This is a genomic window from Acinetobacter portensis, from assembly GCF_009372215.1.
Taxonomy (GTDB): domain Bacteria; phylum Pseudomonadota; class Gammaproteobacteria; order Pseudomonadales; family Moraxellaceae; genus Acinetobacter; species Acinetobacter portensis.
Genome location: NZ_LWRV01000033.1, coordinates 1 through 45,487 on the forward strand (window position 1 = coordinate 1; position 45,487 = coordinate 45,487).

The following is a 45,487-nucleotide window of genomic DNA, read 5'->3' on the forward strand; positions in this document are numbered from 1 at the left end:
CGACAAACCCGGTACGGTTCACTACAAATTTGGGATAATGGTTATTATAAATATACATTAACTCAAAGCTTAGTTAAGGCTGCAGATATTGGCTCTAAAGAAATCTTTGAGTATAAAATTACTAATTTATTTAATGGTACGCAGGAAACAGCGAAGCTCGAAATCAGAATAGATAGTTATAATACTATTGTTAAATCTGACTCAGATACAGATATTGTACTTGAAGGTTCGGATAGTGATGAAGTTTTAGTTGGTAATGCATTTAACAATATCATTACAAGTAAGGGTGGATCAGATCTTCTTCTTTATAAACTCTTAGATGATGCAAGTCATTTGGGTGGAAATGGGCAAGATATTTGGACGGACTTTAAGGTGGGACAAGTTTATACCGATTCTTTGAAATTAGAATCGTTAACAAATCCAACAATTTTCAAAACTGATGGAGCTGATGCGATTGATATTTCAGCACTACTTGATGATAGCGCAACTAAGCTAAATATTGCTCAGTATATTGATGTCAAATATGATGCATCTACAAAATCTGCAATGATTTCTATCGACCGAGATGGGAAAGCTGGAGTGGAGTTTGAAAGTACAAAATTGCTCACTTTAACAAATCAAGACAAAGTGATTACATTGGAAGAGTTATTGAACAACAACCAAATCATTTTCTAATCTAATTGTAGAAAACTGAAAACAAAAATCCCTAACTTCGGTTGGGGATTTTTTTATGCAGAAAACTATAAAATTTAATGTTAAAACTTTATGAAAAATAGTGCTTAGGTTAAGATGAGCCATCATTAATAAAAGCACTTATGAAAACCTATGCAACCATTTGTTCTATACAATTCAGAGCAACGTAAAAAAGTTGAATTTGTTCCACGTAAAGAAGGACATATCGACATGTATGTGTGCGGTATGACAGTTTACGACTACTGTCATATTGGTCATGCTCGCGTAATGGTTGCATTTGACTACATTATTCGTTTCTTACGCAGTCAGGGTTGGAATGTAAAATATGTTCGAAATATTACAGATATCGACGACAAGATTATTAAACGTGCCAATGAAAATGGCGAAAGTATTACCGCTTTAACAGATCGTTTTATTCAAGCAATGAATGACGATGCTGAAAATTTAGGATGCTTACATCCAGATGAAGCACCACGTGCAACAGACTATATCGATCAAATGCAAAATATGATTGGTACGCTTGTTAATAAAGGCACAGCATATCCATCGGCAAATGGTGATGTGTATTTTGAAGTTGAAAAATTTGCAAAATATGGTCGTCTTTCAGGTCGTAAACTCGAAGATATGCAAGCAGGTGCATCTGATCGTGTAGATGTTGAAGTAGAGAAAAAACATCCATTTGACTTCGTACTTTGGAAACATGCCAAAGAAAATGAACCATCATGGGCTTCACCATGGGGTAATGGTCGTCCAGGTTGGCATATTGAATGTTCAGCAATGTCGACATGCTGCCTAGGAAATCATTTCGATATTCATGGTGGGGGTTCAGACTTAACATTCCCACATCACGAAAACGAAATTGCACAATCAGAAGCTGCAACAGATGAACAATATGTAAACTACTGGATGCATGTTGGTTTCATTAATGTTGATGGTGAAAAAATGTCTAAGTCTTTAGGCAACTTCTTTACTATTCGTGATGTAATGGATAAATTCCATCCTGAAGTTATTCGTTATTTCATCGTATCATCGCACTATCGTAGCCCTGTAAATTTTTCAGATACTGCGTTAAAAGAAGCGAAAAATACACTGTCACGTTTCTATCATTCTTTCAAAGCATACCAGCAAACTTATGGTACGGACGTTGTTGCAGCGTATGATGAAGCACTGGTTGAACGTTTTAATGCTGCAATGCGCGATGACTTTAATACCTCAGAAGCGATTGCAGTTTTATTTGAAATTAACAAAGAATTGAACCGTGCAGTTAAAGATGAGAATTCAGAGCAAGCAGCTGTTTACTATGCAACTTTACGTCATTTAACTAATATTTTAGGTTTAGTTCAGCACAATGTAGATGATTTTTTAAAGTCAGATATTGGTCAAGAAGCCTTGGGTTTATCTGCTGAACAAATTGAAGATTTGATTCAACAGCGTGTCGACGCAAAGAAAGCGAAAGAATTTGCGCGTGCAGATGAAATTCGCCAATCTTTACTCGATCAAGGTGTAGTTTTAGAAGATACGCGTCAAGGGACAATTTGGCGTCGTGCTGATTAATTGATCAAATGAAATTGTAGAGAGTTGACATCATCATAAAACTCTCTATAATTCACCTCATTGCGGGAATAGCTCAGTTGGTAGAGCATAACCTTGCCAAGGTTGGGGTCGGGAGTTCGAGTCTCCTTTCCCGCTCCAGAATACGAAAAAGCGCCTATCGAAAGATAGGCGCTTTTTTTTATGCCTAAATATATTACGCTGCTGTCTAAAAATAATTACAGTCAAATACTTTATTTACTCAATGCTAATGGATGTATTCCGAATGCCTAACAGTGGTTTAAAAAAGAGATTTCTTACACATTTTGAACCATTGTGATTGAATAGATATGATAAAATTGCGAAAATTAAGCAGAAATGCATATGAATGGCTCTTATAGGGCAAGGTCTTAAAGTTGAATTCAGAAAACATGCCAAATCAAATTGATTTTCAAAGCGTTGCTTTAGAAACATTAAAAATAGAAAAACATGCATTACAAGTTCTTACGACACAAATTGATGATCGTTTTACGCAAGCTTGTGAAATTATTTTGCAATGCAAAGGTCGTTTAGTTGTGACGGGTATGGGAAAATCAGGTCACATTGGTCGCAAAATGGCAGCAACTTTTGCTTCAACAGGAACACCTTCATTTTTTATGCATCCCGGTGAAGCAGGGCATGGCGATTTGGGCATGATTGTTCGTGGCGATGTTTTAATTGCAATTTCCAATTCAGGAAAAAGTGATGAAATTATGATGTTAGTGCCTTTGGTTAAGCATCTAGGTGTGCCATTGATTACTATTAGTAGTGACAATAAAGGGCCAATGCCAAAAAATGCAGATGTTGCACTGACACTAGGGAATATTCAAGAAGCATGTCCATTGGGTTTAGCACCAACTTCAAGCACAACGGCAACACTTGCTTTAGGTGATGCTTTGGCTGTTGCATTGTTGGAAGCTCGTGGTTTTACTGCCGATGATTTTGCACGTTCACATCCTGCAGGTGCTTTAGGCAAACGCTTATTACTCGATGTAAAACATCTTATGCATACGGGTGATGAGCTACCAAAAGTATCTCCAGACACACCAATGAATCAAGTGCTTTATGAGATTTCAAGTAAGCGATTAGGTCTAACCACCATCGTTGATGAAAATGACGTTTTGCTTGGTATTTTTACGGATGGTGATTTACGTCGTTTGATCGATAAGCAGCAAGGCTTTGATATTCATTTATCTATATCTGAAGTCATGACGAAGCATCCTCAGACTATTGGGCAAAACTCTCGTGCCGTGATTGCATTAGAGAAAATGAATGAAAAGAAAGTAAATCAATTTGTTGTGGTTGATACTGAAAATAAAGTGATTGGCGTAATTGGTATGCATGACTTAATTCAAGCTGGGGTAAAATAGATAATGGCATCATATGTTTTGTTAGAACAAGCACGTCATGTTGAGGCTTTGGTTCTAGATGTTGATGGTATTTTGAGTGATGGTTTTGTTACGCTTACAAACTCAGGCGATGAAATTAAATCTTTCGATATTCGTGATGGATTAGGCATGAAGCTTGTACAACAAGCAGGTGTTAAAGTCATTATTATTACTGGTCGTAAAAGTAATATCGTAGAACAACGTATGTCTGCATTAGGTGTAGATTTAGTATTTCAAGGTCGTGAAGATAAAGGCGTTGCATTAAAAGAAGCATGTGCACAATTTAATCTTAAACCTGAAGATTGCTTATATATGGGGGATGATTGGCCCGATTTATCTGCATTTGCAATTGCAGGTATGAAGGTTACTGTTCCAAATGGTCATGTTGAAGTGCGTCGTCGTGCAGATTTAGTGACACAAGCGATGGGTGGGCGTGGTGCTGTACGTGAAATTTGCGATATGATTTTAATGTCGAAAGGCGTATACACACAGTTACTCGAAAAATATGCATCTGCGCCACAATAATGTTATATACATTCAAAAGCTTGAGTTGAAATCACACTTATGGATACAAAAAAATTATATGTCGTCGCTTTAATGATTGCAGCTATAAGTAGTGGTTATTATTATTTGGGCGGGAAAGGTAAAAAGCTAGAAGTCGATTCTTCTAGAAGCATGACTTATTCTGCCGAACAAATTAATTTGACTCAAACAGATGAAAAAGGCTTGATATCTTTAAAGGCGCGAGCAGATCGTTTAGAACAAGATATGCAAAAAAATAGTGCTAGGTTAATGAATCTGAATGCAGATACTTTTCAAGATTCTAAACCCGATGGGAGCTTTTTTGCTAAAGTTGTGAATTCTTATGACAATAACTCAAAGGTTGTCATGTCTAATCAGGTTTTAGCCACACGTTTTCTAGATAGTGGTGAAAAAATGACATTTAAGACATCAGAACTGACGGGTTATCCTAAAACTAGAGATTTGCAAACAGATAAGCAAATTACCGTTGAGTCCCCACAAGCTAAATTTTTAAGTCAGGGGATGAAGGCAAATTTTAACAACGGACAATACGAATTTTTTAATATTCGAGGAACATATGAACGATAATTCTAAGCTTAATACATTGAAATTTTTAGCTAAAAAATCTTTACTCGTGGCAAGCTTGGCAATTGTATCCTCGAGCGCGGTATATGCAATTCCATCGGATCGTCAACAACCATTATCATTGGTTGCAGACAGAGCAACGTTTAATGAAAAGTCTGGCGTAACAACATATAGCGGTAATGTCATTATTGAACAAGGCACAATGAAGGTTCAAGCTGCATCACTTGTTGCAAACTTAAATGCAAATAAACAAATTAGCGTAATTACAGCAACAGGTGGACCTGCAAAATTTCAGCAAAAGCTTGATTCTGCCAAAGGGTTAGCAAAAGGTCAGGCACAAAAAATTGTGTATAACGCAGAAACAGGAATTATCACGCTTTCAGGTAATGCATTACTTGAACAAAATGGCTCAAGTATTCGTGGTGCAACATTAAAATACAGCATGAATAAAGGTGATATTGAAGCAATTGGTACTCCAAATAGTACAGGCTCTTCAAATGGTCGTGTACAAATCGTGATTCCGCCAACAAGCTCTAAATCTTATCCTGGAGCACGTGATTAATGGATGAACTAGATAAAACACAAACTTTATGTATTAAGCATTTAGCTAAAAATTATAGTAAGCGTTGGGTTGTAAAAGATGTTTCTTTCACTATGAAAAGTGGTGAAATTGTCGGTTTACTTGGTCCAAATGGTGCAGGGAAAACAACAAGTTTCTATATGGTTGTCGGTCTTGTGCGTATGGATAAAGGCGAAATTCATTTAGATGATTTAGATTTATCTGATTTAGCCATGCATGAACGCGCACAAAAAGGTATTGGTTACTTACCTCAGGAAGCTTCAATTTTTAGAAAACTGACGATTTCTGAAAACATCATGGCAATTTTAGAAACGCGTAAAGATTTGAATAAAGATCAGCGTAAAAAACGCCTTTTAGAACTTTTGGCAGATTTTAAAATTACGCATATTAAAGATTCATTGGGTATGAGCGTTTCTGGTGGTGAGCGTCGTCGTGCTGAAATCGCACGTGCTTTAGCTGCAGATCCAAAATTCATGTTACTTGATGAACCTTTTGCAGGTGTCGATCCAATTTCAGTTGGTGATATTAAAGATATTATTAGTACCTTAAAAAACCGCGGTATTGGTGTGCTTATTACAGATCATAATGTACGAGAAACACTCGCAATTTGTGAAAGAGCTTACATTGTAAGTGAAGGTTCTGTGATTGCAGAAGGCTCTCCGCAAGATGTTTTAGCCAATGAAACAGTACGTCAAGTTTACCTTGGTGATGACTTTAAAGTCTAAGTATTAGAATTTCATGCAGATTTTTATGTAAACATCTGCATGAATTATAAATTGAAAAATACGGTAATAAAACTTAACAAAAATACACATTAACAAACAAATAGCGATAAAATAAAATAAAATTATTTTGTTAAATTGATCATGTTTATCAGACAAAAAACGGTAAATATAAAGCTATTTATTTCGAGTGCCATGAAGCCACTCAGCTTGTTATCGCTTGCTATATTTCTCCCAAATCATGCATATACTCAAAGCCCCAATAAGCATTCTACAATGGTAGTAAAAGATGCTTTATCGGGGATTTTATCTCCCAAATCGAACCCAAATTTTAATCAGGCAAATTTTAGCGAACTAAGTGATTTTAGTGTTTATAGACAACAATCCGAAGCATTGCCGATTATTTCTCAAGGTTCATATAGTCAAATTTCGCCTCGTGTGATTGTTTCCCAAATACAAAAGCCACAAAGCTTTAATCATTCGATTTTAATAGCATTGCAACGTAGTCCAACAGTGACACAATCAATTGCAAACCTATCTTCTCAGAACGCTACAATTGACGTGGCTCGTGCAAGTTATTATCCACAAATTTCGGGTGGTTTTTCTTCTGCCGATTTAACTGATCAAAAAGGTTATGGACAAGTTCTGAGTTTGAATGCAACGCAAATGCTTTACGATTTTGGTAAAGTTAAAAGTAGCGTTAGTATTGAACAAGCAAAATTAATAGCATCTCAAGCCAATGTATTAGTCGATATTGACAAAATTGCTTATGATACTGCTATTGCGATTGTGAATATTAAACGTTATCAAAGTATTACCGCAATTGCTAAGCAGCAAATTGAAGGGATGTCTCATATTGCTGAGATTACTAATTTACGCGCAAAAGCGGGTATTAGTACGCAGGCAGACCCTGTGCAAGCGTTATCAAATGTCGAGTCGGCTCAAGCAAATTTAATTGTGCAAGAAACGCAATTAAGCCAATATCAACAAAAACTTCGAACGCTTGTTGGTGTGGATGCAAGAACCCTCGATTTTCAAATTCCTGAAACAATTGTTGCAGATTCACATTTATATGAAGAACCTAAATTCAATAGGGTTCCTAAAATGATGGTTGCGCAAACAGAAGTAGCAATTGCAAGATTACAAAAAGAACAAACCAAATTAAGTAATTACCCAACTTTAAGTGTGAAAGGTTCTCTTAGCCAAGCTGTAAATGGTAAGCATCCAAGCAATAATGAAGATGATGGAACAGATAGTTCAATCATGCTTGAAGCGACAAGCACTTTTTATCAGGGGGGCGCTGTTTCCTCTAGAAATAAAGCGGCTAGTTTTGCCGAAGAAGCTGCAAAAGCAAAAGTCAGTTCTGTTTATTTAGATGTTTTAGATGAGTTGAGAGTGATTCGTGAAGAAATTGATAATAAGCAAAAATTATTTGGCATTTTAACTGCACGTAAAGCAACAACCATTCGTACACGCGAGTTGTATCAAGAGCAATATAAGTTGGGTACGCGCTCTGCGGTAGATTTATTGAATGCCGAACAAGCGATTCATAGTGCAGCGCAAGAAATTGAAAATGCACGTTATGACATTTATGCAGCACTTATTAAATACCTTTCGATTACGGGGCAATCTTTTGATGCTTATCAATTGAAAAATACATCAATCCAAGGGTTTATGGTGAAGCCATGAGTACAAAAATTAATTATCAACCTTGGCTTCAGGCAGTTTTGTCGATTGCAAAGCATTACCGCATAGAACCTTCTGAAGAGCGCATTCGTTTGCAACTCGATTGGAATCCGAATCAAACGGTAGATGATGTTCTTGCCGTGATGACGCGCCAAATTGGTTTAAGTATTCGTAAATCTACATTGAATAAAGATTTATTGAATCCTTGGCGTTTACCGATCATTGTTGAAATGAATGATGGTCAAGTGGGGGTGGTCGATAAAATAGATGCTGAAGGGCATGTAAATATTCAATTTAGTGGTGATGGTGGCTTATCTCAAACATCAACCATTGATGTTTTAGAACAACATATTCGTCATGTTTATATTTTACGTCCTGAAAAATCTGTACCCGATGCACGTATTGATGAGTATATAAAACCGTATGAGCAAAGCTGGTTTTGGTCAATTGTTCTTCGAGATTGGAAACGTTATACCGATGTGATGTTGGCATCATTATTGGCAAATATTTTAGCTTTAGCTACCATTCTATTCTCCATGAATGTGTATGACCGTGTTATTCCTGCACAGTCAGTATCTACACTTTGGGTGCTTGCTAGTGGTGTTTTACTCGCTTCAATTTTCGAGTTTGTGCTGCGTATGGCACGTATTTATTTATCCGATACTATTGGTAAACGTGCAGATTTACGAATTTCAGATCGTGTTTTTGGTCATGCTTTACGTATTAAAAATAAAGAAAGATCGAAATCGACAGGGACTTTTATTTCACAAATTCGTGAATTAGAAGGCGTACGAGATTTGGTCACATCAACCACTATTTCAGCCATCGCAGATTTACCATTCTTTTTATTATTCCTCGCAATTTTCTGGATTATTGGTGGCAATTTATTCTGGGTGATGTTGATAATTGTGCCACTGATGATTCTTCCTGGTTTCTTAGCGCAAAAACCTTTAGCGAAACTTGCCAATGAGGGGATTCGTGAAAGCTCCATTCGTAATGCGATGTTGGTAGAAGCCGTTCAGGGTATTGAAGATATCAAACTTTTACGTGCCGAAACTCGATTCCAAAATCAATGGAATCACATGAATGAAGCATCTGCCGAAGTTTCTATGCGCCAACGTAAAATAGTGGGCTTTATGAATACTTGGACGCAAAAAATTCAAGGTTTGGCATTTGCAATCGTTGTTTTAGTCGGGGCTTTTGCTGTGATGGAGGGTGAAATGACCACAGGTGCATTGGTGGCGTGTTCAATTTTATCTTCACGGATGCTTGCACCTATTTCACAATTGGCAGGAGTTTTAGGGCGCTGGCAACAAGCCAAAGCGGCTAAAAAAGGCTTAGATGAGTTGATGAAAAAGCCTGTCGATCAGCCTGATCACGCACACCTTATTCATAAACCTGCAATTCATGGTGACTATGAATTCTCCGAAGTCATTTTCCAATATGGCGAAGATGATCCAAAACCAAGCCTAATTATTCCCAAATTGCAGATTAAATCAGGCGAAAAAATTGCCATTCTTGGTCGAAATGGTGCGGGTAAATCGACGTTATTGCAGTTGCTTTCGGGTATGCAAACACCTGTTCAAGGGAAAATTAAACTCGATGGTGTAGATATGTCACTCATTGATCCTTCAGATGTGCGTCGTGATATGTCACTTTTAAATCAAAGTTCAAGTTTGTTTTTTGGAACTGTGCGTGAAAATATTACGCTTGGTGCACCTTTAGCAAGTGATGATGAAATTTTACATGCCTTAAAAATGACAGGTGCAATCAACTTTGTTCAAGACAAAAAAGAAGGTTTGGATCATATGATTTTAGAGGGCGGAATTGGCTTCTCTGGTGGTCAACGTCAAGCCTTACTTTTATCGCGCTTATTAATTCGTAAGCCAAATATTTTACTCTTAGATGAGCCTACCGCAGCCATTGATGATGTCACTGAAAAGCAATTTATTGATCAGTTGAAACAGCAACTTGATCATAAAACATTGGTTATTGCGACACACCGTAGAGCAGTTCTAGAGTTGGTAGATCGTATTATTGTGATGAATGACGGCAAGATTGTGATGGATGGTCCTCGTGATCAAATTTTAAATCAGTCGCAAGAGAAACCTCGTGTGCAACAGCATCAAATTCAAGCTGGAGTTCAATCATGAGTGAAGCAAAGTTAAATCAAAAGCGTAACATGACTGTTACTGAGCTTGAGCCACCATTACCTAAAGCTAGCATGCTGATTTGGATTGTATGTATAGGGCTTTTGGTTTTATTGGCTTGGGCGTGGTTTTTTAAGCTTGAAGAAGTTTCAACAGGTACGGGTAAAGTTGTTCCTACATCGAAAGAGCAAATTGTTCAGTCTTTGGATGGCGGTATTTTGACAAAAATTCACGTGAAAGAAGGTCAAGTTGTAGAACAAGGACAAGTGCTTGCACAATTAGACCCAACACGTTTTGAATCTAATGTTGGTGAAACAGCATCATTATTGATGTCGTCTAAAGCAACAGCTGCTCGTTTACGTGCAGAAGTAAGTGGTACGGCATTATCTTTTCCGTCAGAGGTGCTGAAAGAACCTAAATTGGTTGCTGAAGAAACGGCTCTTTATAATTCAAGACGTGCTAATTTAGAAGAATCATTATCAGGCTTAAAGCAAGCGTTAAATTTAGTGAAGCAGGAATTGAGCATGACCGAACCACTTGTTGCAAAAGGTGCTGCAAGTGACGTTGAGGTACTTCGATTAAAGCGTCAAGCCAATGATTTACTAAATCAAATGAATGATATTAAAAATCAATATTATGTGAAATCTCGTGAAGAGTTAGCAAAAGCTAATACCGATATTGAAACACAACAGCAAGTGGTAAAAGGGAAGTCTGATACCTTAAACCGTACGCTTTTTAAATCGCCTGTGCGTGGTATTGTGAAAGAAATTGATGTGATGACCATAGGTGGGGTTATTCCACAAAATGGTAAAATCATGACCATTGTGCCATTAGATGATCAGCTTCTGATTGAAGCACGTATTTCACCTCGAGATATTGCGTTTATTCATCCTGAGCAAGAAGCACTTGTTAAAATTACCGCATATGATTATGCCATTTATGGTGGCTTAGCAGGTAAAGTAACAGTTATTTCACCAGATACAACTCGAGATGAAGTGAAGCAAGACCAATTTTATTATCGTGTTTATATTCGTACCAATACAGATAAGCTGACCAATAAAGAAGGTAAGCAATTTAGTATTACCCCAGGTATGGTGGCGACAGTTGATATTAAAACAGGTTCAAAAACTGTACTTGAATATCTGGTTAAACCATTTAACAAAGCACGTGAAGCATTACGTGAACGTTAAAACTAAATAATTCACTTATAAAAACCTCTTTCCGAAGAGGTTTTTTATTGCCAAATTTAGCCCTAAAACACGTTATAATGACTTAATTGCTTAAGTTTTTTCATTTATGCCATTTACCATTGCCCAAGCTGTAGAATTTGAAGAAGATATAAAGAAAAGTCGCTTTCAAGCCATTGCTGTACCTGTAGAAAATGAACAAGCGGTGAAAGACTTTTTAGAAGCCAATAAAGATCACACCACAACACACCAATGTTGGGCTTGGAAAATAGGGCATGATGTACGGTTTAATGACGATGGTGAACCATCTGGCACAGCAGGGCGTCCAATATTAGCCACAATTGAAGGCAATGAGCTGACCAATGTACTTGTGTTAGTCAACCGATGGTATGGTGGTGTTAAGCTTGGTACAGGTGGTCTTGTACGCGCCTATGGTGGAAGCGCAGGGCAATGCTTGTTACTTGCTGAAAAAATTGAACTGATTAAAAAAGAAAAAATTTACTTTGAATGTTTATTTAATGAATGGTCAATTTTACAATATGAATTAAAACAAAGCGAAATTGAATATCAGGAAAGTTATACCGCAGATGGTGTTCAGGTGAATGCACTCGCACAAATTCATCAAATTGAACCGCTCGCTCATAAAATTCAAGATTTAACCCGAGGACGTGCGCAACTCAAAATTGTTGAGGAGCCATCGAATGACTGATATCGATCCATTATTAAAATATCGTGAACAGCATAAACATCGTTTGAATTATATGCCTTGGTTATATTGGTCGTTAAAGCCAAAAAATCGTGCGTGGGCAGATGAGTGGCAAAAAGAATATCAAGCATATTTGATGTCGATGGAAACAGTTGAAATAGGTGAAAATTGTTTTATTTCACCCTTGGCACATATTTTTGCTGAATCAGGTCGTAAAATTATTATTGGTGATAATACTTTTATTGCAGCCGATTGCACTTTGCATGGGCCACTTGAAATTGGCAATGAAGTTGCTATTAATCATCACTGTATTTTAGATGGTGGACGAGTCGGTATTAAATTGCATGATCAAGTTCGTATTGCAGCCTATTGTCACTTATATGCTTTTGATCATGGTATGGAACTTGATATGCCAATCTATCAACAACCTGTGCGCTCTCAAGGGATCGAAATAGGCAAAGATGTTTGGTTGGGTGCGCATGTTGGTGTGAAAGATGGCGTGAAAATTGCCGACCATGCAGTGGTTGGTATGAACAGTATGGTTACGAAAGATGTCGCTGAAAATGAAATTGTGGCAGGGAATCCTGCAAAGTTAATACGTTATCGAAAATAATAAATGAAGCTTAAACTTACATAATTTGATGAAAACTATAATAAAGATGTGCTAATTTAAAAATAACAACAATGAATTAAAAAATGTGAAACATAAGGAGGGTTTTATGAAACGTGTAGTGGCTTGTATTGATTCATCCCCTTGTATTAATGCACTTGCTGAAGCTGCAGCTTGGATTGCCAAGAAAACCAATCGAGAACTTGTGTTATTACAAGTTTTGGACTATTACCCTGCAAGTTATCATTTAGGGGAAATTAGTGGTGTGATTGGTTTTGAAAGTAATGCCATGCTTTTAAAAGAGCTTGCGGAGCTTGAACAAAAACAAAGTGAATTAGCACTCGATTATAGTAATAATTTACTCAATCATATTTCTGAATTAATTCAAGAAAAACACGATATTGTACCTACTCGAATTCAAGAAAAAGGTGATTTTTTAGAACAAAGTTTTAATGTTCTTCAAGAAGATGATATTGCATTAATTGGGCGTTTAGGCGAGCGATCTGCTGAACGAAAAAAAGCAATGGGAAGCAATGTTGAAAACTTTATTCGTGGTGCAAATTGCACCGTAATGACTGTGGGTGAAACATTTAAGCCACCTACACGTTTTATCTTTGCTTATGAATATTCTCCAACGTGCGTGAAGATGATGCATCGAATTGCAAAAACTGATTTACTACGATTATTGCAATGTCATTTGTTATATGTGGGGGATCATCCTGAAGTGCTTAAAGAGCCTGAAAACTTTTTGAAGCAAGCAGGTTTAGATGTCGTTACAGAATATAGATATGGTGATGTTTCAGAAAATATTTTGGAATATCAAAAAGAACATGGTATTCAACTTATTCTGTTGGGTGCATTTAGCCATAGTAAAATCAAACAATTCTTTTTGGGGAGTATTACAACCGCTATTTTTAGGAACTCAATCGTACCTTTATTGGTGGTTAAATAAGGATATTTCTATTGTTTAGAGTAATTTGTCTAAACTGATTTATTTCTGTCCATAGTTATCCTCATTTACTGTGGATAACTATATGGACAGTGTGTGTAAGTCTATAAAGTTAAATAATAAAAAAACAAAGTTTGTTTTTTGTTCGCTGTTAAAAAATTATTTAACAATCGCAATTGCAAAGCCATCATGTCCTTTACTACCAACCGTTTGTAGGGCAGTGCAAGAAAGAATTTTAGGATGATTTTGCATCGCTTTAAACATGTCACGAATGCCTTCAATACTTGGTTTATGATTGTCAGGATTTAAAATTTCACCTGCACGAATCACGTTATCTAAAAAGATAATGGTGCCTGAATGCGATAAATTTAAGCTCAATTCTAAATACTCAGGATAGCTTTGTTTATCGGCATCAATAAAAATAAAATCGAAAGGTACTGTATCTTCAGGTAAAGCACGAAGAATATCAGCTGCACGACCACATTTTAATTCGACAGTAGGTTTAAGCTTAGCATTGTCGATATTTTCTTGACCTAATGCTGCGTGTGTATCACGACCTTCCATTGTTAAAATATAACCATCTTCAGAAAGTGCACGAGCCAACCACATGGTGCTGTAAGCAGCAAAAGTACCAAGTTCAAGTACGCGTTTGCAATTGTTCATTTGAATGAGCATTTGCAATAACATGCCTTGGTTTGGCGCAACAGCAAGATGATCTGGGAAGCCTTTATCGTCAGTATTTTTTAAAGTCTGAGTCAAAATTGGATCTTCAGGAGTTAAATGTGACTCGATATAACTATCAATTTCTGTCCACATTTGTTGCATAGTACATTTACCTTTGTTGCGTTGCGTGCATTTTATACCTTTATGCTCAGACTGCAATTTTTAAAGCAAAAAATCCATCTAAGATATCAATAAGACATAAAAAAGAGGTCAATTGACCTCTTTTTTAAGATTTTAATTTAGTAATGACACATCGATGATTTACGAGATAAATCGGGTCCCCAAGTACGGAAGCCTTGAGAGTCAATATGAATTTGACCAGTAGAATACAAGCCTAAGCCCATGTTTAGGCTACTACCGTATTGTGACCAAAATTGGCAAAGCTTGAATTTGCTATATTCAATATATGCATAATCTTCTGGTTGAGGAATTGCAGGACCAATACGGAAATCGATGGCAGAGTTAAATAAATGACGTGATGAACTTGCACCACCAGCGCATTGATTTAAAGCCAAGTCACGATAAACAGAGGTTACCGTAAAGTCTGTTAAAACTTTAGATGCAATTAAGTATTTAAAAATGCGTAATGTAGGAACTTGATTTGCCCATAATTCACGGCTAGGAACCATGTATTCAGAACGACCACATTTTTGCCAATCACGTGCGGTGCGTAGTAATTCATAGCTAGGAATAATATTACCTACGCCATTTTTTTCTAAGAATATTTCATAATCTCGGATTTGTTTTAAATTATCACTTACGGCAGTCCATGAGTTATATGCATAAGGAATAACTTTAGGCGGAACCTTTCGATCAAAAGTCACATTTTCTTGAGGGATGAAAATTCTTTTACCCTGTGTAGATGTAGAACCTTGATTGGGATTAGAAGAACATCCAATCATGAAAAGTGGGATAAAACTAAACGAAAGCACGGCTTTCAAAAAATGCTTCATTATTTAAATCAGAAGTTTATTAAAATCAGAAATATAATAATCTAAAAAATGAGAATTATTCAGAAAATATTGAAATGAAATGTGTCTTTTGTGGGTAAAAAAAGATCAGCAAGTGCTGATCTTTTTTTTAATCTTATTTTTCAAGATATTGTAATTTATCTTCTTTGCCATTCCATTCTTCACGGTCGGCAGGTTGGTCGCCAATTTGCGTGATATTTGGCCATGTTTGCGACAGTTCTGCATTTAGCTCGATAAAGACTTCTTGACCTGCAGGTAACTCGTCTTCCGAGAAAATTGCATTTGCAGGGCACTCCGGTTCACATAGCGCACAGTCAATACATTCATCTGGATTGATGACAAGGAAGTTTGGACCTTCGTAGAAACAATCAACAGGACAAACTTCAACGCAGTCTTGATATTTACATTTAATACAATTTTCTGTGACAACAAATGTCATGGCGACGGCTACCTAAAAATTTGGTCTAATAACTAATGATGTATTTTAGGCAAAAACACATCAAACAAACAATTCCTTTTATTGATATTTATTATTTAAATCTATGAAAAGGGCAAAATGATATGATTTTTATTGATAAATGATAATTAATATCACTTAGCTAGATGTTTGGAAATAGCCAAGTGATTTTTAAATTAACTATTTTTCAGTTGTTGTGAACCAATCCAATGTTTAGAAAATTGATAAGCGGCTCGTCCTGAACGTTGCCCACGTGATTGACACCATCTTAGAGCTTCAATACGCGCTTCATCATCCATGGTCATATTGGCTTTATGTAAGTAATTTTCAACAATTTCTAAATATAAGTTTTGATCCATAGGGTAAAACGAAAGCCATAAGCCAAATCGGTCTGACAATGAAATTTTTTCTTCAATGGCTTCCTGAGGATGTAGCTCTGTGTATTGAGGGACATCAACTTTTTGAAGTGGGATGTTTTCATGCATAAATTCAGGTAATAAATGTCTGCGGTTACTGGTTGCGTAAATAATAAAATTACCTGAACCCGATTGTAATGAACCATCTAAAACACTTTTTAAACTACGGTAGTTTTCATCTTCCGCATTAAAAGCCAAATCATCACAATACACGATAAACTTTTCAGGACGATCTTTAATAATGTCTTGAATTAAGGGTAAATCGGATAAATCATCACGTTCAATTTCAATGAGTCTTAAACCTTGTGATTCATATTCTGTAAGTAATGCGCGAACAATAGATGATTTTCCTGTACCTCGTGAGCCTGTTAGTAGCACATCATTGGCAGGTAAGCCTTTTAAAAACTGTAAGGTGTTTTGAATGACTTTTTCTTTTTGACGCTCAATACCTTTTAAGTCTGCTAAATACATAGTTTTTGCTTGAACAATGGGCTTTAATTGTTTGTTTTGCCATTTATATGCAGATGTTGAAAAATCTGAACTGTGTTGAAGCTCGGGCAAAGCTTGTTGTACTTGTTGCAGTACGGTGGTCATTAATTTTAAAAGGTTTTCGGGTAAATCAATTAGTGCCATGATTTTTCAGCTTATATTTCAATATAGAAGAGGCTAGATATTGCTTAAAGAATGTATACCAAACTTCAATAACTTGCCAAGTAAAACACGTTTTAATCATTGAACTCTTTATAGAAGTTCTGCATAGTGAGAATTAGGGTTGATGTATAAAAACATGGAAGAGGGTTGTAATGTTATTTAAAGATTTTGGAAATGGCATGAATACACATAAAAACAAACGGATTAAAGAATTAAAAAAACAAATTGAACAGGCTGAATCTTATGAAGAATGGCAGCATTTAGCGCTAAAAATAGATGAAGAAACGGGTGCACAAGCATGGAAATATGATAATTCATCGCCTTATTTTGATGCAGAAATAATTGCGCATCGTTTAATTTTACTCCGACGTTATAGAGCGCAAAATCGTATTTCAGATTTAATGCATATTTTGCGTGAAGGTTTAACTTACGATATTGCCAATATTGCACATCCAATGTTGTTTACAGCAACCATGGTTGGAACAAAAAAAATCATTGAAGATTATGTTGCAGAGGTAAGTAATAGTTTGGCATTTGTGGCATCAGAACAATGTCAAACGATAAACAATGAAGAAAAAATCGCATTTTTCCAGGCCTGTCAAAAAGCTTATGGTCAGCCTGCATTAATGTTTTCAGGCGGTGCAACGCTAGGTTTGTTTCATACAGGTGTTTGTAAGGCATTACTAGAGCAAGATTTAATGCCAAAAGTGATGTCGGGTTCAAGTGCAGGGGCAATTATGACTGCAATGCTTGGCGTTTCTAAGCCTTCAGATATGCAACAAATTTTAAGTGGTGAAAGTTTCTTTAATGAAGCATTTAAATTTAGAGATTGGCGTGAAATTCTTAAAGGGAATGGCGGTATTGCTGATGTTAAATTCCTTAAACAATTTTTAAAGAACAATTTAGGTGATTTAACTTTTGCTGAAGCTTTCGAGCGATCTGGCTTACATATTAATGTTGCTGTTGCACCGTATGATGCTTCTCAAGATGCACGAATTATGAATACCTATACAGCTCCAGATTTGTTGGTTTGGAGCGCTGTATTGGCTTCGTGTGCTGTACCTGTATTATTTCCACCTGTACGCCTTACAAGTAAACGCCAAGATGGTAAATACACACCCTATATGGCAACAACTACATGGGTAGATGGCAGTGTACGTAGTGATTTTCCACAAGAGAAAATGGCACGGTTATATAATTTAAATTACACCATTGCATGTCAGGTAAATCCGCACGTTGTGCCTTTTATGCAAAGTGATGAAGAACGTTTTCGTAAGGATATGCTCAGTTGGCCTGAACGTATTGTGCGTCGTCAAGGAAAAGTAATTTCAAGAGGCATGATGGATTTTGCACGTGAACGCGTGGGAAGTGTACCGACGGTAAGACGTTTGCTTGATCATGGTTATGGGGTAATAGATCAGCGTTATTATGGTGATGTAAATATCGTGGGGCATTTTAACTTGCGTCATTACAGTTATATGCTACAAAACCCGAAAGAACACTTATTTAAGATGTTGCAACGTGAAGGTGAGCGAGCAACATGGCCAAAAATTTCATCTATCGAAGTTCATGCACGTGTAGGTAAAACCATTCAGCATTGCTTAGAGCTTCTCACATATCAACAAGACAAAGTGCAATATGCAGGTTCAGAATATATTCAAATTTAATTTGGAAGATATACTTTCTAAAAAATTAACTTGTGCAAGTCAGCCGAAAAGTTTGGCTTTAGGACGCCGTGTATTTTATTGGTTTGAAGAACATCAACAATATTGGCTAAAAACCCAAGCACTGCAAAATGAAGTCAGCCTAGAAGATGCTTTTCAGCGTGAGCTTGATTTCTATACATCCTTAAGTGAAAAGCAGATTGAAAGCATTGCATTGCCTTTTCAAATTTTAAAGCATTCCGCGGTGGTGAATAATTTTAATATCGGCATGCCACTTCTGATTTTACCCCATGCAAAGTTTTTATTTGATGAACCTACAAATACACTCAACATAGATCAAATTAAACATAAAATGCTTCAAGCACTTTCTGTATTAGAAAATTTGCATAAAGCAGGGTGGTTACATGCAGATTTAAAAGCAGAACATTTTGTTGAATATAACAATCAAACCAAACTCATCGACTTTGAACAAAGCATAAAAATTAAAGATACGCTTAAATTTTCACAATTAAATGCAACACCAAGATATATGGCGCCTGAATTATTTCACGCAGAAGCAAAAAGTATCGCTTCAGATATCTATGCTTTAGGTATTGTTTTTTATGAATGGTTAAAACAAGAGCGACTTTTTGCAAATAATTATTATGATTGGGCAGTTTTACACTGCCAAACGTTAAAAATTGAACTGCCAGAATCATTTATTTGTTTTAAAAGGACATTGGATGCAATGTTAATAAAGCAAAAAACAGATAGGTTGATTGATATTTCAGCATTAAAAATGAGCTTAATTACTGAAAATGTATAAGAAAAAACCAAAAAATATCATTTTGTTTTTTATTTAAACAAACGATGGTTTTTTTAATAAAAAGGGCTTGTCATCATTAAGTGATCTCTATAATATACACAGCCATTGGGGACGTGGCGAAATTGGTAGACGCACTGGATTTAGGTTCCAGCGCCGCGAGGCGTGAGAGTTCGAGTCTCTCCGTCCCCACCAATAATTATCAACTAAGTTTGATAGTTATTAGGCAATAGAGGATTGGTGTAATGGTAGCATGACGGTCTCCAAAACCGTTCGTCAAGGTTCGAGTCCTTGATCCTCTGCCAACTTAAAATCTAACAGTATGTTAGTACCCTATGATGGGGACGTGGCGAAATTGGTAGACGCACTGGATTTAGGTTCCAGCGCCGCAAGGTGTGAGAGTTCGAGTCTCTCCGTCCCCACCATCATTATTAAAGCAAGGCATTGTCCTTGCTTTTTTATTGCCTGAAATTTAGTAAATACTGACTTTTAATAATAAAACTTAAGACAACTTAAATGTATAGATGTAAAAATGCCCATTAAAAAATGGGCATATGAAAATCCTTTTCACTATTCGCGTGAATATTCACTTTGTGTTATGAACACATTAAGCTTTTAAATGATCCTCAAACTCTTCACCCAATTGAACTGCAAGGGCATTACCTGAAAGTTCGCAAGTCACTAAGCCATATTCTTTTTTGAAACTAAAAGTAAAACCACGGTTATCTGTTAGGTTTTTTACTGAATATCCTAATTTTTCTAACCAAATACGAAATGCGATTAAATTTTTTGCCTTAACTACTTTTTTCACGAGAAAGCTCCTTGTTTATCCCTAAATATATTAATAGGGATGGATAAAACTTTTTAAAGGATAAAATTAAATAAAAATGAATTATGTTGAGTTTTTATTTTTATATTTTATAAAAAGTTGTAGTTTTATGCGTCTAAAATTGGATGAGTTGTTTTTAAGTTGTTGTAATAAATATTAAAAATATTTTTTAATATTTATTTTCTTTTTTTATTCGATGTTAAAAAATGTAAGTTGGAAATATTTTGTAAATATTAAATGAGAATCAATGTTTGTTTGCTCTTTATTGATGATTGAAGAATATATTGATATTTAGAAAAAATAGTTTTGGGGGATGCGTATATAAATACGCATCAAATAAAATGTTAAATTAGAAATTATCTTTAAGCTCTCTGAGCTCTTGAAATTTTTTAACGTTGTTCGCGCGTAGAAAAGGATTGGTTTTGAGTTCAAGGTCAATTGTGCTTGGTAGTGTGCATTGATTTAGTAGGCGTAAGCTTTCAACTTCTTGAGTGCGTTGAATAATATCGACATTATTGGGTTCAATGTGTAAGGCAAATTTAGCGTTTGAAAGCGTATATTCATGTGTGCAATACACTTTTGTGCGTGGTGGTAAAGCAGAAAGTCTATTGAGTGAATGATACATTTGTTCAAATGTACCCTCAAAAACTCGACCACAACCCATAGCAAATAAGGTGTCTCCACAGAATAAGCTATTAATGGCATCGGCAAAATAAACAATGTGTCCAAGTGTGTGACCTGGAACAGCAATAATATCGATTTTTAAGTCGTGAAACTTGAATGAATTTTCATGCGAAAGTGGGTGGGTGATAAACGGAATTTTACTCAGTTCTTCACGCGGGCCATAAACAGGAATATTACGGTTGATGAGTAATGCAGGAACACCACCTACGTGGTCTTTATGCCAATGTGTGAGCCAGATTTGTGCCAATTGAAGTTTGTTTTCAGAGCAGAATGCTTCAACTAATTTCGCTTCGGTTGGATCGACTGCAATGACTTCTTTGGTGCTAGTATTTTCAATTAACCATATATAGTTCTGTAGCTGATTTTTTACATCAATAAAATGAACTTTATAGGTCATAAGCACTCACCAAAATTAATCAATAGATTTGATTAAATAGTACCTTTTTCTATAAGATCTGTGTATTAAAAATGCGCCATAAGAGGCGCATTTTTTATTTAAATAATTAAATTAATAATCCCAGAACATGCGCTGAATTTCTTTTGCATCTTTAGTTTTTGTTAAGGCTAATGCAGCCAAAATTCTTGCTTTCTGTGGATTTAAGTCATGTGCAACTACCCAGCCGTATTTATCATCAGGTTGTTCGGCATTGCGTAATACAAAACCTTGAGGCACACGTGATGAGCGAATAATTTGTACACCATCTGCCTGTAATTGATTTAGTGTTGGTACGATATATTTCGCTACAGAGCCATTACCTGTACCTGCATGAATAATCGCTTTTGCACCTGCTTTTTGATAAGCAAGATAGGCATCTGGCAACATATTTGTTGAGCCATAAACAATTTGTACAAGTGGTAGGGCATCACCCTTAATGTTTTCAATGTTAAATTCTGATGCATTGTTGAAGCGTTTTGCTACGTTTCGGAACCAATAAGGCTTACCTTCAACAAGCGTACCTAATGGACCCCATTGGCTTGCAAATGCATTGGTATGAATATTAATAGTCTTTGAAACATCACGCGCTGCAAAAATATCATCATTCATTAGAATCATTACGCCTTTGCCTTTGGCGCTGTCCGATGCTGCAAGTGCGACTGCACTATAAAGGTTCAGAGGGCCATCGGCAGAAAGCGCTGAAGGTGGGCGCATAGAAGCAACAAGTACAATTGGCTTGTCGGTTTTAATCACTAAACTTAAGAAAAAAGCCGTTTCTTCAACTGTATCTGTACCATGTGTAATGACAACGCCATTTACTGATGGTTTTTTCACTAAGTCATTTACTTGACGTGCAATACTTAGTAGTTCTTTATCTGTAATACTTTCAGATGCAATTTGAAGAGCCTGAACGCCTGTAACATTGGCTAAATTCTGAATTTGCGGAACCGCATTTAATAAATCATCTACGGGAACTTTAGCAGCTGTGTAAGTTGCACTATTGGTGGAACTTGCACCTGCACCTGCAATGGTACCGCCTGTTGCAACAACGACAACATTATTTTTAGCGAAAGATGAAATTGGAATAAGTAAGCTAAGAGAAAGAGCTAATGTGGTTAATGTTTTTTTCATTACATTTCCTTGTTTGTTGTCATTTATAAAACATCCTGAGTAATTAACTTAACCAAAGAAGTTTGTTCAGGATATAGTCAAAACTAAATATCAATTTAAAAATCATCATTTGAAATGATGAGTATTGGTATCAAAGGCAATGCAATAAAAAAGCCAAGTGTGAACACTTGGCTTAATTTTTTTTAATGATGAATTAACGCATTTTTGCTAAGAAGCGACCTAAGCGGCTAATTGCTTCGCGTAATTCATTTTCAGCGGGTAAGAACACCACACGGAAATGATCGGGCGTTGGCCAGTTAAAACCTGTACCTTGAACCAAGAGTACTTTTTCTGCACGAAGCAAATCAAGCATAAGCTGTTCATCATCCTGAATAGGGTAAACATTTGGATCAAGTTTAGGGAAGCAATACATTGCGCCTTCTGGTTTTACACAAGACACGCCTGGAATTTCATTTAACATTTCCCATGCAATGTTGCGTTGTTCGTATAAACGACCACCTGGGCGAATTAAATCGTTAATTGACTGATAACCACCTAATGCTGTTTGAATTGCATATTGCGCTTGATGGTTTGCACACAAACGCATAGAAGCCAACATATCTAGACCTTCAATGTAGTCTAAAGCACGTGATCGATCACCTGTAATTGCCATCCAACCTGAGCGGTAACCTGCAATACGATATGCTTTAGAAAGACCATTGAAAGAAACGCACAGTTGATCGCCCGCAAGCGCAGCAACTGAAACATGTTCAATACCATCGTAAATAATTTTGTCGTAAATTTCATCTGCGAACAAAATGAGGTCATATTTTTTAGCAAGAGCGACAATTTGCTCTAAAACATGGCGTGGATAAACAGAACCTGTAGGATTATTTGGGTTAATAATCACAATACCGCGTGTATTTGGTGTGATTTTGCTTTCCATATCGGCAATATCTGGGTACCAGCTCTTTTCTTCATCACATTTATAGTGGATTGCTGTACCGCCAGATAGGTTAACCGCAGCTGTCCATAATGGATAGTCAGGCATTGGAACAAGCATTTCATCGCCATCATCCAATAAGCCTTGCATTGCCATCACAATAAGTTCTGATACGCCATTACCAATATACACGTCATTGACATGCATATTGAGAATGCCTTTTTGTTGGTAGTACTGACAAATGGCTTTACGTGCCGGGAAAATACCTTTTGAGTCTGTGTAACCAATGGCATTTGGTAAGTTTAAAGCAACATCATTAATAATTTCTTGCGGTGCTTCAAACCCAAAAGGAGCAGGGTTACCAATATTTAATTTAATAATTTTGTGACCAGCTTCTTCCATCTCATTGGCCGCTCGTAACACTGGTCCGCGAATGTCGTAGCATACATGCTCGAGTTTTGAAGATTTTTTAATTTCGCGACGGGGTTGGAAAGTGTTCGACATTTTGATGTTCTCGGAATGAGTGGTAGTCACTTTTGCGTAACGGTATAAATAGCTTTTAAATGTCTCAGTGGTTACAAGATCAAGATGGTGTTCATCTCTAAGCAGTGTAACTATTTTTTCATGCGTAAACCCTACCTGTTGATACTGTTTAATGACAGGTAATAGGTTTTTAAAAAGAACGCTCTTTTTTTGCGACATTTTTTATCCTGAGTAAGAATATGACTAAGCCTATCACTAAATTTACGCATAAAAAAGCAATTAATGCGTAATTTGCTTACTTTGTTTTTAAGTTTTGCTTACTTTTTGCTTTTTTAGCATTATAGGTCTTTTGTAAAATGTTGAATAAAGACTAGAAATTTTAATATGAATCACGTAAATATAGAATTATCTTATTTTAAACAGCAAGATGGAAAGGTACGTAATCATGGGAAAACTCAATAAAACAGAAAGAGAATGGCAAAGAGAGTTATCACCTGAAGAATTTCGTATTACAAGACAGAAGGGAACTGAAGCGCCATTTACAGGTAAATATTGGAATACTAAGCAGGAAGGCGTTTATTATTGCCGTTGCTGTGGAGAAGAATTATTTGCATCTGAAACAAAATTTGATAGCGGTTGTGGTTGGCCGAGTTTCTACAAACCAATTAATTCATCTGTAGTGGAAGAACAACAAGATACGTCACATGGGATGGTCAGAACTGAAATTATTTGTCATCATTGTGATGCACATTTAGGACATGTTTTTCCAGATGGACCAGAGCCGACAGGATTGCGCTATTGCGTAAATTCGGCATCACTAGAATTAAAATCACAAGAAAAAAATGATGAGGATACCTATCCATGACAGATGTTTATCAATTCGATGCTGAATTGTTGGACGGTCAAAATAAATCTTTTGCCGATTATAAAGGCAAAGTTTTATTGATTGTGAACACAGCGAGCAAATGTGGTTTTACGCCACAATTTTCGGGATTAGAAAAACTTTATCAGAAATACAAAGATCAAGGTTTTTTGATTTTAGGATTTCCCTGTAATCAATTTGGTGGGCAAGACCCTGATTCAAATGAACAAATAGGTTCTTTTTGTCAAAAAAACTATGGGGTAACTTTTCCCATGTTTGCCAAAGTGGATGTAAAAGGTGCTGAAGCGCATATACTATTTCGTTACTTGACCAATAATAGTAAAGGTGTTTTGGGTAATGGAATTAAGTGGAATTTCACTAAATTTCTGATTGGTAAAGATGGTACTGTGCTTGATCGTTTTGCACCAACAACGAAACCAGAGGCGTTGGAAGAAGAAATTGAAAAAGCATTGAAATAAGTGATTAAATAAGGCAATCGAAAGGTTGCCTTAAATTATTGACACTTAAAATGCAAAATAGATATCGAATAATCATGAGTTTACTTTTGGGAGCTTTTACAGCTTTCCAATACGTTCACTCGGAAGATAAAGATCAGTACAGTAAACTACTCAAAATACTAGAAACTCCGCAACCTAAGTATGAAATTCAAGATCGTGATTATAAAATTGACACGAAATTGTATAAAAATGAATATGAAGTCGATTGGGCATCAAGACCGCAATTTAATGTTAGTGCACAAGAATTTAAATATTATAAAAATGCTATTCAAGTGAAAATGACTGTTATTGCGAGTACAGGTTATATTGGTGATGCCGTTGTTGTTAAAAGTTCGGGTTCTAAAATAATAGATCAAAAGGTATTAGATGCTGTGAAGCTTGCTCGTTTAGATAAAATTCCGTACGTCGATAAAGCCGTAACATATAACCTAATATATGATTTTGAAATAAAAAAACCACTGTAAGCACAGTGGTTTTTTATGCGTATTATTTAAACTTAAAGAATAGCTTTAAGACGTTTTACGACTTCTTCACATTGAGCAATGTCTGCAACCAATGCCATACGCACGTGATTTTCACCCGGATTACCTTGCTCTGTATCACGAGATAAGTAACGACCTGGTAAAACTTTAATGTGTGCTTTTTCCATGAGTAATTTGGCAAAAGTTTCATCATTATCTACTTTTAACCAGTAGTAGAAACCTGCATCTGGTTTTTGAAGTGGTAATAAATGACCCAATTCATTTTGGAATAATTCAAACTTAGCGCGGTAAAGTTTACGGTTTTCTTCAACGTGTGTTTCATCATCCCAAGCGGCAATAGACGCAAGTTGATGTTGAATAGGCATCGCAGCGCCATGGTATGTGCGATATTGCAAATAAGGTTTCAATAAGTTTGCATCGCCCGCAACAAAGCCCGAACGCATCCCTGGTAAGTTTGAACGTTTAGAAAGTGAATGAAATACCACGCAATTCTTATAATCATCACGTCCTATTTCAGCGCAAACTTCTAATAAACCCACAGGTGCTTCATCGAACCAAAGTTCTGAGTAACATTCATCTGATGCAATGACAAAGTTGTATTGGTCTGAAAGCGCAATCAGCTTTTTGAACTGTTCTTTTGAAAGAACTGCACCTGTAGGATTACCCGGTGTACACACAAAAAGAAGGGCTGTTTTTTCCCAAACTTCAGCAGGCACAGCATCAAAATCGCCTAGATAGTTATTTTCTTCTGTGCAGTTGATGAAGTAAGGTTTAGCACCTGCAAGTAATGTTGCACCTTCATAAATTTGATAAAACGGATTTGGCATCACCACATAAGGCGCTTCTTCACGATTTACCAATGCTTGAACAAAAGAGAAGATTGCTTCGCGTGTACCTGAAACAGGTAAAACATGCGATTCAGCACTTATCGCATTAAGTTTAAAACGACGAGATAACCAATTCGCAATGCTTTCACGTAATTCAGGTAAGCCTTTGCTATTTGGATATGTAGACAAATGTTTGAAATTGTCGATGATCGCTTGTTTTACAAACTCCGGTGCAGGATGTTTCGGTTCACCAATAGATAAAGGAATTAAAGGTAAATCCGCAGTTTTCACATCCTGAAAAAGTTTATTTAACTTTTCAAATGGATATGGGTGTAATAAAGACAAGCTAGAGTTCATGGAGCGAATACCAAACAATTAAATTAATGTTGTACACATACTTGATTTGAAGCTTCATCTAATGCCGATTTTAATTGTTCAGCAAGAGTTTTGGCTTCTTCGTCAGTCATTGGGATGCCATCTTTTTTAGTGACATAGAAAATATCTTCTGCGCGTTCGCCAAGTGTAGCAATTTTTGCAGAGTGAATATCTAAACCTTGCATCATAAATAAACCACCCACTTTGGCAAGTAAACCCGGATGATCTAGAGTAGCAATTTCAACCATATTTTGATTGAGTGCTTCATTGAATGAAATATCAACTTTATTTTCAATATCAAAATGGCGTAATTGGCGTGGAATACGACGTTGCATTAAACCTGGGTATTTGTCCGATTGACTGAGTGCTTTCACTAATGCATCTACGACCGTTTCTTCACGTTCAGGGTCTGTAAGTAATGTACCAAAACGGTCAAGAACCACATAAGTGTCTAAGCTAAATGCGGTGCTTGCGGTAATAATACGTGCATCTTGAACATCCAGATTCATACGGTCAAGAATGGCTACGGTTGTTGCGAATAAATTTGGCTGATCTTGTGTGTAAATAAAGATTTGAACGGCATCTTGCGCATATTTACGGTGAGCACGCATAAGAACAAGTGGTGCAGAATTATGACCATGTTGAAGAATAGCGCGTGTATGCCATGCAATTTCATCGGCAGATTCTTTTAGGAAGTATTCATCGCCTAGCTCTTGCCAAACTTTTTCAACTTCATTGAGCGCAAAATCATTGACCAATAACTCACTTGCAGCAAATTTAGTGTCTTCAATGAGCATTTGATAATCTACAGGACGACCTAAACCTGAGCGAATGACATCACGGGCATGGGTGTATAATTGACGCATAAGTGATGCGCGCCATGTGTTCCAAAGCGTAGGGTTTGTGGCATTAATATCGGCAACAGTAAGGGCATATAGATAATCTAAATGCTCCATATCTCCCATTTTTTCAGCAAAAAGCTTCACAATATCTGGGTCTGAAATATCTCGTTTTTGCGCGGTAACAGACATACCAAGATGGTTTTTAACTAACCAAGCAACTAAATTACATTCACGTTCTGTTAAGCCGTGTGCGCGGCAGAATGAAATGGCATCCGATGCGCCAAGTTGACTGTGGTCACCGCCACGACCTTTGGCAATGTCATGAAAAATTGCGGCTAAATATACAATGTCACGTCTTACCAGACGTTGGAAAACTGAACTTACAACAGGAAAGTCTTTGGCAAATTCGGGTTCTTTAAAACGGTTTAAATTACGTAATAATAATAATGTGTGAGCATCAACTGTATAAATATGGAACAAGTCATATTGCATTAGCCCCATAATTTGCCCAAATGCAGGAATATAATTGCCTAAAACACCATAACGTTTCATTGCATTCATGGTTTCATATAAGCGATCTGGTGATCGAATAATGGACATGAATAATGCTTGATGTTCAGGATTATCTCGGAAACTTTGATCTATACTTTTTGCTGAAAGCGTAAGTAAGCGTAACGTACGCGCGCGAATGCCATCAATATCAGATCGATTTGCCAATAAATAGAAGATTTCTAAAATTGCACTTGGCTTTTCAGAGAACGTTTTATGATGTTGTACCGCTAATTTTCCATCTACAATTTTGAAGTTTTCATTAATTTCTTCAATTTTACGTTCGTAATCGGGCAAGCGAGGGGTAATGACAGATTCATTGAAATAGGCTAAAAGCATTTCATTGAGTGTTGTGACTTGTTGCGCCGTTCTGTAATAACGCTTCATGAACTGTTCAATAGAATAGTTTGCCGATTGACCTTCTTCACATTCATAACCGAATATTGTTGCAATATCACGCTGATAATCGAACAATAAACGGTTTTCATCACGTTTAGTCATACGGTGCAAATAGTGGCGAATTTCCCAAAGGAAGCATTCTGCTTCTTCTAAAACACCCAATTCAAATTCTGAAATGAAGCCTAAATGGACTAAATCATAAATGCGGTTTACACGGAAATGACGTTTTGCAATCCAACCAATTTGGTTAATGTCACGAATACCACCTGGTGCATTTTTAATATCGGGTTCTAAATTACTTTCTGTATTGTTATGTTGAGCATAGCGTTTTGCTTGCTCTTCCATTTTTGCATCAAAAAATGTTTTATCTGTCCAAGACTGAGAAACTATACGACGTGGCCATTTTGCTAAATGTTCATTACCCGTAATTAAACGTGCTTCAATGAGTGCTGTTGCAACGGTTAAATCGTTTGTTGCTTGAACGACACAATCTTGAATGGTGCGAACGCTAATAGCAGGTTTGAAATTACCGACATCCCATAAAGATGAAATAAAGGTAGAGATTAATTTTTCTTGTTCAGTTGTAATTTCATGCTCTGACAAAATCATGATGTCGACATCTGAATAAGGCAACATTTCACGACGGCCATAACCACCTACGGCAAATAAGCCTAAATTAGTGGTTTGAAGTTCTGCGTGTTGCCATAGGAATTTCAGTGCTTCATCAATTAAGTTTGATCGAGCAAGAATTACTTCACGGATAGACTGTCCCTGATCAAAATACGCTTGAAGCTGATTTTCCACGTCTGAACGCCATTGATTAATCGCTTTAATATCGTGGTTGCTTTTAACGTAATTGTGTAAGGGTAAAGTATTGATCATGAACAGTATCCGTTGTTTATCTCTAACTTAGTTTTGATTGACTTTGACAAGGTTTGCCGTATTTTTTGCGAGTTCACGTGCTTGATCGGTAGATTCTGCACGTGCAGTTGCAACGCCCATACGACGACGTTTAAAGCCTTCTGGTTTAGCAAATAATCGTAAGTCTGTGTTTGGATTTGCTAAAGCAAGATCTAAGCCAGAATAAGACAAGTTAGTATCATCTACGCCTGCATAAATGACAGCACTTGCTGCAACACTATGACGTGTTGTATTTACGGGTAAGCCTAAAATAGCACGTGCATGTAATTCAAATTCACTTTGGAATTGAGATGCAAGCGTCACTAAACCCGTGTCATGCGGGCGAGGAGACACCTCACTAAACCATACTTTATCTGCTTTTACAAACAGTTCCACGCCAAAAATACCGCATCCACCTAATGCCACAGTGACTTTATGCGCAATACGCTTTGCTTCTTCTAATGCTGCAGGTGTCATGGCTTGAGGTTGCCAACTTTCAACATAATCGCCTGAATCTTGCAGATGTCCAATTGGGTCGCAGAAAGAGGTTTCAATTTCGCCTGTTTCTGGGTTTTTAGAACGAACTGTTAATAAGGTAATTTCAAAATCGAAATCAATTTGAGATTCAACAATGACAGTCCCTTGATTTACACGACCACCTGTTTGTGCATATTCCCAAGCTGCATCAACTTCATCGAAGCTTTTTACACGAGATTGACCTTTACCTGAAGAAGACATCACAGGTTTTACAAAGTTTGGATAACCAATATCATCACATGCCGCACGGAAAGATTCTAAGGTATTGGCAAAGCGATAAGCCGATGTTGGTAAACCAAGTTCTTCAGCAGCAAGTTTACGAATCCCTTCACGGTTCATGGTTAAATTAACGGCTTTTGCAGAAGGGATGATAGTCGCAATGTTTTGTTCTTCGATTTCAAGTAGGACTTCGGTTGCAATTGCTTCAATTTCAGGAATAATTAAATGGGGTTTAACGTGATGAATAAGTTTTTTTAATTCTGTGGCATCTGCCATATTAATTGTATAAGCATAGTGTGCAACTTGCATTGCCGGTGCATTTTCGTAGCGATCTGCCGCATGCACTTCAACACCTAATCTTTGTAAAGAGATCACCACTTCTTTACCCAGTTCACCTGAACCTAAAAGTAAAACTTTAACAGCAGAAGATTGAAGTGGGGTACCAATAGTAACGCTCATGTAAATCATCCATGCTTAATTTTATGGACTTTTAGCATATCAGAACTCGAACAAGTGTTAAGCATGGATTCACGTAAAATAATGATATTGTCTAACAGTTTTTTTTATAACTTTATTTGGCAATATCATCTTTGAAATTTATAATTTTTTGACTTAAAAGCAATTAAAATGGCATTGGATAGTACGTATAAACAAGCCCATAAGCCAATGCCGCGGTTAATGTCGCAGGCACAATTTGTTTAAATTTGAAATATAAACCTGTGAGTACAGTAAAGCCAACAAGCATCGCAAAGCTTTTATTTGGTGTTTCTAATAAAGGCGGTAATGTTGCGACCACAAGCATAGAACTAATGGCGGCAATACCAATACTTCCAAGTGCAATTTTAATCCAAAGCGAACCGCGTTTTTGTGAACCTTCTTGGCGCTTTTGAATAAAGTAAAATGGCCCAAAACGAGAAGCAAAGTTGGCAATACCCACAATAATACCAACAAGAATAATCTCAAGATTCATGATGATCTCCAACAAGTTCTTCATCGTATTGCTTTAAAACATAATGTTTAAATAAGCCTGCCAAAATACCTGATGTAATACCAATGAAAATGGCTGCTGAAAGGTCAATGAAATAACACGATATTGCAGAAACAATAATAGTGATAGCAACAATAAAAGTATGCTTACGTTCAAATGCAGCCAATAAGAAACTTAAGAACAATGCAGGCAATAAGAAGTCTAAAGCGGCTTGTAAAAATTGCGGTAAGTTGCTGACTTGATCTGCAAAAAGACCGCCCAAAAAAGAACCTAAAGCCCAAGACAACCAACTAAATAAACTTAAGCCTAGCATCCAAGATTCAGACCATTCTTGGCGACGTTGAGAAAGCTTAATCATGCCTGAGGCAAAAACTTCATCGGTTAAGCCCCAAGACCAAAGAGCTGTTTTTTTAAGATTAAGTTTATCTTGAATTAAATTTTGCAGTGCAGGGCCGTATAGAAGATGACGAATATCTAATGCAATGACGGTCAGAGCTGTCATCCAAATAGATGTACCGCTACCTAAGAGGGCAACCACTAGAAATTGACTTGCACCTGCATACATTGAGCATGAAAGAAAAAGTGCTTCCCAAGCAGTGAATCCAAATTGTGTGGCAGATACACCAAATGCAAATGAAACAGGAAGATAGGTGAAAATAATGGCTTGGCTATCTTTTGCACCTTGCCAAAATCCTGCGGGTTTTAAAATTGTTGTTTTTCCCAAAGACACATTTCACCTTACAAAGTATTAAACAAATAAATAAATGTAGATTGAGTATTCTAGCCGAATTTACTAGCATAGTGCCTGATTGTTTTAGGTAGCATGCATAAAATGTTGAAGTTTAATGTTCGTTCTTTATTGATCGTTTCTTTATTGAGCAGTGGTTTTTTATTACAAGCGTGTGGAAATAATGATTCGAAAGATCAAGCAGTTGAAATTAAGCCTGCACCTAAGTTGACAAATGATGCAACCACATATGCACATGCAGCTTGGGACTTTATCAATAAAGTTGATCCACTCATTTATGCAAATAAGGTTGATCAATTAGAAGAACAGGTGCGTAAACCTGCACGTAAATTAAGTACAGATTGGCGCATTAATGTGAAAATGACAGATTCTGTGACTGAAGGTAAATATGCTTTATGTCGTAAGGCATTAACCAGTCTAGAAATTTGGGCACGTGAAACGATTGATCAATCGAGTTCTGTTGATCAGAAAAAAGCAGATTATGAACGTGATAAAGCACAATGTAAGGGTGCAATTGATAATCCTGCATTGGGAAATACAGACCCGAAAAAGAATGGCGTTTAACTGGTCATAATACGAATAATTAAAAGCAGAACTTCATGTTCTGCTTTTTTTGATTTTGAATTCTTTAAAAGTTATGAATCTATAAAGGGTTTTTAGCGTAAGCCCAAGTAAAAAATGCATAAAATATTTTTGAATTTTTCACAGAAATCATTTTCTAGGAATAATTCATTTATTTTGCTCATTTAAGTTGTAAGCAATCTTTTGTAGTCTTTCATTATCAAGCACTTCAATTCTTTTAAATGTAACTTTAATAACACCTTGTTTTTCTAAGTTTTGTAGTTCTTGATTAATCGTTTGTCTTGAGCAGACTAACATTTGTGCAAGTTGTTCTTGAGATAAATGAATAATATTGTTTTCTATGTGTAGATGATTACCGTACCCGCCTAATATCACCAATAAACGCTGTGCAAGTCGTTGATAAATGGTTTGAGTTTGAATAGAAATAAGTTCTAGAAAAGCGAAACGTAATTTTTGGCTAGTAAGCTTTGCGATATAAAACCAAAACTGAGGATGGTCATTTAAAAGCTGAATCATTTCTTGAGCATGAATATGTAGAATGACCGATTTTCTAGTCGCAATAGCATCATGTGAGCGTGGTTGCTGATCGACCAATGAAATTTCACCAAACCACATAATAGGTTCAACAATTGCAGCAACAGCTTCTTTGCCTTGAATGTCGATATAGCCTAAGCGAACAGAGCCTTCTAATACGGCATAAAGACCATTAAAAATATCGCCTGAAAGGAAAATTTTCTGATCTTTTTCCGCATGTAAAAGTTGGGATTTTTCTAAAATAAAAGTTTGAAATATAGGGGGGAGCTCAGAAAACCATACGTTATTTTCTAATTGTTTTATATCGCGTAGCTCTAACATAAAACTTCCTTTTTCTTATCATTGTAACTGTCGGGTAGCCGACAACTTGCCTGTTTAATATCTTATATATTGTAAGAAGAATATAAGCAAGGAGATTGCTATGACGAGATTAGAAAAACTATTAAGCCAATATGCAGCGTATCATTTAGATCGTAAGAATGTATTCACTCATTTTATTGGAATTCCACTTATTGTATTTGCCATTTTGTGTTTAACAGCAAAAGCAGGTTTTGTTGTTGCAGGTTTTCCTATTACTTTGGCTCTATTATTAATTGTAGCAAGCGTGATTTATTATCTGAGCTTAGATTTAATTTTTGGTGTGGTTATGGCGGCTATTTTTGCAATAGCTTATCCGTACGCATTAATTATTACTGAAATGTCTATTACGCATTGGCTCACATTAAGTATTTCAACATTTGTTATCGGGTGGATTTTTCAATTTGTTGGGCATTTTTATGAAAAGAAAAAACCTGCATTTATGGATGATGTGATTGGTTTAGCGATAGGACCATTATTTGTATTGGCTGAGCTAATTTTCTTAATGGGTTTGCGAAAACCACTTGAAGAAAAAATGTTGATTGAGGCGAAAAAGCTACGTTCAGAAATGGATCAAACATCTTTGAAAGCTGTGAATGCCGATTAAGCTTTAAAGATTTAAGACTTAGATTCTCAAATGAAGCCCCACAATTAGGGGCTTTGTCTTTATGGAAACCAAACTAAATAATTGATTTAAAAATAAGAAAACATCCAAATAATAAAATGAATATTCCTATATAAAAACGAATGGCTTTAAATGATGGCATGAGGATATCAGTCATCCAATATTCACTGAATTGCAGCTAAATAACGACGGTTTACTTCTTGCCAATTCACCACATGATAAAAGGCTGCAATATATTCAGGACGACGGTTTTGATATTGTAAATAATAAGCATGTTCCCAAACATCTAAAGCTAAAATAGGGGTGTTGCCATGCATTAGTGGTGAGTCTTGATTGGCGCTACTTTCCACAACTAGCTTTTTATCAGGCGTAACACTTAACCAAGCCCAACCACTTCCAAAACGACTAATTGCAGCTTTCGTAAAGGCTTCTTTAAATTTTTCAAAACCACCGAGTTCTTGTTCAATGGCTAAAGATACTTGTCCAATCGGATCTCCACCACCTTGAGGGCTCATCACTGTCCAAAATAAGGAATGATTGGCATGGCCACCGGCGTTATTAATAACTGTATTTTTTAAATCGGCAGGAACTTCATTCACACGAGAAACCAGTTCTTCAACGATTAATTTTTCCCAGTCTGTTCCCTCAATCGCTGCATTGATATTATTGATATAGGTTTGGTGATGTTTTGTATGATGAATTTCCATTGTCTTAGTATCTAAGTTTGGTTCAAGTGCGTTATATGCATAAGGCAAAGCAGGTAGAGAATAAGCCATGGTTTTCATCCTGTTTTATAGTTGAGTATTTTAGTAGGAATGAGTGTAGGGCAATATTTATGCTATGTAAATATTAATGATTATTATTATTGTTTGTTATTTATTATTATTTGCCTTTTATTTAATATTGATGAAGTTGTTTTGCACAAAAAAAAGCCCCTAAAGTAGGGGCTTTTTTAGTATTTAATATTTATACATTAAAACGGAAGTGTAAAACATCGCCATCTTGAACGATGTAAGTTTTACCTTCTAAACGCCATTTACCTGCTTCTTTCGCGCCAGCTTCACCGTTGTATTGAACGAAATCATCGTAAGCAACACATTCAGCACGAATAAAGCCTTTTTCGAAGTCTGTATGAATAACACCGGCAGCTTGTGGCGCTGTAGCACCAACTTTAACAGTCCAAGCACGAACTTCTTGAACGCCTGCTGTAAAGTAAGTTTGTAAGCCAAGTAAGCTATAACCTGCACGAATAACCACGTTAAGACCTGGTTCTTCCATGCCCATTGCTTCTAAAAATTCCGCACGATCTTCATCTTCTAAAAGAGAAATTTCTGCTTCAATTTGGTTGCAAAGAGGAACAACAATTGCATTTTCTTCAGCAGCTAATTTTTTAACAGCTTCTAAATGTGGGTTATTCTCGAAACCATCTTCAGCAACGTTTGCAATGTACATCGTTGGTTTTAAAGTCATTAAACCAAAACCACGAACAAGTTTACGTTCGTCATCATCTAAATCTGCGGCACGAGCAGGTTTGCCTTCGTCTAATAATGGCTGAATTTTTTCTAGAATTGCTTTTGTTGCAATTGCTTCTTTATCGCCACTTTTTGCAGATTTTGCTAAACGTGTAATTGCTTTTGCAACAGCTTCAAGGTCAGCAAGTGCAAGTTCAGTGTTGATTGTTGCAATATCATCTAATGGATCAATTTTACCATTAACATGAATAACGTTTTCATCTTCAAAACAACGAACAACGTGTGCAATTGCATCTGTTTCACGAATGTTCGCAAGGAATTGGTTACCCAAGCCTTCACCTTTAGATGCGCCTGCAACTAAACCTGCAATATCTACAAATTCCATAGAAGTCGGGATAACGCGTTGCGGTTTTACAATTTCCGCTAATTTGTCCATGCGAAGGTCAGGTACAGGTACGATGCCTGTATTTGGTTCAATTGTACAGAATGGGAAGTTTTCTGCAGCAATAGCAGCTTTAGTCAATGCATTGAAAAGTGTAGATTTACCAACGTTCGGCAAGCCGACAATACCGCAATTAAAACCCATGAAATGACTCACACAGTGTTATATGAAAAATTGTGTTCGATTTTACATGAAAGCCATGACAAAGTCAGGTCGCAAATTATTTAGATTTGAGATGAATTGAAGCTAGATACACGATATATTCAAGAGTAAATGGCAGTAAATCAATAAATTGGATAGGATTTTATTTTGGTAGATTCAATAGTATTAAAATTACGATCGCTTGCTTCTGATCCTACAAGTGACGTTGAAGAGCTTTTGAGTAAGGCTTTAATTGTATCTAGAAAGCTAAAAATTAAAAAATTTAGAAAATGGTGTGATTTAGAGTTAGAAGGCTATGCTGACCAAAGTTTGCCTGAGTATAGAAAATTTAAAGGTCAATTAAAAGTTTTTAATCGTTTCCATGGATTACAACCATTTATGATTAGAGATGATTGGGATGAAAGGATTACTGCAGTCGAAATCAATCAATCAATTGGTGAAATTATAAACTCATTAAAGCAAGATGGAGATAGGTTTCGTAAAGAGCTACCAAATAACGTTAAACATGAATTAATGGAAATGCAAGATAGTCATGCAAAGCTTGAGCCAAGAGTTGTTTTTTATAGAACACAATTACTAGGTATTCTGACTAAAGTGCGTTCAATTATTTTGAATTGGACACTGAAGCTTGAAGAAGATGGAATATTGGGAGAAGGTCTAAAATTTTCAGATAAAGAGAAAGAAGTTGCTATGTTGGTTAATAATTATAATATTCAAAATATGCAGGGTATCGCTGGTAATGTATCGGGTGCAAGTACAGTAAATCAAAATAATACAATGAATATTTCTAAAATGAATTTTGAAGATTTAGCGCAATATTTAATGAGTAATAAAGTTGCATTTGCAGATATTAAGGATCTAAAGGATGCTGTAAATATTGATCCAATTCCGACAGAACCGAACAAGTTGGGTAAAAATGTAAGTGATTGGATTGGAAAAATGATTGGTAAGTCTGCAAGTGGTTCTTGGGATATTGGGGTTTCAGCAGCAGGAACATTATTAGCAGAATCTATTTCCAAATTTTATGGATTAAGCTAATTAAATATAAAAGCCCAAATTTAATTGGGCTTTTATTTGGAATTTTAAATCTTCCGTTTATCTAATTGTGCAGATAAGGCATCACCTGTGGCTTGAATCAGCATCACTAAAACAACAAGCACTAAAATCACCGCAAGCATAATTTGCATATCAAAACGTTGATATCCATAACGATAAGCAATATCACCTAAACCACCTGCACCAATCGCACCCGCAATTGCTGATGAGTTAATCATCGTTACGAGCGTTACGGTAAAGCCTGCAACAATTCCAGGAAGTGCTTCGGGTAAAAGCACATGCCAAATAATTTGTTTACGGTTACAGCCAATGGCTTGGGCAGCTTCAATTAAGCCTGTATCTACTTCGCGTAAGCTCACTTCTGCAATACGAGCAAAGAAAGGTGTTGCTGCAAGGGTAAGGGGAACCACAGCCGCCCACACGCCGTAACTTGTTCCTACAATAAAGCGTGTAATAGGAATAAGTGCGACCATTAAAATTAAGAATGGAATAGAACGAGTAATATTTACAATCCAGCCTAAAACTTGGTTAATACTTTTTGATGGATAAATACCGTGATCGGATGTAATGACAAACACAACCGCAAGGGGTAAACCAATGAGTAAAGCAACAAATGCAGATACCCCAACCATCAACAAAGTATCAATAGTTCCTGTGATTAGTAAATCAATGAGTTGTTGCATAGCCAAGTACCTCAATGTGTGCAATATGTTGTTTTAATTTTTGCTTTAATGCGTCTATATCTAAATGTGGATTTGATGTGGTGATAATAATAGAACCAATCAAATGCCCTTGAATGCTATCGATATGACTTTGATATAAATGTACAGGCGCATCAAAAGCATCAAAAATATCTTTAAGATTTGGCGATTGATGAACACTTGCTTCGTAACGTAATTTCAACACGATTGATTGCTGTTCATTTTCTAAAATAGGCTGAATTTCAAAAGGCAATTCAAGCTGTTCAAGATTTAATAATTCTTGCGTAATTTTTTGCTGAGGATTGGAAAATACAGACCAAACCTGACCCGATTCAACAATTTCACCTTTATCAATGACCACAACTTGATCGCAAATTTCACGAATCACTTGCATTTCATGGGTAATTAAAACAATGGTGATACCTAACTTTTGATTAATTTCTTTCAAAAGAGAAAGCACAACCGATGTACTTTCTGGGTCAAGTGCAGATGTTGCTTCATCACAGAGTAAAATTTCAGGTTTATGAACCAAAGCACGTGCAATACCAACACGTTGTTTTTGTCCGCCTGAAAGCTGTGAAGGATAATGATCTGCTTTATCGCCTAAACCCACCAAATCTAAGACTTCATTAACACGTTGTTCAATTTCATCTTTTTTATGGTTAGAAATTTTGAGCGGTAAAGCGACATTTTCACGTACTGTTTTTGCAGACATTAAATTAAAGTGCTGAAAAATCATACCAATACGTTGGCGTAAAGCAATCAGCTCTGCATGATTTAAATGCTCAAGCTCTTCTTTATGAATATGAATACTGCCTTCGGAAATACGTTCTAAACCATTTAAAGTTCGAATTAACGATGATTTTCCTGCACCACTTTTTCCAATAATTCCAAAAATTTTTCCTTCAGGAATATCTAAATTAATATCTTTGAGTGCGTGAACTTGCGTACCTTGAACATCATAAAATTTGTTTAAATTTCTGATGGTGATATGAGGGACTGCAAATTCAACATGAGATCCAAAACTGACCATATTTATTCTCCTTATTTCCAGCCTTCAAACCACATACCTTTGCCGAAATCTTTGTCTAAAATTGCACGAACTTTCTCGGAATTCTGGAAGGTTTCAACCACGGTTTTAAGCTTGTCATCTTTATCTTGATAGTCTTTACGCGTTACGAAAAGAATGGCGAATTTTTTATTGATTGGGTCAATAAATAGGGCAGAGTTCGGATCTGCAACTTTTGCCAATTTTAAGTAATGTGGAAAGCCTAGAATTAAGTCTGCTTCATTGTAAGCATGAGCAGTTTGTGGACCTTCAACTTCAATAAGTTTGAGGTTTTTAGGATTACTAGTGATGTCTTCTAATGTTGTGAGTTCATTATTGACATCTTTAACGGTAATTAAGCCTGCACGTGCTAAAAGTGTTAAACCACGAGATAAATTGACAGGGTCGCTTGGTACAACCACTTTGGCATTGTCAGGTAAATCTTTTAAAGTTTTATACTTTTTAGAATATAAACCGACATGACTTCCCGAACCTTTACCAAATGCGTGTAAGTCGTAGCCTGTTTCACGAACAGCATTGGCTAAGAACACGCTTTGTTGGAAAAAATTTGCATCGATATCGCCATTTTGAACGGCAACGTTTGGTGCTTGCCAGTCTGAAAATTCAATAATTTCAAGATTGATCCCTTTGGCTTTTACATCATCTGCAACGCTTTTTAACAGCTCTGCATAAGGTGGGCTAATACCAATTTTTAATACGTTGTCGAGCGATGTATGATTTAAAAATCTGTACCCCACGAGACCTGCAATAATTGCAATGACCACCACGGCAATTGAAATAAGCTTTTTATTTTTTACTTGTGTAGACATCATAAATCCCTTATTTCCAGCCTTTGAACCAAAGTTTTTCACCAATTTCATCATTCAGTTGTTGTTTTACTTTGTCTGAATTTTGGTAAATTTGAATGAACTTTTTCAGTTGTTCAGCTTTTTCAGGAGACTTTTGTTCATAGTCTTCACGCACTACAAATAAAATGGCATAAATTGTGTTATTAATTTCATCTAAAATTAAAGCATCATTTGGATCGATGGTTTTCGCCAAACGTAAATACATTGGGTAAGTAAATACTAAATCTGCATCATCTACCGCACGTGCAGTTTGTGGACCTTCAACTTCAATAAAGTTTAATTTTTTAGGATTTGATGCAATATCTTGTAAGTTCGATAAATGATTTTCAGGATCTTTTAAAGAAATTAATTTTGCATGTTGTAGAAGTAATAGCGCGCGACCTTGGTTTACAGGATCATTTGGAATCACCACACGTGCACCATCTTGAACATCTGCAATAGATTTATACTTTTTAGAATACAAACCCACGTGTGTGCCTGAACCAATACCAAGCGGTTTTAATTTAAAGTCCGCATTAGCTTTTAATGCATTGGTTAAGAAGGGTTGATGTTGGAAATAGTTGGCATCAATATCACCATGATTTAAAGTAATATTGGGTGTGTTCCAATCGGAAAATTCAACTAATTTTACGTTAATTCCTTCTTTTTTTGCTTCATCTACAGCCACCTGTAATGGTTTAGCAAAAGGAGGGCTAATTCCAATGACAAGTTCTGTCGTATTCGTTTTTTTCTGATATGTCCACGCTACAAGCGCGACAATAATTGCAACTAAAGCTACCCCGATAATCGTAAGCTTCGATTTTGATGATTGTGCCATTTTGCACCTCTAAATTTAGTTTTATTAAGCTGTTTGTTTTTGAGTTTGAATCTGGTCTAAATGCGCATCCGAGCTTTGACATCGAAATTGGTGAATAGGATGAGTGTCTGGAAGACGATCGCCTTTTTGAAATATTTTGTGGCGTAAGCTTCCTTGTTCATATGCTGTTTTATAGCGTCCGCGTTTTTGTAATTCTGGAATCACATAATGAATAAAATCGTGGTGTGATTCAGGTGCAACGGTGCGTGTTAGGTTAAAACCATCGAGTCCTGAAATATCAATAAATTCGATGAGTTTTTCAGCTACAGTTGCACCACTGCCTACAATCAGTGGATAACGACCACCTAATAAATGCTGTGCTTTTAAATCTGCAATGGTGACTTTTTGCTCTTTAAAACGATTATTTACAGAAACAATGCTATTGGTCTGTTTGTAGGGAATGGCTTCATCATCGGCAAATTGACCTAAGTCTGTGCCAATAGAACTCGAGAAATGTGCAAGACCTGCTTCAGGACTTGCATACTGAACATATTCACGTAATTTCTTTTCTGCAAGTTCATCTGTTTCAGCAGAAACGACAGTAATACCTGCAAAGAGTTTTAAGGCATCTCCATCACGTCCTTGTTCAGAAGCCAATGCACGAATTTTATCGACTTGAACTTTGATTTTTTCAGGCGTATCTCCACCAATAAACATCGCTTCTGCATGATTGGTTGCAAACTGCATGCCTTTAGGCGAAGCACCTGCTTGGAAAAGAACAGGGGTGCGTTGTATAGATGGTGATACTTGAAATACGCCTTGGCTATTGTAGAAACGTCCGTGATGTTCAATCGCATGTACTTTACTTGGATCAGTAAAAATACGACTGGCTTTATCTTTTAGGACAGCATCATCTTCCCAAGAACCTTCCCAAAATTTATAGCAAAGTTCTAAAAACTCTTCGGCTTGTTCATAACGAAGGTCATGATCTTTTAAGCCTTTTTGTCCAATAAGACGTTCTGCGCTGTCCAAATAGCCTGTAACAATGTTCCAACCAATACGACCTTTTGTAAGATGGTCTAAACTGGCAAAACGACGTGCAAATTGATAAGGCGATTCATAGCTTAAATTGACGGTAATCCCAAAGCCTAAGTTTTTAGTAACCGCAGCCATTGCTGAAACCAATGTACTTGGATCATGGCTTGGGAGTTGAATCGATTCTTTTAAGGTTAAATCGATGCCATTTTGATAGACATCATAAACACCCGTAATGTCTGCAATGAAAAGACCATCGAACAAACCTTTTTCTAATGTTTGAGCAAGATCTGTCCAATAGCTTAATTCATTAAAGCGGTGCGATTCATCTCGCGGATGTGTCCATAAACCATGGTTGATATGACCTACGCAGTTCATATCAAAAGCATTGAGTAGAATTTTTTTTGGCGCAGTTTCCTTTTGCGTAGTGTTGCTCATTACAAAGTCCCCCGACGTGGTGGTAAAACACCGTTTAATACGTAATTTGCGATAAAGTAATATTTCCAACGTGAACTATCATGCAGGGTGTGTACACGTGCATTGCGCCAAAAACGGTCTAAACCATCATTGCTTTGGCTACCACGGCTACCTGCAAGTTCAATGAGTTTTGAAGATGCTTTTAAGGCTGTTTCAGTGCTATGCGCACGAACTTTGGCAACATCAATAGAGGCTTTGGCAATGTTTTCTGCATTTGGATAGGGTTTTGCTGCATCAATAGATTGTGCTGCTTGTTTTAATAACACTTCAGATGCACGAACATCGGCGGCAATACGACCAATTTCATAAATCGTTAAAGGATCAGCTGTTGCGACATCTACGCCTGAATCAATCCAAGGACGCGCTTGACGAACACGAAGCAAAGTTTCTTCAAATGCTGCACGAGCAATACCCACTTCAATGGCTGCATGTATGATTTGTGCAAAAGGACCAACGAGCGTAGGTGAGCTAAAAGAAGTATCAAATGGAATGACATCTTCAGATGAAACAATCACTTTATCGAATTTAACTGTGCCGCTTCCTGTTGTTTTCTGACCAAAGCCTGTCCAATCATCAATCAGGCTAATACCTTCGCTATGACGAGGAATAAAAGCTAAAAATTCACGTTCATTGTCATCTTTAACTAATGTTGGAATTCGATGTGCGAATAAGCTTCCTGTGCAATAAAATTTCTCGCCATTTACAATAAATTGATCATCGTAGGGGCGAAGAGTGGTGTGTCGAACAGAGGCATTTTTTGTTTTAAATTCTGCAAGAGCATTACCAAAACGTGCACCTTTTAAAACTTCTGCATATAATTTTTGCTTTTGTTGTTCCGAACCTGTGTTGCGTAGAACTTCAAGTGCATAAAAATGATTTTGTGGAATTTGCCCAAGTGAGCCATCTACACCACTAATTAAAGCAATAATTTTAGCTACAGTAAGACTTGAAACATCTGCGCCACCATATTCTTTAGGCACAGTAATAGCCCAAAGACCAGATTGGCTATAAGCCTCTATTTCTTCAAAAGGCAAAATTCTGTCAGCATCACGTTGAATGGCATTGGTTTTGAATTGTTCTGCTAGGGTTTTTGCAATTTCTAAGGCTTCTGCATCAGATTGAATAATATGTGCATCGGCAAGTTGCGTTGCTTCTAAGGGCACAATAGTTTGAAATGAAGTCATGTTGTTCTCCTTAAATCCACGCGTGTTTTGCAGGCAGTTTATGATTGAGGTAATAATCACCTAGGGCATGCAGTTTCCAGCGAATTGGATCATGTAAGGTGTGTACACGTGCATTACGCCAATGCTGATCTAAATTGTGTTGGCGTAGGCTTGAACGGCTACCGCCCAGTTCTAAGAGTTTTTCTGAAATTTGTAGGGCAGCATCATTGGCATAAATTTTTGCTTCAGCCACAATAATTGATGCTTTTGCAGCTTCTTCAGCGGTGATCGACTCTTTAGCTTCAAGTTCATCTAAATATTCGGCAGCTTCATCGAGCAATAAAATGGCAGCATCTAAAGTAATGTTGAGTTTGCCAACTTCTTGTAGGGTGTAATGTTCTTGACTGGCTTTGGCAACGCCAGAGTCGATAATTGGGCGGGCTTTATGAATGGCTGTTAACGTGTCATCAAAAGCAGCTTCTGCAATACCGACATCAATGGCAACTTGTAGAAGCTGAGAGAATGAGCCACGAACAGATGGTTTTTCTTGCAAAATGCGATCATCTAAAATAAGGAACGGATCGACTTCAACATGTTTAAGTTTTACTGTTCCACTAGATGTTGTACGTTGCCCAAAGCCATTCCAATCATCTACAACTTCTACGCCTGCTGAATAACGGTCTACAATAGCTAAAACAGTATGTCCTTCAGGATGAATGGCTTTAATGGCTAACCAATCTGCAAAGCTACTTCCTGTTGAATAGAATCTTTCACCATCTATAAAGTAACGACCATTTTCATTACTAATTTGAGTACTAATGGTTGCGGTGTTTTTTGTATTACGTTCAGGTCCACCATTTGCAAGACGTTTTCCGTTTAAAATTTCGTTAAAAATAAATTGTTTTTGTTCTTCTGTTCCAACAGAGTTCACTATGTTTAATAGACCAAATTGGTTTTGTGGAATTTGTCCTAAACTAGAATCTGCTTTGTTAATAATACGAAATACATGCGCTAAGGTTTTATTTGATACACATGCACCGCCGTATTGTTTTGGAATACGAATTCCACTCAAGCCTTTTTGGCTAAATAAATCGACCTCAGCAAAAGGAAGTGAACGCTTTTGATCACGTTCATTTCGACCTTCCAAAGCAAAATCTGCAACTTGATAAGCGGCATTTATTGCTTCTTGGTCATTTTCGATAATACGAATATTTTTAGGAATAATACGAGACATAGCGACACCTTTAATGATGTTCAAAAGCTACGCTCGAATGCTTAAAATATTAAATGACCGATTGTGCTGAACTTAGCAGAAAGAAACTTTAAGAAAAAAAGTGATTATTAATTACTCTAATTTGATAAATTAATTATTTGAAATTTAATGATATTATTAAAATAATTAAAAATAGATGTTTTATTTTGAATTGTGTTTTATCAACTTAAAAGATAAAGAAGCGATAAAATTATATAAAAGCTGACAGAATTAATAGGGATTAAAGTATCAATACAAACAGACATGACATTGTATTTTGCAGAGGGTGTGTCTAAAGTATCGAACATAAGAACAAGTTGTATTTATTATTTTGGAGAATCTATGCGAACTTTGTACCAGTTTCCTTTATCACACTTTTGTGAAAAAGCACGTTGGATGCTAGATCATAAAGAACTGGAATATGTGGCGCATAACTTAGTCCCCATTGTTCATCGTGCATTTGCAAAACTAAAAACAGGGCAATACAAACTGCCTATTTTGCATGATCAAGAACGTTGGATTGCAGACAGCACTCAAATTGCTTTGTATTTAGATGATATTTATCCTGAAAGAACCTTATTGCGTGCAGAAAAATTGCAACGAAATGAAGCCTTAGAAATTAACGATTTAGCCAATGAATTGGGTCGTCATGTTCGTCGTTGGACGATGGCACATGCTTTATCTAAAGATGAAGAATCATTAGATCTTTTGATTGGTGAAAAAGGCTATTTGCGACAATTTGAAAAATATTCAAAACCCATTATGAAAAGTCTAGTTTCAAAAGGTTTGAAATTAGATGAAGCGCAAATTAACGATTCAAAAATAAAAATGGATGATTTGGTGAATACACTGAATCAAAAGCTTATCGATCAAAAAGGGCGTTACTTTGTAGGAGATCGATTAGGTTTGGCTGATATTGCAGTATGTTCGATGCTCGCTCCGATTTTAGAAATTGAAGCTACGCCGTGGGAAAAAGAACATGGTGAAATTTCATCTGAAGCATTTAGGGAATTTAAAGCAACATTAACCGATATGCCTTTGGGGCAATATGTACTGCGAGTTTATCAAACTGAACGGAATGCTCGTGTAGATTGGCGAGGCATTTAAAGTCTTTAAAGTGTCATCACCAATAATTAACCTGAGTTCGATGAAAT

At 36.5% G+C, this 45,487-nt stretch carries 45 protein-coding genes and 4 tRNA genes; 26 read left to right on the plus strand and 23 right to left on the minus strand.

What is annotated here, in order from left to right; all coding sequences use genetic code 11:
• The 14 genes from A6M14_RS01910 to A6M14_RS01975 all read left to right on the plus strand — a co-directional run.
• Positions 1 to 675: type I secretion C-terminal target domain-containing protein (locus A6M14_RS01910; RefSeq protein WP_152873222.1), on the plus strand; the 675-nt coding region annotated here is incomplete at its 5' end.
• A 150-nt stretch (positions 676 to 825) separates the two neighbouring features.
• On the plus strand, positions 826 to 2,247 hold the full coding sequence (cysS, locus tag A6M14_RS01915; RefSeq protein WP_152873224.1) for a cysteine--tRNA ligase: 1,422 nt from the start codon (positions 826 to 828) through the stop codon (positions 2,245 to 2,247).
• Between the two features lie 62 nt (positions 2,248 to 2,309).
• A tRNA-Gly gene (locus tag A6M14_RS01920) sits at positions 2,310 to 2,385 on the plus strand.
• A gap of 269 nt (positions 2,386 to 2,654) precedes the next feature.
• The gene (locus tag A6M14_RS01925) at positions 2,655 to 3,632 is read left to right on the plus strand and encodes a KpsF/GutQ family sugar-phosphate isomerase (RefSeq protein ID WP_152873226.1); all 978 of its coding nucleotides are present in this window, start codon (positions 2,655 to 2,657) and stop codon (positions 3,630 to 3,632) included.
• Between the two features lie 3 nt (positions 3,633 to 3,635).
• Positions 3,636 to 4,175, plus strand: a complete 540-nt coding sequence (locus tag A6M14_RS01930; protein ID WP_152873228.1) for a KdsC family phosphatase — start codon at positions 3,636 to 3,638, stop codon at positions 4,173 to 4,175.
• A gap of 39 nt (positions 4,176 to 4,214) precedes the next feature.
• A complete protein-coding gene (gene lptC / locus A6M14_RS01935) occupies positions 4,215 to 4,760 on the plus strand; it encodes an LPS export ABC transporter periplasmic protein LptC (protein WP_152873230.1) in 546 nt (181 codons plus the stop codon).
• Entirely contained in the window at positions 4,750 to 5,319 is a 570-nt protein-coding gene (gene lptA, locus A6M14_RS01940) for a lipopolysaccharide transport periplasmic protein LptA (protein WP_152873232.1), read from the plus strand. The genes lptC and lptA overlap by 11 nt, the downstream gene beginning before the upstream one ends.
• Entirely contained in the window at positions 5,319 to 6,062 is a 744-nt protein-coding gene (gene lptB / locus A6M14_RS01945; RefSeq protein ID WP_152873233.1) for an LPS export ABC transporter ATP-binding protein, read from the plus strand. Before lptA ends, lptB begins: the two co-directional genes overlap by 1 nt.
• A gap of 141 nt (positions 6,063 to 6,203) precedes the next feature.
• Positions 6,204 to 7,748 carry a TolC family protein gene (locus tag A6M14_RS01950; protein ID WP_417281739.1) on the plus strand — a complete coding sequence of 515 codons (1,545 nt, stop codon included), beginning with the start codon at positions 6,204 to 6,206 and terminating at the stop codon, positions 7,746 to 7,748.
• Complete coding sequence (locus A6M14_RS01955) at positions 7,745 to 9,898, plus strand: type I secretion system permease/ATPase (protein ID WP_152873237.1); 2,154 nt, start codon at positions 7,745 to 7,747, stop codon at positions 9,896 to 9,898. The genes A6M14_RS01950 and A6M14_RS01955 overlap by 4 nt, the downstream gene beginning before the upstream one ends.
• Entirely contained in the window at positions 9,895 to 11,085 is a 1,191-nt protein-coding gene (locus A6M14_RS01960; RefSeq protein ID WP_152873239.1) for a beta-barrel domain-containing protein, read from the plus strand. The genes A6M14_RS01955 and A6M14_RS01960 overlap by 4 nt, the downstream gene beginning before the upstream one ends.
• Positions 11,086 to 11,191: 106 nt before the next feature.
• A complete protein-coding gene (locus A6M14_RS01965) occupies positions 11,192 to 11,791 on the plus strand; it encodes an IMPACT family protein (protein WP_152873241.1) in 600 nt (199 codons plus the stop codon).
• On the plus strand, positions 11,784 to 12,401 hold the full coding sequence (locus tag A6M14_RS01970; RefSeq protein WP_152873243.1) for an acyltransferase: 618 nt from the start codon (positions 11,784 to 11,786) through the stop codon (positions 12,399 to 12,401). Before A6M14_RS01965 ends, A6M14_RS01970 begins: the two co-directional genes overlap by 8 nt.
• 106 nt (positions 12,402 to 12,507) lie before the next feature.
• Entirely contained in the window at positions 12,508 to 13,350 is an 843-nt protein-coding gene (locus tag A6M14_RS01975) for a universal stress protein (protein WP_152873245.1), read from the plus strand.
• A gap of 156 nt (positions 13,351 to 13,506) precedes the next feature.
• Here the strand turns inward: A6M14_RS01975 and A6M14_RS01980 are convergent, their stop codons facing one another.
• The 4 genes from A6M14_RS01980 to A6M14_RS01995 form a co-directional block, all read right to left on the minus strand.
• A complete protein-coding gene (locus A6M14_RS01980) occupies positions 13,507 to 14,172 on the minus strand; it encodes an O-methyltransferase (protein ID WP_152873247.1) in 666 nt (221 codons plus the stop codon).
• 137 nt (positions 14,173 to 14,309) lie between these two features.
• Positions 14,310 to 15,023, minus strand: coding sequence for a D-Ala-D-Ala carboxypeptidase family metallohydrolase (locus tag A6M14_RS01985; protein WP_152873249.1), 714 nt, complete (start codon positions 15,021 to 15,023; stop codon positions 14,310 to 14,312).
• A gap of 133 nt (positions 15,024 to 15,156) precedes the next feature.
• Positions 15,157 to 15,480: a ferredoxin FdxA gene (gene fdxA, locus A6M14_RS01990; protein WP_152873250.1), complete on the minus strand. Its 324-nt coding sequence runs from the start codon at positions 15,478 to 15,480 to the stop codon at positions 15,157 to 15,159.
• Positions 15,481 to 15,674: 194 nt separating this feature from the next.
• Positions 15,675 to 16,547 (minus strand): ATP-binding protein, encoded by an 873-nt coding sequence (locus tag A6M14_RS01995; RefSeq protein ID WP_152873252.1) that lies wholly within the window; start codon positions 16,545 to 16,547, stop codon positions 15,675 to 15,677.
• 170 nt (positions 16,548 to 16,717) lie between these two features.
• Between A6M14_RS01995 and A6M14_RS02000 the strand changes: the two genes are divergently transcribed.
• The 5 genes from A6M14_RS02000 to A6M14_RS02020 all read left to right on the plus strand — a co-directional run bounded on the left by A6M14_RS02000 (position 16,718) and on the right by A6M14_RS02020 (position 19,456).
• Positions 16,718 to 18,232, plus strand: a complete 1,515-nt coding sequence (locus tag A6M14_RS02000; protein ID WP_152873254.1) for a DUF3336 domain-containing protein — start codon at positions 16,718 to 16,720, stop codon at positions 18,230 to 18,232.
• Position 18,233: 1 nt separating this feature from the next.
• Complete coding sequence (locus A6M14_RS02005) at positions 18,234 to 19,034, plus strand: protein kinase domain-containing protein (RefSeq protein ID WP_171500225.1); 801 nt, start codon at positions 18,234 to 18,236, stop codon at positions 19,032 to 19,034.
• A gap of 107 nt (positions 19,035 to 19,141) precedes the next feature.
• Positions 19,142 to 19,226, plus strand: a tRNA-Leu gene (locus A6M14_RS02010).
• A 36-nt stretch (positions 19,227 to 19,262) separates the two neighbouring features.
• Positions 19,263 to 19,336 (plus strand) — tRNA-Trp (locus tag A6M14_RS02015).
• A gap of 35 nt (positions 19,337 to 19,371) precedes the next feature.
• A tRNA-Leu gene (locus tag A6M14_RS02020) sits at positions 19,372 to 19,456 on the plus strand.
• 182 nt (positions 19,457 to 19,638) lie between these two features.
• Here A6M14_RS02020 and A6M14_RS02025 read toward each other — a convergent pair.
• The 4 genes from A6M14_RS02025 to A6M14_RS02040 all read right to left on the minus strand — a co-directional run bounded on the left by A6M14_RS02025 (position 19,639) and on the right by A6M14_RS02040 (position 23,735).
• Entirely contained in the window at positions 19,639 to 19,842 is a 204-nt protein-coding gene (locus tag A6M14_RS02025; RefSeq protein ID WP_163120808.1) for a hypothetical protein, read from the minus strand.
• Between the two features lie 367 nt (positions 19,843 to 20,209).
• Positions 20,210 to 20,941: a hydroxyacylglutathione hydrolase gene (gene gloB, locus A6M14_RS02030; RefSeq protein ID WP_152873258.1), complete on the minus strand. Its 732-nt coding sequence runs from the start codon at positions 20,939 to 20,941 to the stop codon at positions 20,210 to 20,212.
• 111 nt (positions 20,942 to 21,052) lie between these two features.
• Positions 21,053 to 22,111 carry an asparaginase gene (locus A6M14_RS02035; protein ID WP_152873260.1) on the minus strand — a complete coding sequence of 353 codons (1,059 nt, stop codon included), beginning with the start codon at positions 22,109 to 22,111 and terminating at the stop codon, positions 21,053 to 21,055.
• Positions 22,112 to 22,304: 193 nt separating this feature from the next.
• A complete protein-coding gene (locus A6M14_RS02040) occupies positions 22,305 to 23,735 on the minus strand; it encodes a pyridoxal phosphate-dependent aminotransferase (RefSeq protein ID WP_152873262.1) in 1,431 nt (476 codons plus the stop codon).
• Positions 23,736 to 23,961: 226 nt separating this feature from the next.
• Between A6M14_RS02040 and msrB the strand changes: the two genes are divergently transcribed.
• The 3 genes from msrB to A6M14_RS02055 all read left to right on the plus strand — a co-directional run bounded on the left by msrB (position 23,962) and on the right by A6M14_RS02055 (position 25,360).
• Positions 23,962 to 24,381, plus strand: a complete 420-nt coding sequence (msrB, locus tag A6M14_RS02045; protein ID WP_152873301.1) for a peptide-methionine (R)-S-oxide reductase MsrB — start codon at positions 23,962 to 23,964, stop codon at positions 24,379 to 24,381.
• Positions 24,378 to 24,857, plus strand: coding sequence for a glutathione peroxidase (locus A6M14_RS02050; protein WP_152873264.1), 480 nt, complete (start codon positions 24,378 to 24,380; stop codon positions 24,855 to 24,857). Before msrB ends, A6M14_RS02050 begins: the two co-directional genes overlap by 4 nt.
• A 74-nt stretch (positions 24,858 to 24,931) precedes the next feature.
• The gene (locus tag A6M14_RS02055) at positions 24,932 to 25,360 is read left to right on the plus strand and encodes an energy transducer TonB (RefSeq protein WP_171500226.1); all 429 of its coding nucleotides are present in this window, start codon (positions 24,932 to 24,934) and stop codon (positions 25,358 to 25,360) included.
• Between the two features lie 32 nt (positions 25,361 to 25,392).
• Here A6M14_RS02055 and dapC read toward each other — a convergent pair whose 3' ends face one another.
• From dapC to A6M14_RS02080, 5 genes are all read right to left on the minus strand, one after another.
• A complete protein-coding gene (gene dapC / locus A6M14_RS02060; protein WP_152873266.1) occupies positions 25,393 to 26,562 on the minus strand; it encodes a succinyldiaminopimelate transaminase in 1,170 nt (389 codons plus the stop codon).
• A 23-nt stretch (positions 26,563 to 26,585) separates the two neighbouring features.
• Positions 26,586 to 29,252, minus strand: coding sequence for a [protein-PII] uridylyltransferase (gene glnD, locus A6M14_RS02065; protein WP_152873267.1), 2,667 nt, complete (start codon positions 29,250 to 29,252; stop codon positions 26,586 to 26,588).
• A 27-nt stretch (positions 29,253 to 29,279) separates the two neighbouring features.
• Complete coding sequence (gene purT / locus A6M14_RS02070) at positions 29,280 to 30,494, minus strand: formate-dependent phosphoribosylglycinamide formyltransferase (protein ID WP_171500227.1); 1,215 nt, start codon at positions 30,492 to 30,494, stop codon at positions 29,280 to 29,282.
• Between the two features lie 154 nt (positions 30,495 to 30,648).
• Positions 30,649 to 30,996: an L-valine transporter subunit YgaH gene (ygaH, locus tag A6M14_RS02075; RefSeq protein ID WP_152873272.1), complete on the minus strand. Its 348-nt coding sequence runs from the start codon at positions 30,994 to 30,996 to the stop codon at positions 30,649 to 30,651.
• Complete coding sequence (locus tag A6M14_RS02080; RefSeq protein WP_171522147.1) at positions 30,986 to 31,723, minus strand: AzlC family ABC transporter permease; 738 nt, start codon at positions 31,721 to 31,723, stop codon at positions 30,986 to 30,988. The genes ygaH and A6M14_RS02080 overlap by 11 nt, the downstream gene beginning before the upstream one ends.
• A gap of 123 nt (positions 31,724 to 31,846) precedes the next feature.
• On the opposite strand from A6M14_RS02080, the gene A6M14_RS02085 reads away from it, so the two are divergent.
• Positions 31,847 to 32,326, plus strand: a complete 480-nt coding sequence (locus A6M14_RS02085) for a hypothetical protein (RefSeq protein ID WP_152873274.1) — start codon at positions 31,847 to 31,849, stop codon at positions 32,324 to 32,326.
• Positions 32,327 to 32,491: 165 nt separating this feature from the next.
• On the opposite strand, the gene A6M14_RS02090 is transcribed toward A6M14_RS02085, so the two are convergent.
• Positions 32,492 to 33,199, minus strand: a complete 708-nt coding sequence (locus tag A6M14_RS02090) for a Crp/Fnr family transcriptional regulator (protein ID WP_152873276.1) — start codon at positions 33,197 to 33,199, stop codon at positions 32,492 to 32,494.
• A gap of 100 nt (positions 33,200 to 33,299) precedes the next feature.
• Between A6M14_RS02090 and A6M14_RS02095 the strand changes: the two genes are divergently transcribed.
• Positions 33,300 to 33,842, plus strand: a complete 543-nt coding sequence (locus A6M14_RS02095) for an Mpo1 family 2-hydroxy fatty acid dioxygenase (RefSeq protein ID WP_152873278.1) — start codon at positions 33,300 to 33,302, stop codon at positions 33,840 to 33,842.
• Between the two features lie 182 nt (positions 33,843 to 34,024).
• Here A6M14_RS02095 and A6M14_RS02100 read toward each other — a convergent pair whose 3' ends face one another.
• Positions 34,025 to 34,636, minus strand: coding sequence for a superoxide dismutase (locus A6M14_RS02100; RefSeq protein ID WP_152873280.1), 612 nt, complete (start codon positions 34,634 to 34,636; stop codon positions 34,025 to 34,027).
• A gap of 190 nt (positions 34,637 to 34,826) precedes the next feature.
• Positions 34,827 to 35,918 carry a redox-regulated ATPase YchF gene (gene ychF / locus A6M14_RS02105; protein WP_152873282.1) on the minus strand — a complete coding sequence of 364 codons (1,092 nt, stop codon included), beginning with the start codon at positions 35,916 to 35,918 and terminating at the stop codon, positions 34,827 to 34,829.
• A gap of 165 nt (positions 35,919 to 36,083) precedes the next feature.
• On the opposite strand from ychF, the gene A6M14_RS02110 reads away from it, so the two are divergent.
• The gene (locus A6M14_RS02110; protein WP_152873284.1) at positions 36,084 to 36,974 is read left to right on the plus strand and encodes an AbiTii domain-containing protein; all 891 of its coding nucleotides are present in this window, start codon (positions 36,084 to 36,086) and stop codon (positions 36,972 to 36,974) included.
• A 44-nt stretch (positions 36,975 to 37,018) separates the two neighbouring features.
• Here A6M14_RS02110 and A6M14_RS02115 read toward each other — a convergent pair whose 3' ends face one another.
• Genes A6M14_RS02115 through A6M14_RS02145 form a run of 7 tightly spaced genes read right to left on the minus strand, consistent with a single transcriptional unit; the run spans position 37,019 to position 44,315 of the window.
• Positions 37,019 to 37,675 carry a methionine ABC transporter permease gene (locus A6M14_RS02115; RefSeq protein ID WP_152873286.1) on the minus strand — a complete coding sequence of 219 codons (657 nt, stop codon included), beginning with the start codon at positions 37,673 to 37,675 and terminating at the stop codon, positions 37,019 to 37,021.
• Positions 37,659 to 38,726 carry a methionine ABC transporter ATP-binding protein gene (locus A6M14_RS02120; RefSeq protein ID WP_152873288.1) on the minus strand — a complete coding sequence of 356 codons (1,068 nt, stop codon included), beginning with the start codon at positions 38,724 to 38,726 and terminating at the stop codon, positions 37,659 to 37,661. Before A6M14_RS02120 ends, A6M14_RS02115 begins: the two co-directional genes overlap by 17 nt.
• 11 nt (positions 38,727 to 38,737) lie before the next feature.
• Entirely contained in the window at positions 38,738 to 39,571 is an 834-nt protein-coding gene (locus A6M14_RS02125) for a MetQ/NlpA family ABC transporter substrate-binding protein (protein ID WP_152873290.1), read from the minus strand.
• 10 nt (positions 39,572 to 39,581) lie between these two features.
• Positions 39,582 to 40,427 carry a MetQ/NlpA family ABC transporter substrate-binding protein gene (locus A6M14_RS02130; RefSeq protein ID WP_152873292.1) on the minus strand — a complete coding sequence of 282 codons (846 nt, stop codon included), beginning with the start codon at positions 40,425 to 40,427 and terminating at the stop codon, positions 39,582 to 39,584.
• 24 nt (positions 40,428 to 40,451) lie between these two features.
• Entirely contained in the window at positions 40,452 to 41,879 is a 1,428-nt protein-coding gene (locus A6M14_RS02135; RefSeq protein ID WP_152873294.1) for an LLM class flavin-dependent oxidoreductase, read from the minus strand.
• Entirely contained in the window at positions 41,879 to 43,102 is a 1,224-nt protein-coding gene (locus tag A6M14_RS02140) for an SfnB family sulfur acquisition oxidoreductase (RefSeq protein ID WP_152873296.1), read from the minus strand. Before A6M14_RS02140 ends, A6M14_RS02135 begins: the two co-directional genes overlap by 1 nt.
• A gap of 10 nt (positions 43,103 to 43,112) precedes the next feature.
• On the minus strand, positions 43,113 to 44,315 hold the full coding sequence (locus tag A6M14_RS02145) for an SfnB family sulfur acquisition oxidoreductase (RefSeq protein ID WP_152873298.1): 1,203 nt from the start codon (positions 44,313 to 44,315) through the stop codon (positions 43,113 to 43,115).
• A gap of 360 nt (positions 44,316 to 44,675) precedes the next feature.
• On the opposite strand from A6M14_RS02145, the gene A6M14_RS02150 reads away from it, so the two are divergent.
• A complete protein-coding gene (locus tag A6M14_RS02150; RefSeq protein ID WP_152873299.1) occupies positions 44,676 to 45,440 on the plus strand; it encodes a glutathione S-transferase family protein in 765 nt (254 codons plus the stop codon).
• Positions 45,441 to 45,487: the final 47 nt, after the last annotated feature.

Bases quoted from the DNA above. Each gene is read 5' to 3' on its own strand.
- A6M14_RS02035 (WP_152873260.1), bottom strand. From the start codon at position 22,111: ATGAAAAAAACATTAACCACATTAGCTCTTTCTCTTAGCTTACTTATT.
- A6M14_RS01925 (WP_152873226.1), top strand. From the start codon at position 2,655: ATGCCAAATCAAATTGATTTTCAAAGCGTTGCTTTAGAAACATTAAAA.
- cysS (WP_152873224.1), top strand. From the start codon at position 826: ATGCAACCATTTGTTCTATACAATTCAGAGCAACGTAAAAAAGTTGAA.
- A6M14_RS02140 (WP_152873296.1), bottom strand. From the start codon at position 43,102: ATGACTTCATTTCAAACTATTGTGCCCTTAGAAGCAACGCAACTTGCC.
- msrB (WP_152873301.1), top strand. From the start codon at position 23,962: ATGGGAAAACTCAATAAAACAGAAAGAGAATGGCAAAGAGAGTTATCA.
- A6M14_RS02135 (WP_152873294.1), bottom strand. From the start codon at position 41,879: ATGAGCAACACTACGCAAAAGGAAACTGCGCCAAAAAAAATTCTACTC.
- A6M14_RS02150 (WP_152873299.1), top strand. From the start codon at position 44,676: ATGCGAACTTTGTACCAGTTTCCTTTATCACACTTTTGTGAAAAAGCA.
- A6M14_RS02090 (WP_152873276.1), bottom strand. From the start codon at position 33,199: ATGTTAGAGCTACGCGATATAAAACAATTAGAAAATAACGTATGGTTT.
- A6M14_RS02120 (WP_152873288.1), bottom strand. From the start codon at position 38,726: ATGGTCAGTTTTGGATCTCATGTTGAATTTGCAGTCCCTCATATCACC.
- A6M14_RS01970 (WP_152873243.1), top strand. From the start codon at position 11,784: ATGACTGATATCGATCCATTATTAAAATATCGTGAACAGCATAAACAT.
- A6M14_RS02000 (WP_152873254.1), top strand. From the start codon at position 16,718: ATGTTATTTAAAGATTTTGGAAATGGCATGAATACACATAAAAACAAA.
- glnD (WP_152873267.1), bottom strand. From the start codon at position 29,252: ATGATCAATACTTTACCCTTACACAATTACGTTAAAAGCAACCACGAT.
- A6M14_RS01975 (WP_152873245.1), top strand. From the start codon at position 12,508: ATGAAACGTGTAGTGGCTTGTATTGATTCATCCCCTTGTATTAATGCA.
- A6M14_RS01930 (WP_152873228.1), top strand. From the start codon at position 3,636: ATGGCATCATATGTTTTGTTAGAACAAGCACGTCATGTTGAGGCTTTG.
- A6M14_RS02145 (WP_152873298.1), bottom strand. From the start codon at position 44,315: ATGTCTCGTATTATTCCTAAAAATATTCGTATTATCGAAAATGACCAA.
- A6M14_RS02085 (WP_152873274.1), top strand. From the start codon at position 31,847: ATGTTGAAGTTTAATGTTCGTTCTTTATTGATCGTTTCTTTATTGAGC.
- A6M14_RS02055 (WP_171500226.1), top strand. From the start codon at position 24,932: ATGAGTTTACTTTTGGGAGCTTTTACAGCTTTCCAATACGTTCACTCG.
- A6M14_RS01955 (WP_152873237.1), top strand. From the start codon at position 7,745: ATGAGTACAAAAATTAATTATCAACCTTGGCTTCAGGCAGTTTTGTCG.
- A6M14_RS02130 (WP_152873292.1), bottom strand. From the start codon at position 40,427: ATGGCACAATCATCAAAATCGAAGCTTACGATTATCGGGGTAGCTTTA.
- purT (WP_171500227.1), bottom strand. From the start codon at position 30,494: ATGATTTACATGAGCGTTACTATTGGTACCCCACTTCAATCTTCTGCT.
- A6M14_RS02050 (WP_152873264.1), top strand. From the start codon at position 24,378: ATGACAGATGTTTATCAATTCGATGCTGAATTGTTGGACGGTCAAAAT.
- A6M14_RS01950 (WP_417281739.1), top strand. From the start codon at position 6,204: ATGTTTATCAGACAAAAAACGGTAAATATAAAGCTATTTATTTCGAGT.
- A6M14_RS02100 (WP_152873280.1), bottom strand. From the start codon at position 34,636: ATGGCTTATTCTCTACCTGCTTTGCCTTATGCATATAACGCACTTGAA.
- A6M14_RS02125 (WP_152873290.1), bottom strand. From the start codon at position 39,571: ATGTCTACACAAGTAAAAAATAAAAAGCTTATTTCAATTGCCGTGGTG.
- A6M14_RS01995 (WP_152873252.1), bottom strand. From the start codon at position 16,547: ATGGCACTAATTGATTTACCCGAAAACCTTTTAAAATTAATGACCACC.
- lptB (WP_152873233.1), top strand. From the start codon at position 5,319: ATGGATGAACTAGATAAAACACAAACTTTATGTATTAAGCATTTAGCT.
- ygaH (WP_152873272.1), bottom strand. From the start codon at position 30,996: ATGAATCTTGAGATTATTCTTGTTGGTATTATTGTGGGTATTGCCAAC.
- A6M14_RS01965 (WP_152873241.1), top strand. From the start codon at position 11,192: ATGCCATTTACCATTGCCCAAGCTGTAGAATTTGAAGAAGATATAAAG.
- lptA (WP_152873232.1), top strand. From the start codon at position 4,750: ATGAACGATAATTCTAAGCTTAATACATTGAAATTTTTAGCTAAAAAA.
- A6M14_RS01960 (WP_152873239.1), top strand. From the start codon at position 9,895: ATGAGTGAAGCAAAGTTAAATCAAAAGCGTAACATGACTGTTACTGAG.
- A6M14_RS01980 (WP_152873247.1), bottom strand. From the start codon at position 14,172: ATGCAACAAATGTGGACAGAAATTGATAGTTATATCGAGTCACATTTA.
- A6M14_RS02095 (WP_152873278.1), top strand. From the start codon at position 33,300: ATGACGAGATTAGAAAAACTATTAAGCCAATATGCAGCGTATCATTTA.
- A6M14_RS02115 (WP_152873286.1), bottom strand. From the start codon at position 37,675: ATGCAACAACTCATTGATTTACTAATCACAGGAACTATTGATACTTTG.
- gloB (WP_152873258.1), bottom strand. From the start codon at position 20,941: ATGACCTATAAAGTTCATTTTATTGATGTAAAAAATCAGCTACAGAAC.
- lptC (WP_152873230.1), top strand. From the start codon at position 4,215: ATGGATACAAAAAAATTATATGTCGTCGCTTTAATGATTGCAGCTATA.
- ychF (WP_152873282.1), bottom strand. From the start codon at position 35,918: ATGGGTTTTAATTGCGGTATTGTCGGCTTGCCGAACGTTGGTAAATCT.
- dapC (WP_152873266.1), bottom strand. From the start codon at position 26,562: ATGAACTCTAGCTTGTCTTTATTACACCCATATCCATTTGAAAAGTTA.
- fdxA (WP_152873250.1), bottom strand. From the start codon at position 15,480: ATGACATTTGTTGTCACAGAAAATTGTATTAAATGTAAATATCAAGAC.
- A6M14_RS01985 (WP_152873249.1), bottom strand. From the start codon at position 15,023: ATGAAGCATTTTTTGAAAGCCGTGCTTTCGTTTAGTTTTATCCCACTT.
- A6M14_RS02040 (WP_152873262.1), bottom strand. From the start codon at position 23,735: ATGTCGCAAAAAAAGAGCGTTCTTTTTAAAAACCTATTACCTGTCATT.